A 55,572-nucleotide genomic window follows, 5' to 3' on the forward strand; every position below is an offset into this window, starting at 1 on the left:
CTTCTCCCGCCATGGGTTGATCCCCTGCTGGGCCCACTTGCCCGACAGCACCCCCTGAAAGCAGCCAAACAGGCTGGCGAAGCAGTTGGTACTGAAGATGACGCTGTAACGGCCACTCGGTACCGCCTCGCCCGGCAGCAGGTCGCTGGCGACGGCATAGATCTGCGCGATGAGCCGCTGGCTATCCAGCTCGTCGAAGCGACGGCCGTACTGCCCCTGCGAGTGCATCGACTGGCGGCCATTCCGTTCGACCAGCGCCGAGGTGTAGCAGCCAACGCTGAACTCGCCGTGCTGGCAGAGGGTGCCCTGACTGTTGGCGAGCCAGAGCTGGCTCTCCCCTTCAAAGAAGCTGTTGTAGGGGGCGCCGCTCACATCGGGCATGGCCAGCATGTCTGACTCCAGGTGCAGGGCCAGGGCGATCTTCTCCTCAACCGGCGTGGTATCGGGCTGATTGATCTCGGCGCAATCTGTGGTGAGCCGGCTATTGGCCACCGAGATGCGCTGGTCCGGGTCTACCTTGGCAAAGCGGCTGGCATCGAGCGCATCTTGCAGCATGGCATCGAGCGCTGACTCATCGAGCGCTTCCGAGTAGGCGATGCCGACCCGGCCCTCCCTGATCAGACGAATGCCAAGCTGCTGACTGCTGGTCACCTTGTATTCGCCGAGCTCGCCCTTGTCGGCCTTGAGGGAGAAGGCTCTCTCCTGATTGGCGATGATGTCCGCCTCGGCGTTGAGATCGGCCACCTTGTCCAGCAGGCGGCTGAGCAGTTGATTCATGTCGATGGTGCTCATCAGGCGTTCCCTCCCACCAGAATATTGTCCACTTTCAGCGCCGGCTGGCCCACCGAGGTGGGGACCGAGCCCGAGACCGAGCCGCACATGCCGGCGGCCAGTGCCAGATTGCTGCCCACCATGGAGATCTCTTTCAGCACCTGAGGGCCGGTGCCGATCAGGGTGGCCGACTTGAGCGGCTTGGTGATCTTGCCGTGCTCGATGAGGTAGGCCTCCTGCACGTTGAAGTTGAACTCGCCGGTGCCGGGCTGTACCGAGCCGCCCCCCATCTTCTTGGCGTAGATGCCGTGCTCCACCGTGGCCAGCATATCGTCGAGGCTATGGTTGCCCGGTTCGATATAGGTGTTGCGCATGCGTGAGGTGGGGGCGTACTTGTACGATTCGCGCCGACCCGAGCCGGTGCGGGCATAACCTGTCTTGAGGGCGCCCATTCTGTCCACCAGAAAACCGGTCAGCACACCGTCCTTGATGAGCTGGGTATGCTGGGTTGCCATCCCCTCGTCATCGACGTTGATGGAGCCCCAGACGTTGCTCTGCAAGCCTTCGTCCACCGCATTGACCACCGGATTGGCGATGAGCTGGCCCATCTTGTCGTGGAATACCGACGCCTTCTTGGCCACCGAGGTGGTCTCTAGCAGGTGGCCGCACGCCTCGTGGAAGATGACGCCGCCAAAGCCGTTCTCCATGATGACCGGCAGGGTGCCGCTCGGGCAGGGGGCAGCCCCCAGCTTCACCAGTGCCTGACGGGTGGCGGTGAGCGCCAGCTCGCGCGGATCGATGCGCTCGGCATGTTCCCACCCCATCAGGGCGCCCGGCGCCTCATAGCCGACGCTCTGCTCGCTCCCTTCCCGGGCGATGGTCTGGGCCATGATGCGGTTGTAGTGGCGGCGATCGGCCACCTGCAGCCCTTCGCTGTTGAAGATCTCCACCTCCTGCTCCCAGCCCAGCACGTTGCCGGAGAACTGGCTCACCTTGCTGCTCTCGGCGCGGGCCACCGCATCCATGGCGTGCAGGTAGGCAATCTTCTGCTCCAGCAGCTTGTCGGCCGACAGCGGCAGGGCGACCGGGTTGCGATCGGTCAGACGAGTGAAATCAAAGGCGGTGGCGGTCACCACCGGGTCGCGGCGGTCTTTGGCCGCCAGCAGGGTGACGATACGCAGCAGCTCGTCGCGGCTGGCCAGATTGGTGTAGCCGTAGAGCACCTTGTGGCCATAGCAGAGGCGCACGCCGATGCCGAAATCGAGGCCACCGCTGATGTTCTCTATCTGGCTGGAGAGCAGGCTGAGCTGGCTGCGGCGCTTGCGCTCGACAAACAGCTCGGCGAAATCGGCCCCGAGTGCCAGCGCGTGATCGAGCACGTCGCGGGCGATGGCGGGGGCCAACAGGGAGAGTGGCGTCATAGGATCTCCTTTTCTGGGCGGGTCTCAGCCTTCGCGACCCGGATTCGAGCGTGATGGTGTAGCTGCCCCATTGTTGCAGAGCGTTACTCAAATGTCGCTATGGCGTCAGCGGATGATACCGATTGAAAAAATCGATGCGATAACTGCGACCGCATTGGCGGCAAAGGAGGATTTAAGAGAGCGGAGAGAAGGGGGAGGAAGCCGGCATCCGCACAGGCTGGGATGCCGGACAGGCCGCTCGGGTCAGAGCAGCTCGTGAATTTCGGTCAGGACCTGGTCGACCCACTGCTCGATGCGGGAGTCGGTCTGGTCATACTGGTTGGCATCGTCGAGGGCCAGGCCGACGAAGTGGCGGCCATCATCGATCAGCGCCTTGGAGGCATCGAACTCGTAGCCTTCGTTGGGCCAGTAACCCACCAGCTTGACCCCTCTGGGCACCAGCTGATCGTGCAGCATGCCGAGGGCATCCTGGAACCATTCGCCATAACCCAGCTGGTCGCCGAGGCCAAACAGGGCGACGATACGTCCCTCCAGATGGAGGTCGCCAATATCTTCCCAGCGGGACTCCCAATCCTCCTGCAGCTCGCCGAAATCCCAGGTGGAGATGCCGAGGATCAGCACCTCGTAATCCTCCATCAGGCGCAGGGAGACATCCTTGATGTTGTGGATATCCACCAGCTCGGGGCCGATAAGGGCGCGGATCTTCTCGGCAGCCATCTCGGTGTAGCAGGTGGTAGAACCGTAAAACAGACCAATCTTCATCGCTCTTTATCTCTTTTGGCGCTTTCTCGCTTGCTCGTGTGGGCTGCACCTGTTGGCAACACGATGGGCAACATAAGGGGAGGGCGCCAGTCTAGCAGATTGGCTGCGTCCCTTCACCGCCCGATATCACGGGCAGATCAGGTCGCGGCAAGCGGCTTGCACATCCGCCAAGCAGAGGCGTTACAATGGGCCACTGTTCTTCTGACTGCGACCGACCATGAGCAAGCCCGAGCCACATCCCCTGATTGAACCCTTTCTCGATGCCCTCTGGCTGGAGCGGGGCCTCTCCGACAACACGGTCAGCTCCTATCGCACCGATCTGGAAAAATTCTCCCTCTGGCTCGATAAGCAGGGTAGCTCCCTGCTGCTGGCGGGGATGGACGAGATCCAGCACTATCTCGCATGGCGAGTCGATCATCAGTTTGCCGCCAGCAGTACCGCCCGCTTTCTGTCGGCCCTGCGCCGTTTCTATCAGTACCTCAACCGCGAGAAGTTGCGCAGTGACGACCCCACCGTACTGCTGGAGGGGCCCAAGCTGCCCAAGAAGCTCCCCTCCGATCTGAGCGAAGCGGAAGTGGAAGCGCTGTTGACGGCGCCGCTGGTCGATGATCCGCTGGAGCTGCGGGACAAGGCGATGCTGGAGCTGCTCTATGCCACCGGATTGCGGGTCTCCGAACTGGTGGGGCTGACTGCCGAGCATGTCAGCCTGCGGCAGGGGCTGGTGCGGGTGGTGGGCAAGGGCAACAAGGAGCGGTTGGTGCCCATGGGCGAGGAGGCGATGTACTGGCTGGAGCGCTACTACCGGGAGGGAAGAACCCTGCTGCTCGGCGGTACCAGCTCGGATGTGGTCTTCCCCTCCAAACTGGCCCGGATGATGACCCGCCAGACCTTCTGGCACCGCATCAAACTCTATGCCCAGCGGGCCGGGATCAACGGCGAGTTATCCCCCCATACCCTGCGCCACGCCTTTGCCACCCACCTGCTCAACCACGGCGCCGATCTGCGGGTGGTACAGATGCTGCTGGGCCATGCAGATCTCTCCACTACCCAGATCTACACCCATGTCGCCAACGAGCGGCTCAAGGCGCTCCATGGCGAGCATCACCCGCGGGCCTGAGCGGGTTGGGTGGCCAACAAAACAAAAAACCGCCTGCGGGCGGTTTTTTTATGAATACACGACGGGAAGTGACGCTTATTTGCCTTGCTGGGCTTTCAGCAGGTCGCGGATCTCGGTCAGCAGCTCCTGATCCTTGGTCGGTGCGGCGGGGGCGGCTGCTTCCTCCTCCTGCTTTTTCTTCAGGGTATTGATGGCCTTCAGCCCCATGAAGATGGCAAAAGAGATGATCAGAAAATCGATGATGGTCTGGATGAACTTGCCGTAGGCAATGACCACGGCAGGAGCGCTGCCTTCGGCAGCCTTCAGGGTGACTGCCAGGTCGCTGAAGTCCACACCGCCCAGGATCAGGCCGATAGGCGGCATGATCACGTCACCGACGAAGGAGGAGACAATCTTGCCGAAGGCGGCACCAATAATGATACCGACCGCCATATCGATCACGTTGCCTCTGGATGCAAAGGCCTTGAACTCTTGTATCAGACTCATTCTTTCCTCCGAAATTAAGCACGCTAGCGTAGCGGTCGCGCATTGTTCTGGCTGCGATCCGCTATCGGGAGAAGGGTGACAAGTGTGCATGTCACCTGTTCTCCCTGACTAGCTTGCTGAGGTTGGCTCTGCTTGGCAATCAGGGGGGCCCGATTTTTTGGTTCAACCTGATATTAATTTTTCGATAAATAGCAGGTTGAATGATGAACTGTGCTGCTGTACTTTGTTGAGTCCATTCATTCATGCCACGTGAGTAAAAGAGTGAAGTATTTACTACTGGGAATGATGCTTTTGTGCACATTTACTGCCAAAGCGGGGATGGATCCCCAGGCCTTGAAAACAGCCATATCCACCAGGCTGGGGATATCCGTATATACGGTGGATCAGACGCCTATTGCGGGCCTGTATATGCTGGGCACCTCCAAGGGGGTGCTCTATAGCGATGCCAAAGGGGATTATCTGGTACAGGGGGTTATGCTGGACATGACTCGGGACATGAAGAACCTGACCATCTCCGGCATGCGCACTCAGCGTCGACTGGGATTGGCGCAGGCAGCCCATGCTCCCATTGTGCTCAAGGCCCGGGATGAGCGTCATCGGGTCGCGTTGTTTCTTGGCGAGAAGGATGCGGCACGGCGTCAGCTATCCGGGACTCTGCAACATCTGCAGGCATCCGGGGTGAGCATCGCGATCTATCCGGTCATTGACCATGCCGAGCGAGCCACCGACTGGTGCAGCGATCCCCTGCTGCAAAATTCGCCCTTCAAAGCTTATTTGCCTCAAAAGGAATGTAGTGAGACCCTTATCCAAAATATTGGCCTGAGCCAATGGTTGGGGGTAAAGGTACTGCCGGCCTGGATCTCCTCTGAAGGAGATCTGGTGCGGGGTTACCAGAGCCCTGAACAACTGCTCAAGATACTGGATAATTTTGATGCCTCTGCACATTCGTCGTCGTCCGCGAGTTGATGATTCCCATCTGCCCGCCAACCTGCATCCGCTGCTTCGCCAAATCTTCGCCAGCCGTGGCGTAGACGATCCCGTCCTGCTCGAGCGCAGCGCCAGCTCGCTGCTGCCACCCCAGCGCCTCTATGGCATGGAGCAGGCGGTGCCGCTGCTGGCCGATGCGCTGGCTGCCCAGAAGCGGATCCTCATCGTCGGTGACTTTGACTGCGATGGCGCCACCAGCTCGGCGCTGTGCGTGCTGGCCCTGCGCGCCATGGGCGGCCGCCATATCGATTTTCTGGTGCCCAACCGCTTCGAGTTCGGATACGGCCTTACCCCCGAGATCGTCGAGCTGGCGGTGGCCCGCGGCGCCGAGTTCCTGATCACGGTGGATAACGGCATCTCCAGTATCGCCGGGGTGGCGGCGGCCAAGGCGGCCGGCATGCAGGTACTGGTTACCGATCACCATTTGCCGGGTCAGGAGTTGCCTGACGCCGATGCCATCGTCAATCCCAACCAGCATGGTTGCGACTTCCCCTCCAAGTCGCTGGCCGGGGTCGGGGTCGCCTTCTACCTGATGGCGGCGCTCAACACTCACCTCAAGCAGTCCGGCTGGTATGAGCGGTTCGGCATCGTGGCCCCCAATGTGGCGGATTACCTCGACCTGGTGGCCCTCGGCACGGTCGCCGACGTGGTGGCGCTCGATGGCAACAACCGCATTCTGGTCCATCAGGGTTTGCAGCGGATCCGGGCCGGGCGCTGTCGCCCCGGCATTCAGGCGCTGGTGGATGTGTCGGGCCGCGATGGTCGTCGCCTCACCGCCGCTGACCTCGGTTTTGCGCTGGGGCCGCGTCTCAACGCGGTGGGCCGTCTCGATGACATGTCGCTCGGGGTCGCCTGTCTGCTCTGCGATGATCTCAATTTGGCGCGCCAGCTTGCGGCCGAGATGGACAGCCTCAATCAGGAGCGCAAGGAGATCGAGCAGGGGATGCAGCAGGAGGCCCTCGCCACCCTGGAGCAGATCCGGTTTCGCGATGGCGAGGTGCCGTCGGGCATCGTGCTGCACCGCAACGAGTGGCATCAGGGGGTGGTGGGGCTGGTGGCCTCCAAGGTGAAGGAGAAGTACTACCGCCCGGTCATCGCCTTTGCCGAGAGCAGCGAGACCGAGCTCAAGGGCTCCGGCCGCTCCATCCCCGGGGTGCACCTGCGCGATGCGCTGGAACTGCTCGATATCCGCCATCCGGGCCTGATGGGCAAGTTTGGCGGCCATGCCATGGCGGCGGGGTTGACCCTGCCCAAGGCCAACATCGAGGCGTTCGGTCGGGCCTTTGAGGCGGTCATCAGCGAGCTGGTGACACCGGAGCTTTTGACCGGGGTGTTGCTCACCGATGGCGAGTTGTTGCCAGACGAGCTCAACCTCGAGCTGGCGGAGCTTATTCGCGCCTCCGGCCCCTGGGGTCAGGCCTTCCCCGAGCCGCTGTTCGACGGCGAGTTCGTGCTGGTGCAGCAGCGGCTGGTGGGGGAGAAGCACCTCAAGATGATGCTGACAACCGATTCCGGTCATGCGGTGGATGCCATCGCCTTTGGCGTCGATCTCAAGCGCTGGCCCGATGCCTCGGTCAAGCGGGTGCGGCTGGTGTACCGGCTCGATGTCAACGAGTGGCGCGGCAACCGCAGCGTGCAGCTGCTGGTGGAGCATCTGGAGGCGGCCGGCTTCTGAGCCGGTAGCATCGCTGCTTTGTCGCTGACATCGCTGACGACGGCCACCCTCGGGTGGCCGTTTTTGTTGGCGGCGCTCTGGAAAAGGGCGTTGACCTGTCTATAGCTTCACAGTTTAAGCTTCCCTTCATCGGGTCACAGACCCCTCAGCGAGTTGTTGTCATGAAAATATCCGAACTGGCCCGGCGCTGCGGCCTGGCCCGCTCCACCCTGCTCTATTACGAGAAGCTTGGAGTAATTGCGGGAGCGAGGGGCGCCAACGGCTATCGCCACTACGACGATGAGGATCTGCAGCGGTTGCAGATGGTGCAGGCCCTGCAGGCGGGTGGGCTCAGCCTTAAGCAGTGCCTCGCCTGTCTGGCTGGCGAGATAGATCAGGCTGCACTGCAGGCCAGGGTCAGGGAGCTCGATGATGAGCTGGCGAGGATGCAGCGCGCCCGGGATCTGCTGGCGGATCTCGCCGGTTTGCGTGCGCACTCCGGTGAGGAATTCAAGGCCTGGCAGCTGCAACTGCAGCGCGAGGCACCGGAGGCCTACTTCGTCTGGGTGATGAAACAGGGTTTTAGCGAGAAGGATCGCTACCACTTGCAGTGGCTCAGCAAAGACATGAATGAACATGAGCGTTACATCAAGGACTTTATTCAGCTGCTGGATGGCATGAGTTACTGGGGGCCGGGGGATCGCGTCTTCACCCAGCAGCAGTTTGCCGCCTTGCCCATCCGGCCACGCCGGATCCTCGACATGGGCTGCGGACGGGGTGCCTCGACCATGGCGCTGGCTCAGGTGACCGATGCCGCCATTGTGGCCATCGATCTGGAAGAGGAGGCGCTGGCCGCCGTGGCCAACTCTGCCCGTGCGGCGGGCTTTGAGCATGTCACCACCCTCTGTACCAACATGGCGGCACTGCCGGACGATCTGGCACCGGCCGACCTCATCTGGGCAGAGGGGAGCGCCTATGTGATGGGCGTTGCCAATGCGCTGAAGGCGTGGCGTCCGCTGCTCGCAAGCCCGCAGGCTTGTATCGTGCTGAGTGATGCGGTCTGGCTGACCGATAACCCGCCCGAGGAGGCATTGGCATTCTGGCAGCGGGAATATCCCGCTATGCAGACCCTGGCGGGCCTGCTTGAAACGATACAAACGGCAGGCTACCGCTGTCTGTCGCACTCCCAGTTGCCGCAAAAGGCCTGGCACAACTATCTGGACCCCATCGAGCGCAATCTGGCGCGCTATCGTGACGAGCTGGGGGAGAGTCCCGCATGGCAGGACTTAAGTCGGGAAATAGCCATCCACCGCCAATATCTGGGCAGTTACGGCTATGTGATCTGCTGTCTGCAGGCCGCCTGATCAGGCCATCTATTTTAAAGAGAACAAACGGAGAACACCTATGAACATCATCATTCGGCCCGAAACGGTGGCCGATCATGACGCCATTGAAGCAGTGACCGTGGCCGCATTCCTCAATGCCCCCCATACCGATCACAACGAGCAGCTGATCGTGCGCGCCTTGCGCCAAGTCGGAGCACTCAGCCTGTCGCTGGTGGCGGAGCTGGAGGGCCAAGTGGTCGGCCACCTCTGCTTCTCGCCGGTCACCATCAGTGATGGCTGCGAGCGCTGGTATGGCCTTGGCCCCATTTCCGTCTCTCCCGAGCTGCACGGCAAGGGGATAGGGTCACACTTGATGGAAGCGGGTCTGGCCGAGCTCAAGAGGAAAGGGGCTGCAGGCTGCGTGGTGCTGGGGGAGCCCGGTTTCTACGGCTGTTTCGGTTTCGTGTCCGAGCCGGAGTTGACGCTGCCCGGCGTGCCACCCGAGTACTTTATGGCCATGTCGTTTGGTGCAGCCAGTGCCCGTGGTGAGGTAAACTACCACCCGGCTTTCAATCAGGGATAACAAGATTGAATTGCGGCCCGAGGCCGTAATGTCTGGATAAAAAATGAGGCGCCTTATGGCGCCTCTCGTCTTTATGGTGCCACTTTAACGTGCGCTCAGAGCTCGCGGGCCCAGGGGTGCGCCTTGGGGCGCAGCGCCAGAGCCAGACCCAGCAACAGCACGGTCAGGCCGTAGAGGGGCCAGTTGCCAAAGCGCATATAGGGGGTGGCACCGTGGGCCGGGCGCACTTCGCTGCGCAGCACACCCGCTTCGAACTGCGGGATCTGGCCAATGATGCTGCCATCGATTTCGGTCACGATAGTGATGCCGGTGTTGGTGTCGCGCAGCAGCGGACGAGCCAGCTCCAGCGCACGCATCCGGGCGATCTCCATATGCTGCCAGGGACCGATGCTGGTGCCGAACCAGGCGTCGTTGGAGACGGTCAGCAGGAAGTCGGTATCCGGGTTGACGTTACGGCGCACCTCTTCCGGGAAGATGATCTCGTAGCAGATGGCGGCGGCAAACTTGAGCCCCTTGGCGATCAGGTTCGGTTGCACTTCGTCACCCCGGCTGAAAGAGGACATCGGTAGGTTGAAGAAGGGGGCGATGGGGCGCAGCAGATCTTCAAACGGCACGAACTCGCCGATCGGCAGCAGGTGGTACTTGTTGTAGCGGTTGGGGTGGCCGTAGAAGTAGGACTCCTTGCCATCCGCATCCTGTACCCCCATGCCGAGCACGGTGTTGTAGAAGCGTTGCTGCTCCTCGTCGTAGTGGATGATCCCTGCCAGCAGGCCGGTCTCGTTCACCTTCATCGCTTTGTCGAGGTTCTCCAGATAGGGGCCCATAGTCTTTTCGAGGGCCGGGATCGCCGATTCCGGCCAGACGATGATGTCGGCATCCTGATTGTCGCGGCTCAAATCCTGATAGGTGCGTACCGTGGGGGCCAGCGCCTCCGGATCCCACTTGAGGGACTGGGCGATATTGCCCTGCACCAGCGCCACCTTGACCGGTTCGCCACGGGTCACCCAGTTGAGCTGCATCAGGCCATGAGCGCCGGCAGCCAGCAGGGCGGGCACCGCCAGCCACAGTGGCGAGCGGGACTTCCACACCAGCCAGATGGCAGAGGCGGAGAATAGCAGTGCCAGGGTGATGCCCTGTACCCCGAGAATGGGGGCGAAACCCTTGAGCGGGCCGTCGATCTGGGTGTAGCCAAACCAGAGCCAGGGGAAGCCGGTCATCACCCAGCCGCGCAGCCAGTCGGCCAGCAGCCAGAGCGCCGGGAAGGCGAGCAGCCAGCGGCTCCAGTGACGACCGCTGAAGAAGCGGGCATAGGCCCAGCAGGCCAGCGTCGGATAGAGCGCCAGATAGGCTGACAGGCCAGCCAGCAGCACGAAAGCGACCGGCAGCGGTATGCCGCCAAATTCGGTCATGCTGACGTGGATCCACCACAGACCCGGTAAGAACAGCCCCATGGCGTAGCCAAAGCCGCGCCAGGCAGCCTGTTTGGGGCTGGCCTTGTCCAGCAGGGCGTAGAGGCCGAGCAGGGAAGGAATAACCAGCGGCCAGTAGCCGAAGGGGGAGAAGGCCAGCACAGCGATGGCACCAGAGGCCAACGCACTGAGGCTTAACAGAATTTTTGAAGTAACAGGAGATAATCTCACGGGCGATGGTGCTCGTCTTGGTCTGCAACTGGGTCGAATGGCCGGTATCTTACCCTGTACGGTTGCCAACGGCGAGCCTCCTGCCGTCCGGATAGCACAACGCCCCGGGGTCGGGGCGTTGTTCAATGCACTCAGGCGACTTACTGGGGTTCAGATTGCGCCACTGCATGGTTCTCGGGGATCTTCACCTGCAACTGCTGCAGGCGGCGCTTGTCGGCGTGCATCACCTTGAACAGGTAGCCGTCCAGCTCGATCTCCTCGCCCTTCTTGGGCAGGTGGCTGAAAGCGTGCATCACCAGACCACCGACCGTATCCACCTCTTCATCGCTGAACTTGGTGCCGAAGAAGTCGTTGAAATCCTCGATCTCGGTCAGGGCGCTGATGGAGAAGACCCGCTTGCTGAGGCGGCGGATCTCGTCCGGTTCGTCCTCGATGTCGTCAAACTCGTCGTCGATCTCGCCAACGATAAGTTCCAGAATGTCTTCAATGGTCACCAGACCGGAGACGCCACCAAACTCGTCGACCACGATGGCCATGTGGTAGCGCTCTTCGCGAAACTCCTTGAGCAGGCGATCAACGCGCTTGCTTTCGGGGACGATCACCGTGGGACGCAGGATCTTCTCCAGCTGCAGCGGCTCGCTGGCATGGTGGCCACCGAAACCGAAGGGGAGCAGATCCTTGGCGAGCAGAATACCCTCGACATGATCTTTGTCCTCGTTGATCACCGGGAAGCGGGAGTGACCCGACTCGATGATCACCGGCAGGATCTCGTCGATCGGCTGGGATTTCTCGATGGTGACCATCTGGGAGCGGGGGATCATGATGTCGCGTACCCGGAGATCGGCGATCTCCAGCACCCCTTCGATCATGTCCTTGGTGTCCTGATCGATAAGGTCACGCTCTTCGGCATCGGCTATCACTTCCACCAAATCATTGCGGTCTTTTGGCTCGCCCTGGAAGAGTTGGCTGAGCTTGTCGAGCCAGGTTTTCTTCGGCGAGCCGGTACTAGGGTGATCGTCGGTCATTTTTTCTCTTGGTTACTCATTGAATATACGGGGATTTCACTTCAGCTATATGAGGATGGCAGCCATCTGTTTCAAGCCGATGAACCGCCATGCTGCACATTACTCTTCGTCGCTCTGATAAGGGTCGGCAAAGCCCAGCTCCTGCATGATGTCGCGCTCAAGCGCTTCCATCTCTTCGGCTTCCTCATCCTCGATATGGTCATAACCTAGCAGATGCAGACTGCCGTGCACAACCATGTGGGCCCAGTGGGCCATGAGGGGTTTGCCCTGCTCCTGTGCCTCGCGCTCCACCACCTGACGGCAGATCACCAGATCGCCCAGCAGCGGCAGCTCCAGACCGGGTGGCGCCTCGAACGGGAAGGAGAGCACGTTGGTGGGCTTGTCCTTGCCGCGATAGGTGAGGTTGAGCTCGTTGCTCTCCGCCTCGTCGACGATGCGCACCGTCACTTCGGCCTCCTGCTGGAAGCCGAGAATGGTGCCGTCGAGCCAGCCCTGCAGCTGGGCCTCGCTCGGCAGGCCGTCGGTGCTGGCACTGGCCAGTTGCAGGTCCAGGGTTACGCTCATTGCTCGCTCTCTTTACTGGTGTTGACTTGGCCGGCCACCTTCTCGGCTGCCTGCTTGGCGTCGAATGCTTCATAGGCCTGCACGATGCGGGCCACCACCGGATGGCGTACCACGTCGGTGGACTGGAAGAAGTTGAACGACAGACCATCAACGCCCTGCAGCACTTCCAGCGCGTGGCGCAGGCCGGATTTGGCATTGCGTGGCAGGTCGATCTGGGTGATGTCGCCGGTCACCACCGCCTTGGAGTTGAAGCCGATCCGGGTCAGGAACATCTTCATCTGTTCGGTGGTGGTGTTCTGGGCCTCATCGAGAATGATGAAGGCCTCGTTGAGGGTACGGCCACGCATGTAGGCAAGCGGCGCCACCTCGATGATGTTGCGCTCCATCAGCTTCTCGACCCGCTCAAAACCCAGCATCTCGAACAGGGCGTCGTAGAGCGGGCGCAGGTAGGGGTCGACCTTCTGGGAGAGATCGCCGGGCAGGAAGCCGAGCTTCTCGCCCGCTTCCACCGCCGGACGGGTCAGCAGAATGCGGCGGATCTCCTGACGCTCCAGCGCATCCACCGCCGCCGCCACCGCCAGATAGGTCTTGCCGGTACCGGCCGGGCCTATGCCGAAGCAGATGTCGTGGCGCACGATATTGGCGATGTACTGGGCCTGATTGGGGCTACGTGGCTTGATGAGACCGCGCTTGGTCTTGACCGTCACCTCCTTGCCATAAGGGATGGAGGGGGCCGGTTCGTCATCCTGCTCCAGCACTCGCGACTCCAGAATGGCCAGATGAACCATGTCGGGGGTGATGTCGGTTACCTTGCCACCCTTGAGGGGCTGGGTTTCCACATAGAGGTGCTTGATGATGACGGCGGCGGCATCCACCTGGGCCTGCTTGCCCAGCAGCTGGAAGTGGTTGTCACGGTAGCTGATCTCGATGCCGAGGCGGCGCTCCAGCTGCTTGATGTTGTCATCGAAGGGGCCGCAGAGACTGGCAAGACGCTGGTTGTCGGCGGGTTCGAGATGCAGGTTCAGGGTCGAGAGGTGTCGGCTCACAATATCCTCGTATCAGGGCGCTCCCCATCCGCCGGGCGGATGGGGAGGGGGAGATTAATGGGGAGTGAAGGCGGCCACGCCCAGCTCGTCCGGCACGTTGTCGGGACGACGGGCCAGAATGTCGCTCGGGGCGGTGGCGATGCGCAGGTTCATCTCGCTCTCGCCGCGGATGAATTTGCCGCGCAGGGAGTTGGGCAGCACTTCGGTGATCTCCACGTCGGCAAAGCCGCCAATCAGGGTATGGGCCCCTTCGAAGTTGACCACCCGGTTGTTCTCGGTGCGGCCGCACAGCTGCATCGGGTCGAGCTTGGATGGCCCTTCCACCAGAATGCGCTGGGTGGTGCCCAGCATGGAGCGACCAATCTGCATCGCCTGATTGTTGATGACGTGCTGCAGGCGGGCCAGACGGGCTTTCTTCACTTCCATGTCGACATCGTCGGGCATGTCGGCGGCCGGCGTACCGGGGCGCGGACTGAAGATGAAGCTGAAGCTCATGTCAAAGCCCACATCCTCGATCAGCTTCATGGTGGCCTCGAAATCCTCATCGGTTTCGTTCGGGAAGCCAACGATGAAGTCGGAGCTGATGGTGATGTCGGGACGGGCGGCGCGCAGACGACGGAGCTTGGATTTGTACTCCAGAATAGTGTGCGGACGCTTCATCATGGTCAGGATGCGGTCGGAGCCGCTCTGCACCGGCAGGTGCAGGAAGCTGACCACTTCCGGAGTGTCCTTGTAGACCTCGATGATGTCGTCGGTGAACTCGATGGGGTGACTGGTGGTGTAGCGGATACGGTCGATGCCGTCGATGGCGGCCACCAGACGCAGCAGCTCGGCGAAGGTGCAGATACCGTCGTCATGGGTCGGGCCACGGTAGGCGTTGACGTTCTGGCCGAGCAGGTTCACTTCGCGCACCCCTTGCTGGGCGAGCTGGGCGATTTCATAGAGCACGTCGTCGAGCGGACGGCTCACCTCTTCACCGCGGGTATAGGGCACCACGCAGTAAGTACAGTATTTGGAGCACCCTTCCATGATGGAGACGAAGGCGGTCGCCCCTTCGGCGCGCGGCTCGGGCAGGCGGTCAAACTTCTCGATCTCGGGGAAGCTGACGTCCACCTGGGCGCCACGTCCCTCCTGAACCTGTTTGATCATGGTGGGCAGGCGGTGCAGGGTCTGCGGGCCGAACACGATATCGACATAGGGAGCGCGTTGGCGAATGGCATCGCCCTCCTGGGAGGCCACGCAACCACCGACGCCGATCACCAGACCGGGCTTGTTTGCCTTGAGCTTTTTCCAGCGGCCCAGCTGGTGGAACACCTTCTCCTGCGCCTTTTCGCGGATGGAACAGGTGTTGAGCAGCAGCACATCTGCCTCTTCCGGCTCCTCGGTTAGCGTGTAGCCATTGCTGGCATCCAGCAGGTCGGCCATCTTGGACGAGTCGTACTCGTTCATCTGGCAGCCCCAGGTTTTAATGTGAAGTTTCTTGCTCATTGCTACTCTTGACTGGTTTTGAATTTGGCATGGTCAAAGGACCGGGCATTTTACTCCGCAATCGTGAGACTGCCTAGCGAATATCCAGTCCGGCCCCTTTGCCAGCGGGGGCGCCGCGTGTGGGAGAAAATCGGCTTTCCCCTTGATTTGACGCAGCAATTCTCCACCCCCTTCACTGTTTATCCCGCCCCCTTGCGGTATCATGGCGCCATTCGGTTTAGCCCCGGCCACCCATGAACGGGGCGCCCCTTTTGCAGGAATAAAGTTATGGAACAGTGTGATATCGCCATCGTCGGCGCCGGCATGGTGGGGGCGGCTACCGCCTGTCTGCTGGCTGCCCAGGGCCTCTCGGTGCGGGTCATCGAAACCCAGCTGCCGGAGCAATACGCGCCGGAGCAGCCGCTGGATCTGCGGGTCTCCGCCATCAGTCAGGCCTCGGTGGCGCTGCTGGAACAGGCTGGCGCCTGGCACCATCTGCAGCAGATGCGGCTCTGCCCCTATCGCCGATTGGAGACCTGGGAGCTGGACGGTTTTGCCACCCGCTTCAACGCCGCCGATCTCGGCCTGCCCCAGCTCGGTTACATCATCGAGAACCGGCTGGTGCAGCTCGCCCTGCTCAAGCGGATGGAAGATTTTCCCAACATCCAGACCCACACCCCGGCGGCGGTGACCAGTCTGCGCCAGAGTGCGGATCAAGCTGTGCTGACTCTGGATGATGGCACCGAGCTGGCGGCCCGCTGGGTGCTGGCCTGCGACGGCGCCGAATCCCACACCCGCAAGCTGGCTGGCATCGGGGTATCGCGTTTCGAGTACCGCCAGCACTGCATGCTGATCAATATCGACACCGACTTTGCGCAGGAAGACATCACCTGGCAGCAGTTTACCCCGAGCGGCCCGCGCGCCTTCTTGCCGCTGCCCGGCCAGCACGGCTCCCTGGTGTGGTATGACAGTCCGGCCCGGATCCGGGCGCTGGCGGCCATGAACAACGAGGCGCTCGCCGCCGAAGTGCGCCGCCACTTCCCGAGTCGGCTCGGCGGCTTTACCGTCACCGGCAAGGGGAGCTTCCCGCTGGTGCGCCGTCACGCCAACGACTACCACGCCGGTCGGGTGGTGCTGCTCGGCGATGCCGCCCACACCATCAACCCGCTGGCGGGGCAGGGGGTCAACCTCGGCTTCAAGGATGTGGCCTGCTGGGTCGACTTGCTGCAAGGTGCTGGCGCCGACTGGCATCAAGCCGTGCTGGCCGAGCGCTACGAGCGCCGTCGCCGCCCCGACAACCTGCTGATGCAGTCGGGGATGGATCTCTTCTACGGGGTGTTCAGCAACGAGATTGGCCCCCTCAAGCTGGCTCGCAATCTGGCCCTCAATCTGGCGGACAAGGCGGGCCCCCTGAAGGAGATGGCCCTGCGCTACGCGCTTGGACTGGTGTAAGCGGGGAGGATGCAGAAGGCCAATTGCCGCTCTGGCGGGTTTGCCTGCGCAGTTCATGCCTGCAAGGTTGGCTGGATGGGCTGTGCAGGCGCGAAAAAGCGAGTATAACGGGTCGGCTATCAACCACGATTTGGGAGAGAAGGGATGAACAAGGCACTACTGGTGATCGATTTTATCAACGACATCGCCCATCCTGACGGTCGCATTGCGACCACGGCCAACCATGTGATGGCGCAGAACGCCATCGCGCATGCCAATAAGGCGATGGCTTATGCCCGCGCCCACGACTGGCTGGTGGTGCTGATCAAGGTCGGTTTCGACAGCCGTTATCAACTGCAACCCAAGGGTTCCCCCATGTTTGGCCGGGCCCATCAGCTTGGCGCCCTCTCACTTTGCGACAGCGGCACCGATTTTCATGCAGACCTCGATGTGCAGCCCGGTGATCTGGTGCTGGCCAAACCCAGAGTGAGCCCATTCTATGGTACTGCGCTGGAACCCGCCCTGCGGGCCAACCACATCGACCACCTCTATCTGTGCGGCGTAAGCACCAGCTGGGCCATTCAGTCGGCGGCGCGAGATGGTCACGATCGCGACTACGCCATCACCATTCTGGAGGATGCCTGCGCGGCGGCGGATGCCACCGAGCATCACACCTCGCTGCGGATGCTGAGCCGTATCGCCGAGGTCATCAAGGTATCCCAGCTCGACTGACCCTTTGGCAGCAGGCTGCGCTTGTTCACTGTTTTGACATTTATGTCTGCGGCCCTCTGTTGGGCCGCAGCTGTTTTCGCTTCTCGGCCAAGTCGGTGACTTCCGCGCCTGCCATTCCTGCCAGTAGTGGTGAGAGCAGTATGGGATTGTTTTCCGACACAAACGCATCGCTGCCAACCAGAAGTTATCAGTGCGATGGTCGCCAATATTGCTCCCAGATGACCTCTTGTGAGGAGGCAACCTGGTTTTTACAAAACTGCCCTGATACCAAAATGGATGGAGAGGGAGATGGCATCCCCTGCGAAAATCAGTGGTGCGGGAATTAAATACTATTTCTAAGTAAAAAATGGATGATTTGTTCTTTTTTTATCCGGTTCGGGAGCTGGCCTGAAACCTTGCCGGATGGTGTGACATGGTGACATTTGGTCTCAGTTGGCTAAGTGAGAATTGGGTGCTTTACTCTACTTGCTGACCTAATTGTTAATAGCTGGCGGGGCGCCACTTTTGCCACAGGATGGCCACCATGATTGATAATATGCCGGGGGGGATGCGTCGCTTTGCCGAGCGAGCTCAGGATCTGGTTGCATTGCTGGATTCACTGGATGACCAGTTTGCAGTAATAGACGGCAACGGGGTGATCCATTATACCAACCTCGCCTGGAATCGATTCGCCGAGCAAAATGGCATGGCAAAGGGGTATAACTGGCGTGGCGTCAATTATTTAAGCGCTTGCGATGGCTCTGCTGAACCTTCGGCGCTGAGCGCTATTGAGGGGTTGCGACGGGTCATGCTGCGCCAGCAGGAGAGCTTCTATCTGGAATATCCCTGCCACAGCCCGGATACCCAGCGCTGGTTCATGATGCGCATTGTTCCGGTCAAAGGGATAGATGCCGAGTTTTATGTCATCACCCATTCCAATATTACCGAGCGAAAATTGCTGGAGCTCGAGGTCGCCAACCTTTCCCTCCATGATCCCCTGACCGGACTGGCCAACCGGCGGCTCTTCAACAATTTCCTGCACAACGAGTGGCGCCGCAGCATGCGCGAACATACCCCCCTTTCCCTCATCATGCTCGATCTCGATAACTTCAAAGCCTGCAATGACCATCTTGGCCATCAGATGGGGGATGGTTCCCTCCAGCTGGTGGGCCATCTGTTGCAATCCTTTTGCCAGCGTCCGGCCGATCTGCCCTGCCGCTTTGGTGGTGACGAGTTTGCTCTGATCCTGGGTAATACCAACAGAGAGGCTGCACAACGGATTGGCGAGGAGATCCGCCAGGCCATCCACGATCTCGACATCGTGGTGGCGGACAATATCCAGCTCAGTGCCAGCATTGGCATTGCCACCTACACGGCAGAGCAACCGCTGGAGGGGGAAGGAGAGTTGCTGGCTGCGGCTGATGCGGCGCTCTATAGCGCCAAGGGGGCGGGTAAGAACCGTAGTTATTGCACCAACTGTTGAGCCTGACCGCCGATTTTGTTGTTAATGCGCCCCCTTCCGGGGGCGCACTGTTTTGGCTGGGTATTGAACAACCCATAGCCGTTGCCATCAGCGCTCGGGCGTGGCCGAGATAGGCGTAGGGTGCGCGGCGATCACCAGCTTGACGAAGCTGTCGCGGATGGGATCGGCAAACAGGGGATTCCATACCAGACTGACCTCCCACTCGGAATTGGGGCCCGAGAGAGGATAGAGGGTGACGTCAGGGCCGGCGATAAAGCTGACGCTGCGCGGCAGGATGGCGTTGCCGATCCCGGCGGCGACCAGCGCAACCAGCGTCTGGATATCTTCGGCCTCCTGGATCATCCCGGTCAGCCGGTTGGCGCCGAGAAAGCTGGCGATCTGCTGGCTGAGGCCGGGGCAGCGGTGGCCCACCATCTGCAGCAGCGGCTGGCTGGTCAATGCCTGCTGGAGATCAAACGCAGCCGGATCTGGCTGGGTCATCCGGGTTGGCACCGCCAGCACCAGCCTATCAATCAGCAACCTGTGTTCGCGCAACTGCGGCAGCTCGGGGCGGCGCATAAAGCCAAGCTGGAGTTGACCGGAGAGCAGCTGCTCCTGCTGGATGGCAGAGGGCATGTCCTGCAGATGCACCATCACATCGGGCACCTGCTGCTTGAAGCGGGCGACCAGCGAGGGGGCCAGCGCAAAGCTCGACAGACCAAAGCCAATCTTGAGCCGACCGGCTACCCCGCTCGCCACCGCCAGCGCATGGCTCTCGAACTCCCGCCCGTGCTCGACCAGCGCACTCGCCTGGGTCAGCAGCTGGGCGCCGACGGCAGTCAGTTCTGCGCCGTGACGACCGCGATTGAACAGGGTGCTGCCGAGGGTCTGCTCCAGTCCCTGGATCTGCTTGGTGAGGGCGGGCTGGGTAATGAAGAGGCGATTGGCCGCTTCCCGGTAGTTGGTGGTCTCGGCCAGCATCACGAACGCCTGCAGTTGTTTGAGGTCGAATTTCATTCCGTTTGGTTATCGAAAGTGGTCATTTGCTCATTATAAATTATCTAAACGCCCTGTTCTAATGGCGCTGAAAGGGGAGCCGAGTCCCCTCCGACCTGGAACAAGGAGTCATATCATGTCTACCCAACGCTATCTCTTTTTGATCAAAGGCTCTCTGGTGCTGGCCCAACCGCTGGCCGCGCCAGAAACGGGGGAGCTGCTTGCCAGCCTGCTGCAACAGGGGTTTGTGGTCGGCCCGCTGCAGGTGTGGGCAGGCAGCGCCGAACAGGCGCTCGCCTGTTATGAGCGTGCCGCCCAGCAGCAGGCTTTTGCCGATGCGCTGCAGGGAGCTGAGCCTGAGCTTACGGGAGTATCGGCATGATTATCGGCATGAGTCGCGAACCGGCCGTTTGTACAGGCGCCACAAAAACCGTAGCGGTCGCCGCCCTGCAGCTCGATATGGATGGCACCCTGGTCTGCTCGACCGACAATGTGGAGCTGGTATGGCGGATCTGGTGTCGTGAGCATCAGCTCGATCCCGATCCGGTGCTGGCGATGTGCCACGGCATGCGCTCGCGGGAGGTGATCCGGGCGCTGGCCCTGCAACTGGATGTGGAGCGGGAGGCGGTGCGGCTCGACGAGCTGGAGATGCTGCATACCGGGGGCGATGCCATCGCCGGATGTGGTGAGTTGCTGCGCCGCTTGCCGTCCCGGCGCTGGGCCATCGTGACCTCCGCCAGTGAGCGGGTTGCCCGTCACCGCCTGCATTGTGCCGGTTTGCCGCTGCCCAACCTGCTGGTGGGGGCCGAAACTGTGGTCAATGGCAAACCCGATCCCGAGCCCTATCTGCTGGGGGCTGAACGGCTTGGTGTCTCGCCCGCTCGTTGTCTGGTGTTCGAGGATGCCCCGGCCGGTATCGAGAGCGCCCTGAACGCAGGCTGCGCCGTGGTGCAGGTGGGGGGCGATGCGCCGCTCAATCCGGCAGTGGTGGCGGTGATCCGCGACTGGCGCGAGGTGAAGGTGGAGTTGGGGGAAGATGACTCTCTGCTGGTGACACTGCCCGCCTGAGCGATGGAGATAATGGATTGTGGCTGCATATGCGGTATGAACCAGCGCCATCCGCACTCTATGTTGCAATAAAAACGCCCCCGAGATGCGGGGGCGTTTTGCTATCTGACCGTTATTTGAAAACGCGGAAACGGGTGGCGTCGTCGATAAAGGTCTTCTCTCCGGCCGGTTGCTTGATGCTGCCAAAGGGCATCTGGGCGCGCAGCAGCCAGCTGGCGGGCAGGTTCCACTCCTTGCGTACCGCCTCGTCGATCAGCGGATTGTAGTGCTGCAGGGAGGCGCCGACCTTCTCCTGCGCCAGCGTCGTCCAGACCGCAAACTGGGCGATGCCGGTGGCATGTTCCGACCAGATGGGGAAGTTGTCGGCATAGAGGGCGAATTTTTGCTGCAGATCCTTGATGACGTCGGTGTCCTCAAAGAACAGCACTGTGCCAAAGCCTGCGCGGAAGCTGCCATCCACCTTGGCCTCACTCTGGGCATAGGCTTCCGGCGGCACGATCTTTTTCAGCTCGGCTTTGACGATATCCCACAGCTTGTGGTGCTGGGCGCCAAACAGGATGACGGCGCGGGAGCTCTGGGAGTTGAAGGAGGAGGGGCTGTGTCTGATGGCATCCTGGATCAGGGCCGTCAGCTGCTCCGGCGTATGGGAGACCTGGTCACCCAGGGCATAGATGGTACGACGTGCTTTGATCTGCTCGATAAACGGACTGCTCATAACATCTCCTTTGCTTGATAGTCACCGGGCGCCAGCCTTGTGGCCAGCCATCCCCTGTTGTTCAAGCTATAGACTATACCACCCGATTATCTTCCGGGCGTTTACATGCAGTGGGTTCACTTTCAACCGGGGGTAAAAAAACCTCTGCAGGCGACCGGATTGATCGCCTGCAGATGGAGCCGGGTTAGCTGAACAGCAGGTAGGAGAGGGTCATGCAGCAGATGATGCCCGAGATGATGGGTACCGAGGTGCGCTTGATGATCTCGATGGGGTTGCTGCCGGTGATCGAGGCGATGACGATGATCACCGCGGCGACTGGCGACATGGAGCGGATCAGGTTGGCGGTGAGCTGCATCGGCAGGGCCACCGCGACGCTGTTGACCCCGACCTTCTCGGTGATCTCGGGAATGATGTTGATAAAGGAGTAGAAGACTGCCAGCCCGCTGCCGCTGATAAAACCGATCAGCGCCGCCGTGCCTGAGAAGAAGAACATCAGGATCGAGCCGACACCGTCGATGTGCTTCACGCTATCGACCAGGGTATCTATGATGCCGATGGCTTTCAGTCCCTCCACCAGCATGCTGGCCGCCACGATGAGCGAGACCACCTGAGCCAGACCTGTGCCCATGCCGGTAAAGAAAATGGCGAACTCCTTGCTGGTCTCCTTGATATTGCCTTTGCGCAGCAGCTCCACCCCTATGGTGAGCAGCAGGCAGACGAAGGTGATCTCCACCAGCCCGAGGGAGATATGGGTGAAGCAGATACCGAATAGCAGTACCAGCACCAGCGGCAGCACCGGGAATAGGCCGTAGTAGGCGGGTGGCAAGCCGGTGGGCACGGCAAGCGACTCCTCTTTTTCCTCCAGTCCGCCGCGCGCCTGCTGGCGCTTGTCCATCGCTTTTTGCCAGAAGTAGTGCACCACTGCCATCAACGCCAGCGTCGGCAGCGAGATGGGGGCGTGGTAGGAGACGATGTACTCCACCAGCGGGATCCCCAGCTTCTGGGCGGCCAGCACGTTATCGGCCCCCAGCGGGCTGGGCATGATGGTGGCAGTGGTGGCAATGACGGCCCCCGCGGTAAGGGAGGACATGTTCGATGCCTTCAGTACCGGATAGAGGGTCGCCATCAGCAACACTGCCAGACTGGCAGCGCTCGGCACCACCAGCGAGAGCAGGTTGCCCAAAAGGAAGATCACCGGCACCAGCAGGTAGGGGGAGCGGATGCGGCTCAAGGGGCGGGTCAGCAGCATGACGGTGACATCGTTGGCGCCGATGTGGCTCATGTAGCTGGAGAAGCCGAACAACACCATGATGGTGAGCCCGACATTGCCCATCTGGCTGATGAAGATCTGCTTGATCTGGACGAAGGGGTCAAGCCAGTTGAGGCCGCTGCTCTGCGCCGCAGGCAGCAGGGAGTGGCCCAGTCCGACGGCGGCAAACATCAGCAACAATCCAGCGCCAAACAGCACTATCTTGGCATCGTAGTTTTTGGCGATGAGATAGCCGCAGATGACCAGGATCAGGGTGCTGACAATTATTTCCAGCATGTTTCCAACACTCTCTTCTTGATGTGAATGGGCCAGCGGGCTGGCGGTTCGGGATCAGATGGCGCGGGCAAGGGTCTCCATGCACCAGGCCCTGAATCCGGGCACGTCGATATCGAGACACACCTCGGCATTGGGCGCTCTCTTGAGCCGGTTGTTGATATCCACCGAGGTGGTGCCGAGGGTGTGTTCACCCCGGGTCTCGATAGCCACATGGCAGGCCCGGGTGATAAAGAGGTCGGGGCGCACCAGATAGGCGATGGCGCAGAGATCGTGCATCTTGAGCCCGGTCTGCATGCTGCCGCCGCGATAGTGGCCGAACAGGGCGTGGAGCATGGCGCCGGTGCGGTTGAGGGCGGGCAGTGCTGCAATCATCTCGCCGGTCAGGGTGGCCCGGCTGGTGACATCGAGTCCGCACATCACGATGGGCAGACCGCTGCTGAAGACGATGTGGGCCGCCTCGGGATCCACGTAGATATTGAACTCGGCATTGGGGGTGTGGTTGCCCCGACCGGCCGAGCCGCCCATCAGCACGATCCGCGCGATCTTCTCCCGACACTCGGGGTGCAGGGTGAGCAGCAGGGCGATATTGGTCAGCGGCCCGATGGGCACCAGCGTCATGGGTTGTTCGCTGGCGAGCAGAGTGGCTTTCATGGCTTCGACGGCATGCTCCGGCAGCGGCTGTTGCCCGGGCTCGGCAAACTCGTAACCATCGAGACCGGAGTGGCCGTGGATATGGCTGGCATTGTCGAGAGGACGCACGAGGGGCTGGCTGGCCCCCTGTGCCACCGGCACCTCTTTGCCGAAAAAGTGCAGCAGGCGCAGGGCGTTGCGGGTGGTCTTGCTGACATCGACGTTGCCGGCGACCGTGGTGATAAGCGCCAGCTCGATCCCGGGATGAAACAGGGCGGCGGCGATGGCAACGGCATCGTCGATGCCGGGGTCGGTATCCAGAATAATGGCGACAGGGTTCACGCTGTTCTCCTCGGTGTTAATCGGCTTGGCGGGCATCGTGGGGCCAGCAGCAGATGAAGGGATCGACAATCTCGCGGGTCAGGCCATCGGTGAGGCCGAGATCGGTCAGATGGGGCCCCGCATTGCAGGCAAGACAGGTTCCTTCGATGGCCTTGAAGACCCGATAGGGGGGCTCCCACTCCACCACCTTGCCGCTCACTTCGCGCAGAGCGTGGAAGCTGGCGGCCAGCTCGCTGGCTGGCAGGTCGGAGAGCATGCCGGCGATGGGCATGGCAACGTGGGCCAGCACCTTACCCTGCTGGACGACCGCCATGCCCCCCCCGCTGGTGATCAGGGTGTTGGCGGCCAGCATCATCTCTTGCGGGTCGCGCCCCAGCACTACCAGATTGTGGGAGTCGTGGGAGTAGCTGGTGGCGATGGCCCCTTGCAGCTCGCCCCACCCCTCCAGCAGCGCCAGCCGGGTGCCCCCCTGATGGCGACCATGGCGGTGTTGCACCGAGATGAGGCTAAATCCCGCTGGCACGATCACCTGACCATCCCGAACCTCAACCTCGGTTTCACTCCACTGGGTGAAGCGAGCCCCCTTGATGGTCTTGAAGCGGGCACGACCCACAGTCAGCCCGGGTACCCGGATGATGAACTCCTCCAGCGTGCGCAGGGGGATCTGCATGGTATCGCGCGGCGCCTGACAACCTGCGACAGGCTCGGAGGGGTTGAGAATGGCGCCATGGCGGGCGACCCGCTGGCCGCGGCTGTAGACCCAGATCGGGTTGAGATCGGTTAGGTTGTCGAACACCACCAGGTCGGCGCAGCGGCCGGCAGCAACCAGCCCCAGATCGTTGCGCTGCAGCCGGATGGCGGCATTGAGGGTGGCCATCCGCAGCACGTCGGGCACCGCCAGCCCCAGCTCTGCCAGCAGTTTGACCAGCGCAATCATGCCCCCCTTCTCCAGCAGCATGTCGGGCGGCACATCGTCGGTACAGAGGGTGATTTGGGAGGAGAGGTGGGGCAGCTGTTTCAGCGCCGCGACGATCTCCGGCAGCAGATAGGGGTGGGAGCCGCGCAGCTGCAGGGTGAGCCCGGCGCGCAATTTCTCCAGCGCATCGGCAGCCGAGGTGAGTTCGTGATCCGAGCTGACCCCGGCCGCCAGATAGGCTTGCAGCCGGTTGCCGCTTAGGCCTCGGGCGTGCCCTTCAATCAGGGCATTGCGCTGCAAACCTGCGTGCAGGATGCCGGTCATCCGTTCGCTGCCGCCCAGCACCCCCTGCATGTCCATCACCTCGGCGATCCCGGCGACTTCCGGCCACTCCAGCATGGTCGCCATCTCGGGGCCATGGAAGTCGGCGCCCGACCTCTCGAGACCCGGCGTCGAGGGAACGCTGGAGGGGGCGGCGCAGATGACCCGCAGCGGCAGATTGCGGCTGGCGTCGATGGCGTAGCGCACCCCCGCCAGCCCGAGCACATTGGCCAGCTCGTGGGGATCCCAGAAGATGGTGGTGGTGCCCTGCGCGACCACCACATCGGCGTAGCGCTCCGGCGTCAGGTGGGAGCTCTCCACATGGACATGGCTGTCGATAAGACCGGGCGAGAGATAGGCGCCAGCCAGATCGTGGGTCTCGCGTGCCTGCTGGAAGGAGCCGACCGGATGGACGCTGGCGATCAGCGGGCCGACCAGCCCCACGTCGACGGGGCGGATCTCGCCGGTCACCATGTCGATCAGGTTGGCGTTGGTCAGCAGCAGATCGAAGGGGGCTTCGCCGAGGGCGGCCTGCACGGCGCGGCGGCGCAAGTTGAGGGATGCATCTTGTTCACACATGAAGGAGATGGCCTGACAAGGGGAATAATGGGCCCACTTTAGGGAGGGGATTGGCCCGTGCATAGCGCAAAGAATTTATAACTGGATAAGAAAGGGTTATGCTGCTGCAAACGTTTTTCTCCGGTTGTCGATTTCATGTCCGAACCCTGGCGCCGTCTGCCTGCGCTCTCTCTCAAGCAGATCCAGTATTTTGTCACGCTGGCCCAGCTGCGCCACTTCACCGAAACGGCCAATCAGATGGCCATCAGCCAACCCGCCCTGAGCAGTGCCCTGCGTCAGATTGAATCTGTGCTTGGCGGCAAACTGTTTCACCGCACCGCGCAGGCGGTCACCCTGACCGAACAGGGAGAGGCGATCCTGCCTCACGCCAAGGGGCTGCTCAATGTGGCCCACGCCGCTTTTGCCGATATGCAGCAGGTAATGGCAGAAGGGGGCGATGGCACCCTGCGCATCGGTCTGATCCCGTCGGCCTGCACCCTGATGTTTCCGCTGGCGGCCGCCCGTCTGCAGCAGCAGTTCCCGGGCTTGTGGGTCGAGTTTCAGGATCACACCAACGACGGTCTGTTGCAGGCGCTGGCCGAGGGGTCTCTGGATGCGGGGATTGGCGTGCTGGATGGCGAATTGCCCGACTCGCTGGAGGTGACGCCGCTGCTGGACGATGCGCTGGTGGCGGTGATCAACCGGCAGGATCCGCTGGCAGCGGAAGAGATCATCAGCTGGCAGGCGCTGACCCGCCGCGACATCGCCCTCTTTGCCAGAGGCAACGTCAGCCGGCAGGTCAACGGACTGGCCCAGAGCCAGCTGCCCGGGCTCAAGCCCAGATACACCACAGATTATGTCGAGACACTCTACGGCCTCGTGCGCTCCGGGCTGGCGGTTGCCATCCTGCCCGGGCTCTATGCCGCGAACCAGTGCGATCCCCAGCTCAAGGTCGTGGCGCTGCACGAACCGGTGCTGAGCCGCACCCTGGCCCTGATGTGGGCGAAGGGGCTCTCCCGTTCAGCCCGCATCGATGAGGGGCGCGCGTTGCTGCGTCAGGTCATCATGGCGCAGTACGCCGCATCCTCCTCTCGCTAACCGGCTGTCGGGCTGGTGACAGGAGCTGTCCGATGGCCGCTTGACCCCGACGGGTGAAAGCGGTGGCAACTGCCTTTGGCTGCTCGCCTCCACTTCTGATATTTCACCGGTTTCCCCTTCTGATTCAATTCGTTGCATCGATGGCTCAGCCCGCATTCCTGATTTGGCGCGACTTGAGCAGCATGGGTGGCGATTGTCCCCCATCTGGCGCTGGCCCCGCTGCTTTGTATAGTGCCGGTGGAATTAATCAGGTTTGGCAGGAGTACCCATGGAGATGAATTCGCGCGCGCTTCGCGCACTGGCCCTGTTGGGCGCCTTGCTCGCAGGCAGTACGACCGTGCACGCCTCCGAGACCCTCAATACCATTCTCGGTGGCGGCGCAGGCGGGGTGGCGGGCACCATGATCGGCAAGGAGTTGGGGGGGGATACCGGTGCGCTGGTTGGTGCGGCCATTGGCGGCGCTGCCGGTGGTGCGGCGACGGCCAACAAGGGCAACAAGAATGAAGCGGCCCTTGGCGGCGCGGTGGGGGCGCTGGGTGGTGCCGCCATCGGCAAGAGTGTCGGTGGTGATACCGGCCAGCTGATCGGCGCCGGCGTTGGCGGTGCCAGCGGCTCGGCCATCGGTGCCAAGACCGGCGATGGCCACCAGAGTCAGGATCGCTATTACGATGATGATGACCACCATCACAAGCACCACAAAAAGCACAAGAAGCATAAAAAGCACAGACGGCATGACGACGATTGAGCGCCATCTGTCGTGAGTGGTGGGGATGAAACAACGGGGCCAGTGGGCCCCGTTTTGCATGTTTGATCAGACCAGCCGGTGCTGGCGGCGACCGGCGGCAAAGGCGTTGATGTTGTCGATCAGCTGGTCGGCCAGCCGCTGCATCGACTCTTCGCTGGCCCACGCTACATGCGGGGTGAGGATGAAATGGGGGTATTGCAGCGCCTTCATCAGGGGATGGTCGGGGGGCGGGGGTTCGACGCTCGCCACATCGAAACCGGCACCGCCGAGGCGGCCGTTGGCCAGCGCCCGCAGCAGCGCCTCCTCATCCACCAGACCGCCGCGGCCGACGTTGATCAGCAAGGCGCCCGGTTTCATCAAGCCCAGCTCCCGCTCGCCAATCAGATTGCGGGTGTAGGGGGTGAGCGGGCAGTGCAGGCTGATCACATCCGAGCTTTGCAGCAGCTCGTCGAGCGGCAGGCGATCCTCGTCGTGGCTGCCACCGATCTGGCTCTGGGCGTAACGCACCGTCATCCCCATCCCCTTGGCCCGTTCGCCGAGCGCCTGACCCAGAGTTCCCTTGCCGATGATGCCAAGCTGCTTGCCGTGCAGATCCATGATGTTGTGATCGAAGAAGCAGAACTGGCCGCTCTGTTGCCAGCGCCCCTCCAGCAGCGACTGGCGCCAGCAGAAGAGGTTGCGCGACAGGGCCAGCATCAGTGCCATGGCATGTTCCGGTACCGAGGGGCCCGAGTAGTTGCGGATGTTGCATACCCCGACGTTGGCCGCGCGGCACGCCTCCAGATCCACGTTATCGCTGCCGGTGGCGGCGAGCGCGATGAGTTTGAGCTCCGGCAACTGGGCCAGCTCGGCGGCGCCGATGCGTACCTTGTTGATGATGGCGATGCTGGCATCTTTCAGCCGTTCTACCACCTGTTCCGGTGCCGTGCTGGGATAACTCTGCCAGTGGTGGGGAAAGTCGGGATGATGCAGGGTGATGCCCGCATCCAGGGTATCGCTGTCGAGAAACACAATCTGCTGCATGTACCTTCCTGCCATATTCGGGTTTGAACCGTCATGATGCCAAAAAGGGCGCCATCAGGGCCAGTATGCCGCGCCATGGCGGGTGGGCTTTCTCCGGCAGATGTGATGTTGCGCGCGCTTTGTGGCCCTGATCAGAGCCAGCCCAGATGGTTGAGCCACCCCTGAATGCGGGTGGGGGTTTCGCCCAGTTCCATCAGGGCGTAGGGACGGTAATTGAGCTTGTGGCTGCGCCGGCTCTCGGTCTGGCGCGCCTCGGCTGCCAGCAGCGGCCAGCGGCCGCCATCCTCCTGATAGAGATCCAGAGTAGGGATGGTGCCCTGTGCTATCTCTTTTGCGAGGATCTGGTTGCTCTGTTGGTCGGGGAAGAAGCCATCGAGCAGCACCAGCGCATCGGGGGCGGGCAGCTGTTCGCTGGCGATAAGGTTGGCTGTCCAGGCAGCGCCGGTGCCTTGCGCCAGGATCAGCTTGAAGCCCCCCTCCTGCAGCTTGGCATCGGCCAGCTTGCTGATCCGCTCGGCCAGTTGCTTGCGAAAGGCATCGCTCTCCTTGGCTTTTTTCTCGGCGGCGGGGTCGAGCTCGGTTTGCTGGGGAGAGGGGAGCAGCAGCAGGGTATCAAAGCCCAGCTGGCTGAGGGCGCGGGTCAGTTGCCAGAGCTGGCCGCTGCGCTGCCAGTCGGGCAGTAAAATGGCGAGACCCACATAGTTGTCGCTATCGTGCTTGGCAAACAGCACTGTCTGTTTGTCGATCTGGGTGGCTTCGGGTTGCCCTTTCCAGTCGCTCGCTTGCCAGTGATCGAGGGGAAGTGGCTCCGCGATGGGCGGTGCAACGTCGCTCGCCTGCGCGATATGGCCAGCCAGCATAGTCATTAACAGCAGTGATAAGGATAATCTGGCCATAGTGTGCTCCCCCGGTTATCTGGGTTAGCGGCGGCGGTGGGATTTTCTGAAGGGGGAGACAGCGTTATGGCCGCGAACAGGCAATAAAAAAGCGAGCCGGAGGCTCGCTTTTTTGCAATCAATTCAACGTGGTCAATTAGTTGACGCGACGCTTGAATTCACCGGTGCGGGTATCGATTTCGATCTTGTCACCGATCTCTACGAAAGCGGCAACAGCCAGCTCGTAGGTAGTGCCTTTCAGACGGGCAGGCTTGGTCACTTTACCGGAGGTGTCGCCACGGGCAGCCGGTTCGGTGTACTCAACTTCACGCACGATGGTGGTCGGCAGTTCTACGGAGATGGCTTTCTCGTTGTAGAAAGTCACTTCACACAGATCTTCCATGCCGTCTACCAGGTAGTTCAGCACGTCACCCAGGTTGTCTTTCTCTACGTCGTACTGGTTGTACTCGGTGTCCATAAAGACATACAGGGGGTCGGAGAAGTAGGAGTAGGTGCACTCTTTACGCTCCAGCTGAACAACGTCCAGCTTGTCGTCGGCCTTGAAGACAGTCTCGGTGGCGCTGCCGTTCAGCAGGCCTTTCAGCTTCATTTTGACCACGGCGGAGTTACGGCCGGATTTGTTGAATTCAGCCTTCTGGACCACCATCGGCTCGGTGCCGATCATGACTACGTTACCAGCGCGGATTTCCTGAGCGGTTTTCATGTAAAAAATTCCTGTTCGTGAAACGGACGGATAAAAACTGCCAGATTATATACGGCTTTCTAAAAATTTCACCAACCTCGTGACGAGATCCCCATCCCGGAGCAGCTTCTGTGACCAGAGTCGCCCATGTTGCTGCCAAATCGCGCTGTATTGCGGCCATTGGGCCCAGAGTTCGCGGCAATCTTCACCACGGTTGAGAGCCAGATTGAAGCTGCGCAGCCATTGGGCGCAATCGGCAGGCAGATCAGCAAGATAGTGGTCGAGGAACTGCTCCAGCTTGATCAGATGGGCCTCCTCCTCCTGTTGGTAGATATGCCAGAGGAAAGGACGTGCTGCCCATTGGGCCCGCACGAAGGAGTCCTCCCCGCGCACCAGATTGAGATCGCAGCTCCACAGCAGTCGATCGTAACCGGCCTGATCGGTCATCGGCAGCAGCTTGATGGTGAGGTTGCCTGAGTGGAGCAGATCCCCTGCCCTGGCGGTGGTGATGGCCCCTTCAAGGCTTGCGCCGCGCAGCACATCCTGTAGCGAGCGCCCCAGCGGCAGCAGCAGGGTGACGGGTGTGGTGCTCTGGCACCAGCTCTCGACCAGGCTTTGCAGCGCATCGCTCTCGTAGGTAAAGAGGCTGACCCGCAGCTCGTTCTCTTGTCTGGGCGGCAAACCGAGGCTGGCCCAGTAGGCTGCCAGTCCCGCATCATCTTGCTGCCACTGCTCCCGTTCGGTGATGAGGTCGTGCTCGCACAAAAGGCCGCCGGTTTTAGCGGTAAAGCCCGGGAAGAAGAAGTATTTGTTGAGGCTCTGGTTGCCAACTCGCTGGGGCGAGGCGAGGCCGTGGCAATCCTCGACCCAGCTCTCCGCCGAGAGGTACTCCAGATTGATCCAGCAGGGGGGCTTGGGTTGGCTCGCCATCAGTTCTATGAAGGGGGTGGGCAGTTCGCAGGCAAAGGCTTCGATCACCACCCTGGCCGGGGTCATGTCGGTCGGTAGGGTCTCATGCCAGTGCTGGATATAGATCCCCTCGACCCACTGACCGTCCTGCGCCGGGTCGAGCCCAGGGCAGATGCGGGCGAAACTTGCCAGATCGTCCACCCAGAGCCGCACCTGAACCTCATTGCCATGTGCCGCAATATTCCCCTCCCGTTTTAGCTGGCGGGCGAGTCGCCAGGTGACACCGATGTCGCCGAAGTTGTCGACGACGCAGCAGAAGATATCCCAGTCAAACGGGGGCAGGGGAGTGGTCATGGCTCGGGGTTCCAAATGCAAAAAACCGGTGCGCAGGGTAGCACACCGGTTGACTGGCTTCTAACCGTCAGCGCGTGACGGCGGCCTGTGGCAGGTTACTCCTTGCCGTAGACGTTGTTCTCTTGCTCGCGTACCCGGATAAAGGTGGTGCGCTTGGTGAGCTCTTTCAGCTGGCTGGCACCGACGTAGGTACAGGTGGAGCGCACGCCGCCCAGAATGTCGCGCACGGCATTCTCGACCGGGCCGCGGTAGGGCAGCAGCACGGTTTTACCCTCGGAGGCGCGGTACTCGGCGACGCCACCGGCGTGCTTGCCCATGGCGCTGGAGGAGCTCATGCCGTAGAACTTCATGAAGGGCTCACCGTCTACATCGACGATCTCGCCACCGCACTCTTCGTGGGCTGCCAGCATGCCGCCCAGCATCACGAAGTCGGCGCCGCCGCCAAAGGCTTTGGCGACGTCGCCCGGGCAGGTACAGCCGCCGTCACCGACGATCTGGCCGCCGAGGCCGTGGGCCGCGTCGGCACACTCGATGATGGCGGAGAGCTGCGGGTAGCCGACGCCGGTCTTGACGCGAGTGGTACAGACCGAGCCCGGGCCGATGCCGACCTTGACGATGTCGGCGCCGGAGAGGATCAGCTCTTCGACCATCTCGCCGGTGACCACATTGCCCGCCAGAATGACGTGGTTGGGGCAGGCTTCACGAATCTTGCGCACGAACTCGACGAAGTGCTCGGAGTAGCCGTTGGCCACGTCGACACAGATGAAACGCAGCGCTTCGGACATGGCGAGGATTTGGCGGGTCTTGGCGAAATCTTCAGCCGAGGTGCCGGTGGAGACCATCACATGGCCCAGCAGTGCCGGATCGGTCTCGTTGACGAAAGCTTGCCACTGCTCAAGGCTGTAGTGCTTGTGTACCGCGGTCATCATCTCGAAACCGGCCAGCGTGCGCGCCATGGCAAAGCTGCCGACGGTATCCATGTTGGCGGCGATAACGGGTACGCCTTGCCATTGGGTTTGAGTGTGTTTGAAGGTGAACTGACGGGTCAGGCTTACTTGGGAACGGCTCTTGAGAGTAGAGCGCTTGGGGCGGAACAGGACATCCTTGAAACCGAGCTTCAAGTCTTCTTCGATACGCATTACAAATTCCTTATTGAGCCTTGTTGAAAGTCACTTTTGCAGTGGCAAATTTTCGGCAGGCGCAAAAAAACCGGTGGTTTTCAGGCCCTCCGGTTTACAACAGTGTAGGCAAAAATCCCTTCAGAACAAGACTGATAATTCGCTCATTGTTGTGGTAGCCTTTGGCGTCACAACCTGAGGTTGGCCACAAGCTTCATCCAGCACCTTATCTTGCCTCCCGTTTACCTCTTTTCTCCCTGTTTTCAACCCTATGCAATCGGCGTCGTTGCTGCCACCGACTGTCGTCTGCCGTTGCGGTTTGCCGGGCAGCTTGCGGCTGGTCATAACAAATCGGGTTGACCCCCGGGTTGGCTGTGATAGATCTGGGCGCAATATCGACAAGGCGAGAAATCGTGATGGGCAAAAGATTGTTGAGTGCCGCCATCCTGTGGGGGCTTTGTGGCAGCGCACTGGCGGCAACACCGACCAGCTATGGCTGGGTCGAGAAGGGACTCATCATGCCGATCGGTGTGGCGGTGAAGATGAAACTTGATACCGGTGCGCTCACCTCCTCTCTTGATGCGCGATCTCTCGTCCACTTCAAACGGGATGGTAAACCCTGGGTGCGCTTCATGCTGGATGTGACCGACGCCGACAGCGGTGAGCGGGTCAAACAGCAGTTCGAGCGTCCGGTGGAGCAGAGCGTGACCATTCGCGGCGCCGGTGGCATCGAGCAGCGGCCGACCGTCACCATGTCTATCTGTCTGGGGGACAAGGTGTACGAGGAGTGGTTCACCCTGCGGGATCGCAGCGACATGATCTATCCGGTGTTGCTTGGCCGTCGCCTGCTGGCGGATCTCGGCCCGGTGGATGCCGGTCGAACCTTTACCGTGCAGCCAAATTGTCATTGATAGCAAACAGCCCGCATCGCGGGCTGTTTGTTTATTGCTTATCTTGCCGGAGGTAGGGGGAGGAACACACTCACTTCCAGCCCCCCTTCCGGCCGGTTGTGGACATCAAGCTCGGCGCCGTGCAGCTGGGCGATGCGCGAGACAATCGCCATGCCAAGGCCGACGCCATCTCCCTGCTGGGGATTGACCCGAAAGAAGCGCTCGCACAGCCGTGACAGCGCAGCGGTCGGAATGCCGGGGCCGTTGTCGCGGATATCGACCCTGACCCTGTGCCCCTCCTGCCGTACCTCGACGGTGATCTCGCCCTTGGCCTGGGTGTAGCGCAACGCGTTGTCGATAAGGTTGCTGAACAGCAGGTCGAGCAGGGTACCCTGACCCATCACCATCAGATTCTCATCCCCCTCCAGCGAAAGTTGCTGATCCTTTTTCAGGGCGATGGGGGCCAGCGTTGCCAGCGAGGTTTGCAGCAGCTGGCTCAGGTTGAGCTCGCTCTGCACCACCCCTTGCTGGTTGTCGATGCGGGCCTGGGTCAGCAGCTGGCGGATCAGCCGGTCGCTGCGATCGAGTGCCTGCAGCATCTTGTGCATCGATTGCTGGCGACTCTCCTCATCCTCGGCGCTCAGGGCATTTTCACTGTGGATCCGCAGCACCGCCAGCGGGGTGCGCAGTTCGTGGGCTGCCTCGTTGGTGAACTGTTTCTCCCGTTCGATGGTTTCGGCCAGCGCATGCATCAGGCGGTTGATCTCGTTGGTGAGCGGAGTCAGTTCGTGGGCGCTGGTCTTGAGGTTGAGCGGGCTCAGGTTGGCGGGGTGGCGCTCGCTGATCGCTTGCGCCAGCAGGCGAAGGGGCGCCAGACCGCGGGTGATGAGCCACCAGAGCAGCACCAGCAGAAAGGGGAGGGTCAGCAACAGGGGCAGCATGGTAAGGGCCGCCATCTTGCTGGCCAGTTCACTGCGCTCGTCATCCCGCTCGGCCACCACCAGCCAGGTGCGGCCATCCTCATTGTAGAGGGTGAAGGTGCGCCACTGATGGTGATCCTTTTTCACCGTACTGAAACCGCGGGTGAGCTCGACCAGTGGCTGATCCGGGGCACTGGGGGAGCGCAGCAGCATGACCCCCTTGTCGTTGAGCAGCTGGAAGTAGAGGTTGCGCTCGAACTCGTGACCATAGGGGGTGAGTTCCCGATCCTCACCACTCAGATTGAAGCTGGGATCCTTGGTCCACTCGTCGGGGTTTTGCACCTCCCAATCCTGATAGATGGTGCCATTGGCTGGCAGCGCCCCTTGCTGGGCCAGATAGCGCTCCAGCAGCTGGTCGGTGATGCGGGCGGACTGGGCCAGCCGTGCGTCGAACAGCTCCTCCATCTCGTGGCTCGCCTCCAGATAGCCGATGACGGCGCTGATGGTGAGGCTGAGCCCCACCAGCGTGAGAATGCCGGTGAGCAGAAAGCGGCGGATGGAGCGCGGTCTTTTCATCGGGGAGCACTCCGGCTGGCCTGATCAAGCTGGGGAATGATGTAACCGACACCGCGAATATTGCGGATCAGGTCGCTGTAGAACTTCTTACGCAAATGGTGGATATGCACCTCCACCGCGTTGCTTTCGGCCCCTTCGTCCCAGCCGTAGAGGCTCTGCTGCAGCTGCTCCTTGCTCAGCACCCGGCCGCTCTGGCTGATGAGCTCTTGCAGCAGCTTGTATTCGTGGGGGGTGAGCTTGACCGGTTCGCCCTGATAGGTGACCTGCTGCGCCTCGGGGTAGATAAGGATCTCCCCGTACTCCAGCACGGCCTGCACCTGCCCCTTGCTGCGGCGCACCAGTGCGCGCAGGCGGGCGTTGAGCTCCTGCAGGGCGAAGGGTTTGACCATGTAGTCGTCGGAGCCGGCATCCAGTCCGATGACCCGATCGTCGAGGGCATCGCGGGCGGTGAGGATCAACACCGGCAGCTGGTGCCCTTCGCGGCGCAGCTTGCGCAGCAGGCTGAGGCCGTCGATATCGGGCAGGTTGAGATCCAGAATGAGGGCGGCAAACTCGTCGCTCTTGAGGGCTGTCAGGGCGGGCAACCCCTGTTGCAGCCAGTCCACCGTATAACCGCTGTGGCGCAAGGCATCCTGCATGCCATCACCCAGCATCACATCATCTTCAACCAGCAGGATCCGCATTGTTATTCCCCTTGAAACGACTCTGCCCACCAGTATGCAAGCTGGTGGGCAGAGTTTAAATAGATCTCTGATATGGCAGAACTTTACAGCTTGGCGAGCCGCTCGCGGATCTCCATTTTGCGGCCCTCGTCCGCCACTTCCCGGCCCGGGCGCGCTGGAGCAGCCATCGCCTTGTCGAGATAGGTTTTGGCCTCAGCCTTGCGGCCCTGATCCAGCAGGAAGTCGCCGTAGAAGAAGTTGGGGTCGATGCCGGTCGGGTTGATGGCCAGCGCCTGCTTGAGCAGCTGCTCCGCCTTCTCGTCATCACCGAAGCCGACCGGCCAGCCGGGTACCTGATAGTAGAGCGAACCCAGACTGGTGTAGGCAGAGCCATCCAGCGCCTTGGGATCCTGCTTGATGGCCAGCTCCAGCTTGGCCTTGGCCTCTTTCACCAGCCCCAGCGCCCCAAGCCCGCCCTTGGCGCCAGCCCAGGTGCTCTTGACGATGGCCGACCAGATGAGCAGGTCGGTGCGAAATGGCTCCTTGGCGCTGGCCGCTTCGGCCTGGGTGCTCAGGGTTTCGAGGCAGCTCTCCTTGGCATTGCCGCTCTGTTGGTACTGGCAGACGGCCCACTGCTGCTGAATGGGGGCGAGGGCGTCTGTGGCTGCCTGGGCGCAGGTCGAGCCAAGCAGGAGGGCGATGACGCAGGAGGTGGCGGATTTTAGCGCAACATTCATATCAAAGTTCCTTTTTGGTCGGGATGGGGCGTGAGAGATCGGGCTGCAGCGTCGCGCCGCTCTCGGCCATGCCCGGCTGTTGGCGGGCATAGCGTTTAATGATGGGCAGCTGTTTGGCCAGCGCCTTGTCGATGATGCCGGGCAGCAGGGCATTGAGCCGCACGAACAGCTTCTCCGGCCAGCCGAGCCAGCTGCGGCGGGTCTCGTTGCACAAGGCGATGATGGCCGCTTCGGCTACCTCCTGCGGGCTGTCGGTCTGGGTGCCGAGCGCCGCATTCATCTCGTAGGCAGCTTCAGAGTTGAGTTTGGTACGGGTCGCTCGCGGGGCAAAGTGGAGCACCTTGATACCGCTGCCCTCCAGCTCCCGTCCCAGCGCCTCGCTAAAGCCGCGCAGGGCGAACTTGGTGGCGCAGTAGACGCTGTAGCCCGGGTAGCCAATGCCGCCAAACCCCGACCCCATGTTCATGATGATCCCCGGTTTGCGCAGGCGGGGCAGCAGGGCGCGAGTCAGCTGGATTGGCGCCTCGATATTGAGCAGCAGCTGGCGCTCGACCTGCTCGCTGCTCTGATCTTCCAGCCAGGCAAACTGGTTGCAGCCGGCGTTGTTGATCAGGATGTCGAGCCCCTGTTCCAGCGCCGGGTGTTGCAGCAGCTTGGCCCGCTCATGGGGCACGCCAAGGTCGGCGATCACCACCTGATGGCGCTCGGGGTGCGGCAGCGACTTGCACAGGCGCTCCAGCGCCGGAGCACGGCGGCCGTGCAGCAGCAGATGGGCGCCCTGGGCGGCCAGCTCCTGGGCCAGCTCCTCGCCAATCCCGCCGCTGGCGCCGGTGAGCAGCACCGTTTTTCCTTCAAGTTTCATGATACGGATTCCTTCTGGTCACGGCGTGGCGGTGAGGTTGTAGAGCATCTCGCCGTAGAGGCGATAGACCACCTTGGTGGAGTGGATGATGGCGGCCTGATCTGCCGGGCTCTCGACCTTATCCATCAAGGATTCAAAGAACTTGAGGTGCTCCTGATCCAGGGTGCCGTGGGAGCTGAGATAGCTCATCGCCTGCGGGGGCAGCCCGAGGCCGCTTTTCAGCTGGTCGGCCACAGTGAGGGCGATGGCGACGCTGGTGCCTTCCAGCACCTGCACCATGCCGAAGAAACCCATGGGGTTGCCACGCTGGATCTGGTCGTAGAGGAAGGCGACCATCAGCTCGATGGGCAGCCCGGGCTGGCCGTGACGCACCGCCTCGGCATCGCCACCACAGGCGCGAATGTCATTGAGGATCCACTCCTGATGGCCATACTCCTCGTCGATGTACTCGGCAATGGCGCCGCGTACCCACTCGTACTCCTGACCCAGCTTGCCGCCGGTTGCCATTAAAAGCGGGACTGTGTGGCGCACGTGGTAGTAGGCCTGCGCCAGAAAGGCGAGATAGGTGTCGCGACTGATGTCACCACGGCGGCAAGCTTCGATGATGGGGGCCTTGAAAAGGTGCTCGCGCTCAGTGGCAGTGGCTTGTTGCAGAGTCTGATAGAAGCTCATGAGGATTCTCCTGTGGTGCCGGTTGCAAGGCACTGGCTGATCTGTTGGGCAAACTGGCGATAGGTCTCTTCCCGGCGCACCCGCCCGTTGGCGGTGAGCAGCCCGGGATGCTGGTCGAGTGCCACCGGCAGCCAGTGGTGCAGGCGGGCGTAGTCGGGGAGACGACGATTCAATACTTCGATCTGTTGTGGCAGCTCGGCCTCTTTGCCCGGCAGGGGCTGGATCAGCGCCACGTTGGCGGGCTGGCCATCGCCGAACACCACGATACGGGCGATGGCGGGGCAAAGCTGGGCTTCAGCCTCGACCCACTCGGGGGAGAAGTTGCGGCCAAAGGCGGTGATCTGGACATTCTTCTTGCGTCCGGTGATGTGGAGGTAGCCCTCTTCATCGAGGCGGCCCAGATCTCCCGTGGCAATCAGCTCGGGGATTGACTCATCGCTACCCAGATACCCCAGCATGGCGCTGCCGCGTACCAGGATCTCGCCATCGTCGCCGATGGAGACCCGGGTGTGGGGCAGGGGGCGGCCAACGCTGCCCGGCTTGTCAGTACCCATGGTGTTGAGGGCCACCACCGAGCAGCACTCCGAGAGGCCATATCCCTCATAGACCGGCAGACCAAGCTGGCGGGCATGGGCGATAAGATCGGGGGCAACCTTGCCACCACCGACGGCGATAAAGCGCAGACCGCGCAGCTGCTGGGCCAGCACAGGGGTACTGGTACAGAGCGCCAGCAACAGGCGCAGCAGCTCGGGCACCAGCACCAGACTGTGAGTTGACCAGCGCAGCAGCGCCTCCCCCAGCATGGCTGGATTGAGCGAGCTGGAGCCGTTGAAGCCGAGTTCTGCCAGCGACGGGATGCGGCTGCAGGCGCCGGTCAGCAGCGGCACATAGAGGCCGGTGAGGTTCTCAAGCAGGGTGGCCAGCGGCAGCAGGGTGAGGTGTTTTTCCACCTTGGCTGGCGCGACACGCTCGGCCAGCGATTCGCACACCGCCATCATGCTGGCCAGCGAGAGGCAGACCCCTTTGGGCTGGCCCGTGGTGCCGGAGGTGTAGGTAATCTTGGCAGTGCCCTGTGGCAATGCCGGGAGGTTTGCCGGTTTGCGGCGCCAGAGCGGCAGTTCGCCGCTGATCAGCAAGAGCGGCTTGGCAGCGTGCCATCCCTGATGGGCCGGGCCAACCAGCGCATCGGCACCGCTGCTCTCCAGCAGCCACTCTTGCTGCTCAAGGCTGAAGAAGTGGGGCACCGGTATGACCACGATCCCGGCTTTGGTGCAGGCCAGATCCATCAGCGCCCATGGCAAGCCGTTGTCGAGTTGCAGGGCAAGGCGCTTGATGCCGGCTTGCTGCAGCTTGCCAGCCAGATGCTGGATCTGCTGCCAGAGGCTGTGGTAGTCGAGCCGCTGCTGGCTGCTCAGCAGCGCAGGTGATTGCGGATTCTCGCGGGCATGTTTGGCGATGGCGTCGAACAGGCTCATTGGGCGCACCTTTTCTCACTGGTCAGGGTTGCATCGGTAAAAAGCACTGGCATGGGGGCCAGCAGGTTGAGTAGCAGGCTGCTCTGGGCGAGCACAGCCCGCCCCTGATTGATATCTCCCACCATCACCTTGGGCTGGCAGCGGTAGTACTCGCCCCAGGCAGCGGCGTCGGCACCGACCTGATGGGCCTGGGCGGGGGCCAGTTCGACCGGATTGAGGCGCAGGCGGGTGAAGCTGTTGCGCAGCTTGGCGGTGCCGGTAAAGACCACATAGTCGAGGGAGTTGTCACACAGCATGCGGCAGAGGGCGGCAAACATCAGGCGGGCATTGCCCGGCTCGCGACAGGCGAGGTTGCCCACCTCGATGATGCGCTGGCGGTCGGGACGAACACCAAGGCGAGTCTCGATGGAGGCTTCGATCGGTTGCTCCAGATACTGCTCCAGATAGAGGCGATGCTCGCCGGCCTGGCTGCTGGCTCGGTTGAGGCCACAGGCACCAACCAGCGTCCCGTCGGCGCGATAGAGTCCGATCAGGCAGGGCAGAAAATGGGGAATGCGGGCATTGAACTCCAGGGTGTAGGCATCCTGGATATAGGCTTGCAGCGCCATGACCTGCTGCTCTGATTCGGCCAGGATCAACCGGTAGGGGGCTTGGATCTCGGTGGTCATGGGGAGGCTCCTTCTCTTGCGATGGATTCAGAGTAAAAGCCCAAACTTAAGAAACCCTTAAGCGGCAAAAAAAAGTTGTCAGCATCCGGTACGGCAGGCAAGCTGCCCCCCTGTCGCCATCCCGAGGTATTCCATGTCATCGACTGCCTGCTGCCCCCTCTGTGCCAGCCATCACTCCTATCCCCTGCCGGTGGCGGGCAAGCGCTATCACCGCTGTCGCCAATGCGAGCTGGTCTGGCTGGATGCAGGCGATCATCTGGATGAGGCGGCGGAGAAGGCGGTCTACGACGGCCACGATAACCGGGTGGATGATCCCCGTTATCGCACGTTTTTGATGCGGGCTTTTGGCGAGGTGCTGGTGCGGGTGCCGCTACCTGCCAGTGGCCTTGATTTTGGCTGCGGTCCCGGCCCTGCGCTGGTGGCGATGGGGCGTGAAGCGGGTTACGACATGGTTGGATATGACAAGTTCTATGCCGACTTTCCCGAGTTGCTGACGCGTCAGTATGACTTCATCACCAGTACCGAGGTGATAGAGCACATTGCCGAACCGCGCGCCGTGCTTGACCGGTTGTGGGCCTGCCTTAAGCCCGGCGGTATGCTGGTGCTGCAAACCCAGCGGGTGCTCGGCGACGAGCGGTTCAAGAACTGGCGTTACCGCCACGATCCTACCCATATCGTCTTCTTTTCCGAGGCGTCGTTTCGGGTGCTGGCAGCTCGCTGGCAGGCCAAGCTTGAGTTGCCTCATGCCGATGTGGCGGTATTGCACAAAGGCACGCCTTGAGGCGTGCCTGCTGATGGATGGTTTTCGGAAGTAGTTAAATGCATTGCATTTAGCGTTATCAGCTATTTATCCAGCATGATGCTCAACAATTTGTCATCTTGCTTGTTGTATAGCTTGGAGACCAGCTCGCCAAACAAGAAGGCAACGTTAACGCCCTGTCCGCCGTTATATCCAAGGGCATAATAAATATTTTGATTCGTACCGGTTACGCCGATCATTTCATTCTTGGTTGTGGTTTCTGCAATGATTCCGTCCCAAGTTTTTTCAATTTTTATCCCTTTTATTGATGGATAGAGCTCACCAATACGCTTGGAGATTTGAGCTTCAATCTTTTTCAAATCACCGGGGTACTGCAGGTCATCCCCCTCATTGTATTCGACGCTGCCACCACCAATAACAATGCGATGGTCAGCGGTCATGACCATGTGGTAAGTGGCATCACTGTCCGTTCCAGCATATTGGTCGTCATACCATGAGATGTTGTTTTTCCAGCCAATACTGTTGTATTGCGCATCCGTCAGTGGGGCCGTGACTGCAACTTGAGTGTGAGAGGGTTCAATATCATCAGGCTTGAAGCCAAGCGTCTTCCCGGCATAGGCATTGGCTGCAACGACAATACTCTTTGCGGTAACTTCATAGCGTTTGTCATTGACCTTGACTGGCAATGAAATCAGCTTGCCGTTTTCTTCATATTCCAGCACCGGGCTGTTTTCATAGATGACGACCCCGGCATCTTCCGCCAGTTTCTTGAGCGCGGCGACCAGCTTGCCCGGGTTGACCATGCCGCCATTGGGATCATATACCGCACCGACCAGCTCTGGTGAGCCGAGCATATTCACGGCTTTCTCTTTGCCCCAGAATTCAATCGGCATGCCCAGTTTTTTGGCCTGAGCCACATACTCTTTGGCATCATCCAGATTTTCAGGGTTAAAAATTCCCAGCGATTGGCCATTGAGTACGTATCCCGGGTCAATACCGGTCGATTCGGCCAACCGCTTAATCCGGTGCATGCTATTGACGGTGATGTCATAAATCTCTTTATGATTCGCTTTGTGATCACCCATCACAAAGCCGCCTTCGCTATAGGTTTGCGCCAACACCAGAGCGCCATTACGGCCAGATGCGCCATTGCCGACCCGCTTTGCTTCCAAAATAACCACAGTGCTGGCCGGATTGGACTTCTTGATATGGTATGCGGCAGATAATCCCGTATATCCACCGCCGATGACGGCGACATCCACATCAATGTCTTTATTGAGGCTTGAGTTTACGGTAGGCAAGAACTGAGCCCAGTAACTCTGGTTGTCATCATAAAATCTGGCGATATTTTCCTCGCTGGCGAAGACGTTGGTAGCGAGTGTGCCACTCAATGCGATCAGCGAAAAAATAACGCCTTTTAATACCGGAAATGCACGCATGTTGACTCTCCATTGATAGTAAAAAAATTCGAGCAAGATTTAGCTAATTCAGTATCAGCCAGAAATGCGGGCGCCTCTTGTCAAACGTCCGGTTGCTGCTGCCAACCCTGGCTGTCCGCTCTATCCCCCGCAGTGTGTCGGGCAGCCATGGACAATGGATGTCTGTGCAGCGGTCAAACCGCAGGTTGGCAGACGCATATCGCGTTATGGCTCCAGATAGTCGCGATCCTGCCAGTGATAGAACATCAGGGTGGATTTGACGCCGATTGACTTGAACGGCTCCGGCGGTAGCCACATCGGCAGCGTCTGCTCGGCGTGGTTGAACCAGGGGTGCTCTTTGCCCTGATAGAGGCTGGCCACAATGTCGCCAAACAGGAAGGAGAGGTTGATGCCGTGGCCGTTGTAGCCGAGGGCGTAGTAGATGTTCTTGTGATCCCCCATCACCCCCACCGCTTCGGTGCTGTCGCCGGTCATGCCGAGCACCCCGTCCCACACCTGCTCAAACTTGATCCCCTTGAGGGCCGGATAGAGTGTCACCAGCTCCTTCATCATCATGGCGCTGACCCGATTGAGATCTCCCTTGTAGTTGAGGCCGTCGTTGAAGACGTACTCGGCATTGCCACCGCCGATGACGATCCGGTTGTCCGGGGTCAATACCAGATGAAACAGGATGTTGCGGGTGTCATAAAAGGGCATCCGGCTCTGCCACTGGATGGCGTTGAGCTGATCCCGGGTAAGCGGTTCGGTCACGGCGCTCTGGGCGTGTACCGGAAAGACCCGGCCGCTGAAGTAGCCAAGTTTTGAGGTGTAGCCGTTGGTCGCCAGCACTATGCTGTCGGCGGTCACCTTGTACTTGTCGGCCACGTTCAGTTCGATCTGCTTCCCCTCCTTGATCCCGAGAACCGGGCTCTGTTCATAGATGGTGACGCCCGCCTGCTCCACCGCCTTGTGCAGGGCGTTGACCAGCTTCATGGCGTGTACCTGACCGCCATTGGGGTCGTAGACGGCGCCTGCGTAGCGGTCGGTGCCGAGTTTCTCTTCGGTGGTGTCGGCGTTCCAGTATTGCAGCGGGATGCCGAGGCGATTGGCGGTTTTTACATAGTCGCGGTACTCGGGAATATCCTCCTCATCGAGGATCGCCTCCACATAACCATCGAGCCTCATATCGGCATCGATGCCGGTCGATTCAACCAGTGCTTGCAGCTTGTGCATGCTGGCGACCGTCAGATCATAGTGGCGCTTGCTCGCTTCCCCCTCTTCATAGAGGTCCATCACCTCGGAGCCCGGCAGCACCATGCCGCCGTTGCGGCCCGAGGCGCCGCTGCCGACCTGTTTGGCCTCGAAGATGGCAATCTTGAGCGACGGATTGGCCTTGGCCAGATGCCAGGCGCTGGAGAGGCCGCTGTAGCCGCCACCTATGATGGCGATATCTACCTTCAGATCTTGTGCCAGCGGGGCACTCTCCTCTGCCGGTTTCTCCTTGAACCAGTAGCTGGTGTTGGGCTCAAAGTCGCTCATTTTGGGGCCGCAGGCGGCGAGGAAAAAACAGCTGATACACATGGTCAACGCTCGTTGGCAGAGGGTGGTCGGGTTCATGGTTTGCTCCGGGTTCAGATTGCTTGTTCGGTGTTGCTGGCTGGTTGCGCCGTATTGACCCGGCGTCCGATATCCCGCAGCCGGGCGAGCTGGTCGGCAAGACCGGGCCCTTCATCCAGGCTGCTGACAAAATTCCAGAGGTAGGTCATTACAGCATAGACATGGCCTGCGGAGACCTGGGGTTGGGCCATCAACATGGTGATGGCGAGCAAAAAGAGCAGGGCCGCGCTGACGCCGACCGCCAGAAAGGCGAGCGCCTCCCGATCCGATACCCGGATACGGATCCATGCGAGGGTGCGGTAGTGACGGGCCAGCCTGATTTGCTCGGCGTGCGTCACCAGCTTGACCTCGTGCTCCAGCCGGTCGTTGAGGCGCTCATGCAGCAGCTGGTTCTTGCGTGAAAAACCGGGCAGCAACAGACCGAACAGCAGCAGGACCCCCATACAGGCGATACCGACCCAGAACTCGATAACCGTCAGCATGATGGCGGCACCCATGATGGAGACCAGGCTGGTGGCCAGGATCGGGATATGTTTCTCGAAGAAGTCGACAAACTCCCGTGCCAGGGTGACCCGCGCCACTATGGTGGATTGTCCCTCCTGCTGCTGACGCTGGGCCAGGATCACCGGCACCGCCAGCGCTGCATAGATATGGGTGAAGGTGCGGGTATCGACCGCCCGGCGCAGGGCGCCGATGAGCCAGAACAGCAGCACGATGAGGGCATAGCTCGAGGCTTGCCACCACTGTCCCTTGACGATGGCGTCGATGGCAAAGCCGGCGAACAGGGGGTAAGCCACCAGCAGGATGTTTTCGAGGGCGACCAGTGAGAAGGTGCCCGCCAGCTTGAGGGGATTGGCCCGTGCAATCGCCCCCAGCGAACGACCGGCCGAGTGTGGCAACGGCGTGGCCTGCTCGTTGCAACTGGCTGCCGAAGTGGTTGGTGTTGTCATGGGTTATCTCCTAAGATGTCGGAAATGCTAACTTTGAGCAAGTGCTCAAAGTTTGTTTGAGCGGTCGCTCAAAGTCAAGCGGAACGATTGATATCGCAGGAGGTAAGATGGCACGCCCATCAGCAGAACAGCGTAAAGAGATGATCATCGAGGCCGTACTGGCCCTGTTTCGAGAAAAGGGGATGGCCGCCTCTTCTACCCGTGATGTGGCCGAGCGCACCGGTCTGGCGCGCAGCCACGTCTACCACTACTTCAAGGATTGGAAAGAGCTCTGTCTCTGCGCCGTGGAGCGCTTCACCAGTCAGGAGATAGCCGAGCAGCGGGAGTGGCTGTTGCCGCTGCCGGCCCGCGAAGCGTTGCCACTGTTCGTGCGGGACAACCTGCCGACCAGTCAGGATGCCTCCTGGGCCATCTATCTGGATGCATGGAACGAGTCGCTACGCGACCCGGTATTTGCCGAGAGTTACCGCAAGACCATTCAGGCATGGCGCGAGGTGCTGGAGCAGATCCTGCAAAAGGGGATCGACAGCGGCGACTTCATGGCCGCTGATACCGGACGACTGGCGCGCCAGATCACCTCCCTCATCAACGGCTATGCCGATGACCTCATTCTGGAGCCGACCCCCGAGACGGTAGAAGCTACCTATCAGGAGATCATGGCGGTGGTGAACCGGCTGGTACTGCCAAACAACCCGGCATAAAGCTGGAGGAAGGTCATCAACTCTTCCCCATGTTTATTTGGCCGCTGTTCGGGCATGCTGGAGGTCGGTTGCCAAGGAGTGGTTTGATGTCTATCCCCCATTTATCGCTACAGGATGCCCGTCATTTGCAGCTGGCGGCGCAGGGACTGCTGGTGCCGCGCCGCGGCAAGGCTGCCCCGGCCGATCTGCTGGCGACCATCCGCCGCATGGCGCTGCTGCAGATAGACACCATCTCGGTGGTAGCGCGCAGCCCCTATCTGGTGCTCTTTAGCCGCCTTGGCCAGTATGAACCTCGCTGGCTGGAGCAGTTGCTGGCCGACGGCGAGATCTTCGAATATTGGGCTCACGAGGCCTGCTTCGTGCCCCGCGAGGATTACCGGCTGCTGCGCCACCGGATGCTCGACCCTGCCGCCATGGGCTGGAAGTTTTCGGCCAACTGGCTCGCTACCCATCAGCAAGAGATTGGCCGCCTTATCGAGCGCATTCGCCACCATGGCCCGGTACGGGCGGCTGACTTTGAACGCACAACCGGCAAGGGGAACGGCTGGTGGGACTGGAAGCCGGAGAAACGTCATCTGGAGGTGCTCTTTACCACCGGTCAGCTGATGGTGCGGGAGCGGCGCAACTTTCAGCGGGTCTATGATCTCGCCGAGCGGGTGCTTCCCGAGTGGAGCGACCAGCGGGATCTGCCGAGCATCGAGCAGGCGCAGCGGGATATGGTGCGCGCCAGTTGCCGGGCACTGGGGCTGGTCAAAACTGGCTGGGTGGCTGATTACTACCGGCTGCGGCGTGGCAAATATGACGCCTTGCTCCATCAACTGGCGGACGAGGGGGAGCTGCTGCCGGTACGTGTCGAGGGATGGCAGCACGGCGCTTTCGTGCACGCATCTCTGGCCGATGAGCTGGCAAGGGCGCAGGCGGGTTGTCTCAAGGCAACCCATACCACCGCCCTGTCGCCGTTCGATCCGCTGGTATGGGATCGCAAGCGTGCCAGTGAGTTGTTCAACTTCGACTATCGCATCGAGTGCTATACCCCGGCGCCCAAGCGTCAGTACGGCTACTTCGTGTTGCCGCTGCTGCATCGTGGCAAGCTGGTGGGCAGAATGGATGCCAAGGCCCATCGCCAGCAGGGGATCTTCGAGATCAAGAGCCTCTATCTGGAAGCCGGGGTGAGAGTGACCCGCCAGCTTGCGCAGGATCTGGCGAAGGCTCTGCAAAAGTTGGCCGAGTGGCACCAGACGCCGGCGCTGCACTATGGCGCCATTCCGGCGCCCTTGCTGGCCATGTGGCAATCTGGTGTTGCGCAAGGTGGTGAGGTAGCGGCAGTGGACTAATCTGCACGGTAACGTGTCGCAAGATGATGGCATGAGTGGGGAGAGAGGGATGAGACGAACCCGATTGCTGCTGGCAGGGCTGGGCCTTGCCATGCTGATACCGGCGAGCTTGGCCAGCGCGGCAGAGAAGCCGGTACAGATCTGTCTGGGGGAGGGCAATGAGTGGGCCCCCTTTACTTACTGGGAGCGCAAGGATGGGGTGCCCGATACCAGCCGGCTGACCGGCTCGGCCACCACGCTGGTGCTCGATGCCATCAAGAAAAATGGCTTGTCCTATCAGATCCGCTATCTGCCCTGGGCGCGGGTGCAACAGGAGCTGGCGGATTATCACCAGAACGGCCTGTGCGAGCTGACCTGGGATGCCAGCTACAAGCCGGAGCGTGCCGAGTTCGCCTTCTACAGCGTGCCGCTCTACTACACCCATCTCGGTTTCTTCTATCTCAAGCGCCGCTATCCTGAAGCCCCCGATCTGCAGACGGTCAACAGCTCGCGGGTATGCGGCGTGATTGGCTATAACTATGCCCCCTACGGTCTGGCGCAGGAGCCACGCCGGGTCAAGCAGCTGCAACAGGCGCTCGACATGCTGGGGCGGGATCGCTGTGACTTCCTGCCAAGCGAGATTGAGCCGCTGGTTGGCGGGTTAACCCTGGGCATCTACCAGAGCGAACCCGGTCTGCTCAATCTCGCCCTGCCAAGTCGCAAGGGATTCTATCTGCTGGTCAGCAAGGGATCGCCTCGCGCCTTCGAGCTGGTTACCCGCCTGAATCAGACGTTGGTGGCATTTCAGGAGCAGGGTCATGCGGAGGAGGTGATGCGCCGCTTCCTGCCGCCGATGGAGTAAGCGCCAAGAAGGCTAATCACTCAGATTTATCAGATGAAAAAGAGCCAGCCGGTGCAAACCGGCTGGCTCTTCCGTTTTATGGGAAAACCATCAGGCTGCGATGCGGGTCAGCACCTTCACCAGCAGTTCGATGCGAGGGCCAATGCTGGCCAGATCGAGATACTCCTCGTCACTGTGGAAACCGGCACCAATGGGGCCCAGACCATCCAGCGTGGGGATGCCGAGGGCGGCAGTGAGGTTGGCATCGGAGCCGCCCCCTACCTCTTGCCAGCGAATGGGCAGCCCCAGTTCGGCGCCGCACTCCTCCACCAGCTGCATCAGTGCCTGAGTGCCTTCTGACGGCACCATGGCCGGTTTATGCGCCTCGCGGGTCAGCTTGATGGTGACCCCTTCCAGATGGGGCCGTTCGACCAGGGTCAACAGATGATCGTTGACCAGGTTGTACTCCTGATTGTCCCAGAAGCGCACATCCACCACCGCGCTGGCGTGGGCCGGCACTATGTTGGCGCCGTTGCCCCCCTCGACGATGCCGATGTTGAGGGTAGTGCCGCTCTCGAAGTTGGTCAGGGCATTGATGGCGAGGATCCAGTGACCCAGCTCGGTGATGGCGCTGCGCCCCTTCTGCGGCTCGTTGCCGGCGTGAGCCGCCTTGCCGGTGAAGTCGATGCGATAGCGTGCCATTCCCTTACGAGCCTTGACCAGCGAGCCATCGGCACGGGCCGCTTCGGCCACCAGCACTTGTCTGGCTTGCTTGGCCACCGATGCCAGCCAGTCGCTGGAGTGGAGGGAGCCAATCTCCTCGTCCGGGTTCATGCAGACGCAGATGCTCAGGCGATCGCGCACCTCGCGGGGCAGTGCACGCAGGGCATAGACGATGTTGAGCAGGCCGGATTTCATGTCGGAGACGCCGGGGCCGTAGGCGCGCTCGCCATCGACACTCATCGGGCGTTCGGCTGCGGCACCGACCGGGAAGACGGTATCCATATGACCGATCAGCATGATGTCGATCTGCTCGGCCTGCGGCTGGTTGCGGATCTCCAGCCCGACCCCGGCGATGCCGCAGTCGACCCGTTTGATCTGCCAGCCGCCCATGGCCTCGTATTTGGCGGCCATCAGCTCGGCCACTGTGGCAATGCCCGGCTGGTGCAGAGAGCCGCAATCCAGATTGATCAGGGGGGCCAGCTCGGCCAGATATTGATCCAAAGAAAAAGTCATTGTTTGCTCCGCTATCAGATCCGGGGTCACAGGATGATGTTCATTACCAGCATGGCGCCAAAGGCGTTGAGCACCGAGATGGCGATCATGACCGGGATATAGCGCCCTTCGGTACCGATACAGCCGAGGATGCGGCCCATGTACTGCACCTGTGAACCCATCAGGTAGATGGCTGGCGCCAGAATGGCGATGTGAGTGCCGTTGAGGATCCCCTGATCGAACAGGGTGATGACCACACCGACTGCACCGCCCATCGACATCCAGGCGCCGATCAGCACGGCTGCCGCTTCACCGGGCAGGCCGAAGATGGCCATGACGGGGGAGAAGATGGCGCCCATGGCGTCCAGCGCGCCGGTGATCTGCAGTGCTTTGATGATGACAAAGGCCATCAGCACGTTGGGGACGGTGGAGGTGGTGGCGATGACCCATCCCTTCTTGGCCCCTTCGACGAAGATATCGGTGACGATGGGTTTCTTGACGTTGGCCTGGCTCATTTGGCTTGCTCCTGGGTGGTAAGGGTCTGATCGCGTTTGCTGTTGTCGGCACTCTTGCCTTCGGTGAGGTTGAGATAGACCCGGAACAGATTGGCGCCAATGAACTTGAAGACGAACATCACGGCGACTGCCAGCCCGATGGAGGAGCTGACAGCCTGGGTGCCGTCAGCCAGGGTCAGGGTGAAGAGCACGGCACCGGAGGAGAAGAAGTTGACTATGGTGGCGCCAGCGGAGAACTGGAACATGGTGAACACGTCGGTCTCGCGCTTGGTGATGAGCCCTTCATCCTTGAGCTGGCGAGTCATGGCAGCACCCGCATCGGTACTCTGCAGCGAGGCGATAAGGGCGAGGCCGGTGTTGCCCGGGATCCCCATCAGCGGGCGCAGCAGCGGAGTCAGCAGCTTGCGGGCGGCATCCAGTGCGCCGTAGTGCTCCAGCACGTTGATCATGCCGAGGGCAAACATCACGGTGGGGATCAGGGTCAGGGCGAACAGGAAGCCATCGCGAGCGCCATTGCCTCCCTTGCCACGCATGTCGGTCATGGCTGTTTTGATACCATCCCCGTTTTCGCTGACGCTCTGCACCATGGTGCCGAACGAACCGTTTAGCGTGGTGAAGTCAAATACCCCGTACCACTGATTGGACTGCAGCAGCCCGGAGAAGAAGACAACGGCAAAGGCCAGTGCCAGATAACAGCCGATCGTTACCGGACGGTTTTTTTCGCTCATAGATAGCTCCACATGAATAATTATTTAATCGGATGAATTATGGTTGATACGGCTATCAATTATTTGATGGGGGTCAAGGAGCCTTGCTGATATGCGGGGTGACGTTGGTGATATGTGAGGATGATCGTCCTCTGAAAAGAAGAAGATCCGGTTTTTGTTTAATTTGTTGAAAAAATCAGCGGTAAGGGTGCGTCGGGACGCGGCAATAAAAAACCGGGCACTTGGCCCGGTTTGTTCAATCAGTTGCGTAGTGATTACTGGAGTACCAGCACCATCAGCAGACCGACGGTAATGGCAGATACCAGGAAGGCAAAGCCATAGAACACATAGTGGTGCAGCTTGGTGGTGTGGATCCCCAGATCATGCAGACCGTGGTAGATACGGTGCATACCGTGCCAGATCGGCAGGGCGATGATCACCAGCAGGATGCAGGCACCCCACCAGGAGCTGGCGAATGCCAGAACGCGGTCATAGCTCATGGTCTCTACGTCCATGATACCCATGGGTACCAGCAGACCGGTGATGAGGACAATGACCGGCAGCAGCATGGCAACGACCATGCCACCCGCACCAAACAGACCCCAGTAAATTGGCTCGTCAGAACGTCTCATTGTTTTCTCCTCAGGCCACGATGATCAGGACAAGCAGGGATACCACAGCCAGCGCCACATACTGGGCGATGACGATCGGTTTCTCCGGCACCAGGTCTTCACCACGGAAGATACGCATGGCTTTCGGCGCCAGAGCGAACCAGGTCTTGGCATGGAACAGGCAGGCTGCCAGCGCAATCACGTGGAACAGGATGGCGATCGGGCTTTGCAGGGACTCCAGCCAGCCGTTAAACGCTTCCTGACCCTGTACCAGACGCATCAGACCCCACATCAGCACAACAGCGTAGATGGAGACGAAGATACTGGTGCCTTCGCGGATCATGTAACCGGTGTAGAAGGCGTTCTTCAGCCACCAGTCTTTCTTCATTTCGCGGACGTAAGGTTTACGTTTGCTTTCAGTGTTGTTCATGGTCTCAATCCTGCTCTCAATCTGGCTTGAACATGGCGATCATGTAGTCCTTGGCACTCTCTACCTTGCCAAGCTGGATGGCCGCTGCCGGATCGACGCCCTTCGGGCACACTTCGGAGCAGTAGCCCACGAAGGTACAGCCCCAGACGCCTTCGTCCTGGCTGATGATGCGCATACGCTCTTTGGCGCCGGCATCACGGTTGTCGACGTTGTAGCGATAGGCCAGAGCCAGTGCCGCCGGACCGGTGAACTTCTTGTTGATGCCGTACTGCGGGCAGGCCGCGTAGCAGAGACCACAGTTGATGCACTGGGAGAACTGCTTGTACTTCGCCATCTCTGCCGGAGTCTGGATGTATTCGCCATCGCACAGGTTGCGCGGCTCGCTCGGGATGATGTAGGGCTTGATGCTCTCCAGCTTCTCGATGAAATCGGACATGTCGACCACCAGGTCGCGCTCGATCGGGAAGTTGTTGAGCGGCTCGATGGTCATCTTGCCCGGCAGATAGTCGCGCAGGAACGCTTTGCAACCCAGCTTGGGAACACCGTTGACCATCATGCCGCAGGAGCCGCAGATCGCCATCCGGCAGGACCAGCGGAAGCTCAGGGTAGAGTCCAGGTGATCCTTGATGTATTGCAGCGCATCCAGCAGAGACATCTCTCTCTGGTAGGGCACCTGGAAGGTCTGCATCCAGGGCTCGTTATCCTGCTCCGGACGATAGCGCAGGATTTCAATTTCAATCATCTCAGCCATTCTTCTTAGCCTCGTCTTGTTTCTCACCCTCGGAGCCGTACACGCGTTTTGCCGGCTGGGACTTAGTGATCTTCACATCGGAGTAATCGATGGAGGGCGTTTCGCCATTGTTGTAGAACGAGAGCGTGTGCTTGAGGAAGTTCACGTCATCACGCTCTTCGTAACCATCCAGACGCTGGTGGGAACCGCGGGACTCTTTACGATTGATGGCGGAGTGAGCCATGGCTTCTGCCACGTCCAGCATGTAACCCAGTTCGATGGCGTACAGCAGGTCGGTGTTGAAGACAGAGGACTTGTCGTTGATCTTGACCTTCTTGTAACGGGCTTTCAGCTCGTTGATCTTGTCGATGGTGCCCTGCATCAGCTCTTCGGTACGGTAGATACCGACACCGGCTTCCATGGAGGTGCCCAGTTCGTTGCGGATGTCTGCCGGGTTCTCGGTGCCATCGATGTCGAGCAGGGAGAGATGCTGCTTGACCAGAGCCTCGGCCTTGGCGACCAGCGCTTCGGTATTGCCATGCTTCTGGGTCTTGGCGAATTCACCGGCTTGTTCACCAGCCAGCTTGCCGAATACCACGATCTCGGACAGGGAGTTGGAACCCAGACGGTTGGCGCCGTGCAGACCAACGGAGGCACATTCGCCAGCGGCGTAGAGGCCGGCCAGACGGGTGGCACACTTGTTGTCGGTCTCGATACCACCCATGGTGTAGTGGGCAGTCGGACGTACCGGGATGGGCTCTTTGGCCGGATCCACGTTGACGTAGGCTTTGGCCAGTTCGCAGATGAACGGCAGACGCTCTTTCAGGTACTTCTCGCCGAGGTGACGCAGGTCGAGGTGAACTACATCGCCCATCGGGCCCTGGATCACGCGGCCTTTCTGCTGTTCTTGCCAGAATGCCTGGGAAACGCGGTCGCGCGGACCCAGTTCCATGTATTTGCTCTTCGGCTGGCCGATCGGAGTTTCCGGGCCCAAGCCGTAGTCTTGCAGGTAGCGGTAGCCATCCTTGTTGAGCAGGACGCCACCCTCACCACGACAACCTTCGGTCATCAGGATGCCGGTACCCGGCAAACCGGTCGGGTGATACTGAACGAATTCCATGTCACGCAGCGGTACGCCGTGACGATAGGCCAGTGCCATGCCGTCACCGGTGACAATGCCGCCGTTGGTGTTGTAACGGTAAACACGACCAGCACCACCAGTTGCCAGAATCACGGATTTGGCCTGGATGAAGCGGGTGATGCCGTTCTGGATGTCAAAGGTCAGAACGCCCTGAACGCGACCATCTTCCACGATCAGATCGAGGCAGAAGTGCTCGTCGAAGCGCTTGATGCTCGGGTATTTGACGGAGGTCTGGAACAGGGTGTGCAGAATGTGGAAACCGGATTTGTCAGCGGCGAACCAGGTACGGGGAACCTTCATGCCACCAAAAGGACGCACGTTGGCTTTGCCATCCGGCTTGCGGCTCCAGGGGCAACCCCAGTGCTCCAGCTGGATCATCTCTTTGGTCGCATTGTTGACGAAGTAATCGACAACGTCCTGCTCACACAGCCAGTCACCACCGGAGACGGTGTCGTTGAAGTGGTTTTCGAGGGAGTCGTCATCACGAACGACACCGGCGGCACCACCTTCGGCTGCCACGGTATGGCTACGCATCGGATAGACTTTGGAAATCAGGGCGATATCCAGGTCTGGCTGTGATTCGGCTATAGCGATAGCGGCGCGCAGGCCAGTACCGCCGGCACCGATGATGGCTACATCGGTCTTGATAATATCCACATCTGCCTCCTTAGGGATAGATTTGCTGGGCACGATTTTGCTCTATGAAAAAAATTCAGGCTTGATGCAAGTCAAACAGCTTGGTTTTATTCCATTTTTCGTAGTTATTTTTTTCTAAAACACCCTGATCCCTGGATGAAAATGTCGTAATTTTCGTCATTTTTTGGTGTTATTGAGCAGTAAAACACCTTGCTACGAAGACTTTAACTTCCGGATTATACGTAGTTTTCTTTCAATAAAATGCGAATCACCTCTCTTTTTAGGTACTCACGAAAAAAATTTTAAGTTTTTTATTAAAACTTTTTAATGATAATTATTGGCATTTAGATGCATGCATAAAAATTACTAATCCTTTCCTCGGCTGAAAAAGTGGAATATATCCAATGGGGGCTACTGAATGGCGGGGGCAACAGGAAGGTGAGGAGGCGACGGTAGTGTTAGATTACTCACTGATAATTAAGCGATATTTAAAAAAGTAAAGGGGCCTGTACGGCCCCTTTTTTATCATCGTCAGATACGGAACATACCGACCTGATTACTCAATTCACCCGAAATATTTTTAAGTTGTTCAGAGAGATGGCGTGAGCTGTCGGCATCTACGGCCAGCTCGTCCGAGACATCTTTCACCGCCTGAATGTTGCGGCTGACCTCGTCAGTAACGGCTCGTTGCTCCTCGGCGGCGCTGGAGATCTGGGTCGCCATGTCGGAGATCTGGTTGATGGAAGCGGTGATCTGCTCCAGCGCCTGGGTGGCGTTGTTGGCATCATCTACGCTGTTCTGAGCCAGCAACTGCCCTTCATGCATGGTACTGACCGCACCCTGGGTATTGCGCTGCAGGGTTTCGATCATGCTGCGGATCTCGACGGTGGAGCTGTGAGTACGCTGTGACAGCACCCGTACCTCGTCTGCAACCACCGCAAAGCCACGGCCCTGCTCGCCGGCACGAGCAGCTTCAATAGCGGCGTTCAGTGCCAGCAGGTTGGTCTGCTCGGCGATGCCCTGAATGGTGGAGAGGATGGTATTGATCTCCTGCGCGTTCTTCTCCAGCTCTTGAATGATGTTGGATGCCTGCTCGACCTGAGTCGCCAGATCGGTGATGGAACGCTGGTTGCGGGCGATGACCTGCTTGCCATGTTCACAGCTGCTGCTGGAGGAGCGCGCCGCTTCGGCAGTCTGCTCGGCGTTGCTGGCTACCTCGACGGCTGTGGCCGACATTTCGTGAACGGCCGTTGCAATCTGGGAGATCTCGTTTTGCTGGCGAGCCAGCCCCTGATTGGCCTTCTCCGCCATGTTGTGAGAGGACTTGGCCTGCTGGTTGAGCTGGCCGGAGGAGTTTGAGATGTCCTGCACCATCACATGGATCCGATCAATAAAGGTGTTGACGTGTTTGGCGACCACGCCGACCTCGTCTTCACGCTCGATCTTGATGCGGCGAGTGAGATCGCCATTGCCACGGGAGAGATCGGCAATCGCTTCACCCAGGGTTTTCAGCGGGGCCAGAGAGCCATTGATGGCGACATAGGAGAAACCCGCCACGATGATGATGGTGAGCAGGCCTTGCAGAAGTGCTGACGTGACCATGCGTTTGACCGACTGATAGGCCACCGCCTCATCGACCACAATGCCGTAGTACCAGTCGGTATTGGGGATCTGGTTCAGGTCAAACACGCTCAGTTTGCCGCTGATATCCATCTCTGAGATGGTACCGTCATGAGCAATGCGATTGACCCCGGATGCAGTCAGCTCGGGGGAGAGGGCGGTGGCTGGTTTCAGGGTCAGTGAAGCATCCGGGTGGGCAATGATGGTGCCACTGCTGTCGATAAGTACCGCGTAGGTGCCTTCGGTATTGACCGCCAGAATGTCGGAAACCAATCCGCTGATGGATACGTCGCCGGCAATGACGCCTTGGGTATTACCACGCTGGAACGGTTCGGCGATGGTGATAATCAGTTGCCCGGTGGATATATCTGCATAGGGTGCAGTGATGGTCATTTTACCTGCGGCCATGGCGTCCTTGTACCAGGGGCGCTGGCGCGGGTCGTAGCCGGCGGGCAGATCGGTCGGCTTGCTCTGGATCATCTTGCCATCATTGGTGCCCACATAGACGAGATCAAACCCGCCCGCATTCATGGACT

General features: G+C 60.5%; 54 protein-coding genes and 1 pseudogene (2 of these 55 cut by a window edge). 18 read left to right on the plus strand and 37 right to left on the minus strand.

Going from position 1 to position 55,572, the window contains the following annotated elements; translation table 11 throughout:
- The 3 genes from AAHA39_RS14375 to fldB form a co-directional block, all read right to left on the minus strand.
- Positions 1–792, minus strand: partial view of a TldD/PmbA family protein gene (locus tag AAHA39_RS14375; protein ID WP_320656379.1) — the 5' portion only. It extends 549 nt beyond the left edge of the window; the window shows 792 of its 1,341 coding nt (coding positions 1–792); its start codon is at positions 790–792; its stop codon lies off the left edge, out of view.
- The gene (locus AAHA39_RS14380) at positions 792–2,192 is read right to left on the minus strand and encodes a TldD/PmbA family protein (protein WP_320656380.1); all 1,401 of its coding nucleotides are present in this window, start codon (positions 2,190–2,192) and stop codon (positions 792–794) included. The genes AAHA39_RS14375 and AAHA39_RS14380 overlap by 1 nt, the downstream gene beginning before the upstream one ends.
- Before the next feature lie 243 nt (positions 2,193–2,435).
- Positions 2,436–2,954, minus strand: a complete 519-nt coding sequence (gene fldB, locus AAHA39_RS14385) for a flavodoxin FldB (protein ID WP_320656381.1) — start codon at positions 2,952–2,954, stop codon at positions 2,436–2,438.
- A gap of 217 nt (positions 2,955–3,171) precedes the next feature.
- Between fldB and xerD the strand changes: the two genes are divergently transcribed.
- A complete protein-coding gene (gene xerD, locus AAHA39_RS14390) occupies positions 3,172–4,071 on the plus strand; it encodes a site-specific tyrosine recombinase XerD (RefSeq protein ID WP_320656382.1) in 900 nt (299 codons plus the stop codon).
- Between the two features lie 75 nt (positions 4,072–4,146).
- On the opposite strand, the gene mscL is transcribed toward xerD, so the two are convergent.
- Positions 4,147–4,557 (minus strand): large-conductance mechanosensitive channel protein MscL, encoded by a 411-nt coding sequence (mscL, locus tag AAHA39_RS14395; RefSeq protein ID WP_041209969.1) that lies wholly within the window; start codon positions 4,555–4,557, stop codon positions 4,147–4,149.
- Between the two features lie 318 nt (positions 4,558–4,875).
- On the opposite strand from mscL, the gene AAHA39_RS14400 reads away from it, so the two are divergent.
- The 4 genes from AAHA39_RS14400 to AAHA39_RS14415 all read left to right on the plus strand — a co-directional run bounded on the left by AAHA39_RS14400 (position 4,876) and on the right by AAHA39_RS14415 (position 9,106).
- The gene (locus AAHA39_RS14400) at positions 4,876–5,523 is read left to right on the plus strand and encodes a disulfide isomerase DsbC N-terminal domain-containing protein (protein ID WP_279010349.1); all 648 of its coding nucleotides are present in this window, start codon (positions 4,876–4,878) and stop codon (positions 5,521–5,523) included.
- Complete coding sequence (recJ, locus tag AAHA39_RS14405; RefSeq protein ID WP_320656383.1) at positions 5,489–7,219, plus strand: single-stranded-DNA-specific exonuclease RecJ; 1,731 nt, start codon at positions 5,489–5,491, stop codon at positions 7,217–7,219. Before AAHA39_RS14400 ends, recJ begins: the two co-directional genes overlap by 35 nt.
- 161 nt (positions 7,220–7,380) lie before the next feature.
- Positions 7,381–8,562: a MerR family transcriptional regulator gene (locus tag AAHA39_RS14410; RefSeq protein ID WP_320656384.1), complete on the plus strand. Its 1,182-nt coding sequence runs from the start codon at positions 7,381–7,383 to the stop codon at positions 8,560–8,562.
- A 40-nt stretch (positions 8,563–8,602) separates the two neighbouring features.
- Positions 8,603–9,106 (plus strand): GNAT family N-acetyltransferase, encoded by a 504-nt coding sequence (locus AAHA39_RS14415; RefSeq protein ID WP_320656385.1) that lies wholly within the window; start codon positions 8,603–8,605, stop codon positions 9,104–9,106.
- A 95-nt stretch (positions 9,107–9,201) separates the two neighbouring features.
- On the opposite strand, the gene lnt is transcribed toward AAHA39_RS14415, so the two are convergent.
- From lnt to miaB, 5 genes are all read right to left on the minus strand, one after another.
- Positions 9,202–10,746: an apolipoprotein N-acyltransferase gene (gene lnt / locus AAHA39_RS14420; RefSeq protein ID WP_320656386.1), complete on the minus strand. Its 1,545-nt coding sequence runs from the start codon at positions 10,744–10,746 to the stop codon at positions 9,202–9,204.
- 140 nt (positions 10,747–10,886) lie between these two features.
- Complete coding sequence (gene corC, locus AAHA39_RS14425) at positions 10,887–11,771, minus strand: CNNM family magnesium/cobalt transport protein CorC (protein WP_033112698.1); 885 nt, start codon at positions 11,769–11,771, stop codon at positions 10,887–10,889.
- Between the two features lie 99 nt (positions 11,772–11,870).
- Positions 11,871–12,335 (minus strand): rRNA maturation RNase YbeY, encoded by a 465-nt coding sequence (gene ybeY / locus AAHA39_RS14430; RefSeq protein WP_041209973.1) that lies wholly within the window; start codon positions 12,333–12,335, stop codon positions 11,871–11,873.
- Complete coding sequence (locus AAHA39_RS14435) at positions 12,332–13,381, minus strand: PhoH family protein (protein WP_320656387.1); 1,050 nt, start codon at positions 13,379–13,381, stop codon at positions 12,332–12,334. The genes ybeY and AAHA39_RS14435 overlap by 4 nt, the downstream gene beginning before the upstream one ends.
- A gap of 54 nt (positions 13,382–13,435) precedes the next feature.
- On the minus strand, positions 13,436–14,869 hold the full coding sequence (gene miaB, locus AAHA39_RS14440) for a tRNA (N6-isopentenyl adenosine(37)-C2)-methylthiotransferase MiaB (protein ID WP_033112695.1): 1,434 nt from the start codon (positions 14,867–14,869) through the stop codon (positions 13,436–13,438).
- A gap of 267 nt (positions 14,870–15,136) precedes the next feature.
- Between miaB and AAHA39_RS14445 the strand changes: the two genes are divergently transcribed.
- From AAHA39_RS14445 to AAHA39_RS14460, 4 genes and pseudogenes are all read left to right on the plus strand, one after another.
- Positions 15,137–16,300, plus strand: coding sequence for an FAD-dependent oxidoreductase (locus AAHA39_RS14445; protein WP_320656388.1), 1,164 nt, complete (start codon positions 15,137–15,139; stop codon positions 16,298–16,300).
- Positions 16,301–16,444: 144 nt separating this feature from the next.
- On the plus strand, positions 16,445–17,011 hold the full coding sequence (locus AAHA39_RS14450; protein ID WP_320656389.1) for an isochorismatase family cysteine hydrolase: 567 nt from the start codon (positions 16,445–16,447) through the stop codon (positions 17,009–17,011).
- 185 nt (positions 17,012–17,196) lie between these two features.
- Positions 17,197–17,337: pseudogene (locus AAHA39_RS14455) on the plus strand (excalibur calcium-binding domain-containing protein); the annotation flags it as partial.
- A 197-nt stretch (positions 17,338–17,534) separates the two neighbouring features.
- The gene (locus tag AAHA39_RS14460) at positions 17,535–18,473 is read left to right on the plus strand and encodes a diguanylate cyclase (RefSeq protein WP_320656390.1); all 939 of its coding nucleotides are present in this window, start codon (positions 17,535–17,537) and stop codon (positions 18,471–18,473) included.
- Between the two features lie 87 nt (positions 18,474–18,560).
- Here AAHA39_RS14460 and AAHA39_RS14465 read toward each other — a convergent pair whose 3' ends face one another.
- Positions 18,561–19,469, minus strand: coding sequence for a LysR family transcriptional regulator (locus AAHA39_RS14465; RefSeq protein ID WP_320656391.1), 909 nt, complete (start codon positions 19,467–19,469; stop codon positions 18,561–18,563).
- 115 nt (positions 19,470–19,584) lie between these two features.
- Between AAHA39_RS14465 and AAHA39_RS14470 the strand changes: the two genes are divergently transcribed.
- Both AAHA39_RS14470 and AAHA39_RS14475 read left to right on the plus strand, forming a co-directional pair.
- The gene (locus tag AAHA39_RS14470) at positions 19,585–19,830 is read left to right on the plus strand and encodes a hypothetical protein (protein ID WP_043850167.1); all 246 of its coding nucleotides are present in this window, start codon (positions 19,585–19,587) and stop codon (positions 19,828–19,830) included.
- Positions 19,827–20,516, plus strand: a complete 690-nt coding sequence (locus tag AAHA39_RS14475) for an HAD-IA family hydrolase (RefSeq protein WP_407707135.1) — start codon at positions 19,827–19,829, stop codon at positions 20,514–20,516. Before AAHA39_RS14470 ends, AAHA39_RS14475 begins: the two co-directional genes overlap by 4 nt.
- 112 nt (positions 20,517–20,628) lie before the next feature.
- Here the strand turns inward: AAHA39_RS14475 and AAHA39_RS14480 are convergent, their stop codons facing one another.
- From AAHA39_RS14480 to AAHA39_RS14495, 4 genes are all read right to left on the minus strand, one after another.
- Positions 20,629–21,231, minus strand: coding sequence for a nitroreductase family protein (locus AAHA39_RS14480; RefSeq protein WP_005335120.1), 603 nt, complete (start codon positions 21,229–21,231; stop codon positions 20,629–20,631).
- A 184-nt stretch (positions 21,232–21,415) separates the two neighbouring features.
- Entirely contained in the window at positions 21,416–22,777 is a 1,362-nt protein-coding gene (gene dcuC / locus AAHA39_RS14485) for a C4-dicarboxylate transporter DcuC (RefSeq protein ID WP_320656392.1), read from the minus strand.
- A gap of 54 nt (positions 22,778–22,831) precedes the next feature.
- A complete protein-coding gene (gene rihC, locus AAHA39_RS14490) occupies positions 22,832–23,749 on the minus strand; it encodes a ribonucleoside hydrolase RihC (RefSeq protein WP_320656393.1) in 918 nt (305 codons plus the stop codon).
- A 16-nt stretch (positions 23,750–23,765) separates the two neighbouring features.
- Complete coding sequence (locus AAHA39_RS14495; protein ID WP_320656394.1) at positions 23,766–25,565, minus strand: adenine deaminase; 1,800 nt, start codon at positions 25,563–25,565, stop codon at positions 23,766–23,768.
- 135 nt (positions 25,566–25,700) lie between these two features.
- Between AAHA39_RS14495 and AAHA39_RS14500 the strand changes: the two genes are divergently transcribed.
- Together AAHA39_RS14500 and AAHA39_RS14505 are read left to right on the plus strand one after the other, a co-directional pair.
- Entirely contained in the window at positions 25,701–26,642 is a 942-nt protein-coding gene (locus AAHA39_RS14500; RefSeq protein ID WP_320656395.1) for a LysR family transcriptional regulator, read from the plus strand.
- Between the two features lie 268 nt (positions 26,643–26,910).
- Positions 26,911–27,387, plus strand: coding sequence for a YMGG-like glycine zipper-containing protein (locus AAHA39_RS14505; RefSeq protein ID WP_342690022.1), 477 nt, complete (start codon positions 26,911–26,913; stop codon positions 27,385–27,387).
- 66 nt (positions 27,388–27,453) lie between these two features.
- Here AAHA39_RS14505 and AAHA39_RS14510 read toward each other — a convergent pair whose 3' ends face one another.
- From AAHA39_RS14510 to AAHA39_RS14530, 5 genes are all read right to left on the minus strand, one after another.
- Positions 27,454–28,410, minus strand: a complete 957-nt coding sequence (locus AAHA39_RS14510) for a D-2-hydroxyacid dehydrogenase (protein WP_042029806.1) — start codon at positions 28,408–28,410, stop codon at positions 27,454–27,456.
- Between the two features lie 131 nt (positions 28,411–28,541).
- Positions 28,542–29,306, minus strand: coding sequence for a DUF3530 family protein (locus AAHA39_RS14515; protein ID WP_236763800.1), 765 nt, complete (start codon positions 29,304–29,306; stop codon positions 28,542–28,544).
- Between the two features lie 136 nt (positions 29,307–29,442).
- Complete coding sequence (gene efp, locus AAHA39_RS14520) at positions 29,443–30,009, minus strand: elongation factor P (RefSeq protein ID WP_005335100.1); 567 nt, start codon at positions 30,007–30,009, stop codon at positions 29,443–29,445.
- Positions 30,010–30,054: 45 nt separating this feature from the next.
- Positions 30,055–31,251 (minus strand): elongation factor P maturation arginine rhamnosyltransferase EarP, encoded by a 1,197-nt coding sequence (gene earP / locus AAHA39_RS14525; protein ID WP_320657317.1) that lies wholly within the window; start codon positions 31,249–31,251, stop codon positions 30,055–30,057.
- A gap of 95 nt (positions 31,252–31,346) precedes the next feature.
- Positions 31,347–32,390: a GMP reductase gene (locus tag AAHA39_RS14530; RefSeq protein ID WP_320657318.1), complete on the minus strand. Its 1,044-nt coding sequence runs from the start codon at positions 32,388–32,390 to the stop codon at positions 31,347–31,349.
- Positions 32,391–32,785: 395 nt separating this feature from the next.
- Here AAHA39_RS14530 and rloA3 point away from each other — a divergent pair, with 395 nt between their 5' ends.
- Positions 32,786–33,280: a retropepsin-like aspartic peptidase RloA3 gene (gene rloA3, locus AAHA39_RS14535; RefSeq protein WP_041209987.1), complete on the plus strand. Its 495-nt coding sequence runs from the start codon at positions 32,786–32,788 to the stop codon at positions 33,278–33,280.
- A 38-nt stretch (positions 33,281–33,318) separates the two neighbouring features.
- Here rloA3 and AAHA39_RS14540 read toward each other — a convergent pair whose 3' ends face one another.
- The 7 genes from AAHA39_RS14540 to AAHA39_RS14570 form a co-directional block, all read right to left on the minus strand.
- Positions 33,319–34,755, minus strand: coding sequence for an ATP-binding protein (locus tag AAHA39_RS14540; protein ID WP_320657319.1), 1,437 nt, complete (start codon positions 34,753–34,755; stop codon positions 33,319–33,321).
- On the minus strand, positions 34,752–35,438 hold the full coding sequence (locus AAHA39_RS14545; protein ID WP_320657320.1) for a response regulator: 687 nt from the start codon (positions 35,436–35,438) through the stop codon (positions 34,752–34,754). The genes AAHA39_RS14540 and AAHA39_RS14545 overlap by 4 nt, the downstream gene beginning before the upstream one ends.
- 83 nt (positions 35,439–35,521) lie before the next feature.
- A complete protein-coding gene (locus AAHA39_RS14550; RefSeq protein WP_124241835.1) occupies positions 35,522–36,154 on the minus strand; it encodes a tetratricopeptide repeat protein in 633 nt (210 codons plus the stop codon).
- A gap of 1 nt (position 36,155) precedes the next feature.
- Positions 36,156–37,016, minus strand: a complete 861-nt coding sequence (locus tag AAHA39_RS14555; RefSeq protein WP_320657321.1) for an SDR family oxidoreductase — start codon at positions 37,014–37,016, stop codon at positions 36,156–36,158.
- A gap of 18 nt (positions 37,017–37,034) precedes the next feature.
- Positions 37,035–37,688 (minus strand): TenA family transcriptional regulator, encoded by a 654-nt coding sequence (locus tag AAHA39_RS14560; RefSeq protein WP_043850156.1) that lies wholly within the window; start codon positions 37,686–37,688, stop codon positions 37,035–37,037.
- Positions 37,685–39,163 (minus strand): AMP-dependent synthetase/ligase, encoded by a 1,479-nt coding sequence (locus AAHA39_RS14565; protein ID WP_320657322.1) that lies wholly within the window; start codon positions 39,161–39,163, stop codon positions 37,685–37,687. The genes AAHA39_RS14560 and AAHA39_RS14565 overlap by 4 nt, the downstream gene beginning before the upstream one ends.
- Entirely contained in the window at positions 39,160–39,831 is a 672-nt protein-coding gene (locus AAHA39_RS14570) for a thermostable hemolysin (protein WP_320657323.1), read from the minus strand. The genes AAHA39_RS14565 and AAHA39_RS14570 overlap by 4 nt, the downstream gene beginning before the upstream one ends.
- A 133-nt stretch (positions 39,832–39,964) precedes the next feature.
- Here AAHA39_RS14570 and AAHA39_RS14575 point away from each other — a divergent pair, with 133 nt between their 5' ends.
- A complete protein-coding gene (locus AAHA39_RS14575; RefSeq protein ID WP_071913064.1) occupies positions 39,965–40,612 on the plus strand; it encodes a class I SAM-dependent methyltransferase in 648 nt (215 codons plus the stop codon).
- 62 nt (positions 40,613–40,674) lie between these two features.
- Here AAHA39_RS14575 and AAHA39_RS14580 read toward each other — a convergent pair whose 3' ends face one another.
- The 3 genes from AAHA39_RS14580 to AAHA39_RS14590 form a co-directional block, all read right to left on the minus strand.
- Entirely contained in the window at positions 40,675–42,030 is a 1,356-nt protein-coding gene (locus AAHA39_RS14580) for an NAD(P)/FAD-dependent oxidoreductase (RefSeq protein WP_320657324.1), read from the minus strand.
- A gap of 204 nt (positions 42,031–42,234) precedes the next feature.
- Positions 42,235–43,626: an NAD(P)/FAD-dependent oxidoreductase gene (locus AAHA39_RS14585; RefSeq protein WP_182926036.1), complete on the minus strand. Its 1,392-nt coding sequence runs from the start codon at positions 43,624–43,626 to the stop codon at positions 42,235–42,237.
- 14 nt (positions 43,627–43,640) lie between these two features.
- Complete coding sequence (locus tag AAHA39_RS14590; protein WP_041209996.1) at positions 43,641–44,576, minus strand: ABC transporter six-transmembrane domain-containing protein; 936 nt, start codon at positions 44,574–44,576, stop codon at positions 43,641–43,643.
- A gap of 107 nt (positions 44,577–44,683) precedes the next feature.
- On the opposite strand from AAHA39_RS14590, the gene AAHA39_RS14595 reads away from it, so the two are divergent.
- The 3 genes from AAHA39_RS14595 (at position 44,684) to AAHA39_RS14605 (ending at position 47,452) form a co-directional block, all read left to right on the plus strand.
- Positions 44,684–45,277 carry a TetR/AcrR family transcriptional regulator gene (locus tag AAHA39_RS14595; RefSeq protein WP_139395343.1) on the plus strand — a complete coding sequence of 198 codons (594 nt, stop codon included), beginning with the start codon at positions 44,684–44,686 and terminating at the stop codon, positions 45,275–45,277.
- Between the two features lie 86 nt (positions 45,278–45,363).
- The gene (locus AAHA39_RS14600) at positions 45,364–46,611 is read left to right on the plus strand and encodes a winged helix-turn-helix domain-containing protein (RefSeq protein WP_320657325.1); all 1,248 of its coding nucleotides are present in this window, start codon (positions 45,364–45,366) and stop codon (positions 46,609–46,611) included.
- Positions 46,612–46,660: 49 nt separating this feature from the next.
- Positions 46,661–47,452, plus strand: coding sequence for a substrate-binding periplasmic protein (locus tag AAHA39_RS14605; RefSeq protein WP_043850150.1), 792 nt, complete (start codon positions 46,661–46,663; stop codon positions 47,450–47,452).
- A gap of 90 nt (positions 47,453–47,542) precedes the next feature.
- Here the strand turns inward: AAHA39_RS14605 and AAHA39_RS14610 are convergent, their stop codons facing one another.
- The 8 genes from AAHA39_RS14610 to AAHA39_RS14645 all read right to left on the minus strand — a co-directional run.
- Positions 47,543–48,667 carry a M20 family metallopeptidase gene (locus tag AAHA39_RS14610; protein ID WP_320657326.1) on the minus strand — a complete coding sequence of 375 codons (1,125 nt, stop codon included), beginning with the start codon at positions 48,665–48,667 and terminating at the stop codon, positions 47,543–47,545.
- 26 nt (positions 48,668–48,693) lie between these two features.
- Positions 48,694–49,161, minus strand: coding sequence for a YjiG family protein (locus tag AAHA39_RS14615; protein ID WP_041210001.1), 468 nt, complete (start codon positions 49,159–49,161; stop codon positions 48,694–48,696).
- Entirely contained in the window at positions 49,158–49,889 is a 732-nt protein-coding gene (locus AAHA39_RS14620) for a nucleoside recognition domain-containing protein (RefSeq protein ID WP_041210002.1), read from the minus strand. The genes AAHA39_RS14615 and AAHA39_RS14620 overlap by 4 nt, the downstream gene beginning before the upstream one ends.
- A 254-nt stretch (positions 49,890–50,143) precedes the next feature.
- On the minus strand, positions 50,144–50,500 hold the full coding sequence (frdD, locus tag AAHA39_RS14625) for a fumarate reductase subunit FrdD (RefSeq protein WP_033112665.1): 357 nt from the start codon (positions 50,498–50,500) through the stop codon (positions 50,144–50,146).
- 10 nt (positions 50,501–50,510) lie between these two features.
- Complete coding sequence (locus tag AAHA39_RS14630) at positions 50,511–50,909, minus strand: fumarate reductase (protein WP_033112664.1); 399 nt, start codon at positions 50,907–50,909, stop codon at positions 50,511–50,513.
- Between the two features lie 16 nt (positions 50,910–50,925).
- Positions 50,926–51,660, minus strand: coding sequence for a succinate dehydrogenase/fumarate reductase iron-sulfur subunit (locus AAHA39_RS14635; protein ID WP_005347973.1), 735 nt, complete (start codon positions 51,658–51,660; stop codon positions 50,926–50,928).
- A complete protein-coding gene (gene frdA, locus AAHA39_RS14640; RefSeq protein ID WP_041210004.1) occupies positions 51,653–53,437 on the minus strand; it encodes a fumarate reductase (quinol) flavoprotein subunit in 1,785 nt (594 codons plus the stop codon). Before frdA ends, AAHA39_RS14635 begins: the two co-directional genes overlap by 8 nt.
- A gap of 510 nt (positions 53,438–53,947) precedes the next feature.
- Positions 53,948–55,572, minus strand: partial view of a methyl-accepting chemotaxis protein gene (locus AAHA39_RS14645; RefSeq protein WP_201929108.1) — the 3' portion only. 253 nt of this gene lie beyond the right edge of the window; only the last 1,625 of its 1,878 coding nucleotides appear in the window; the start codon falls outside the window, past its right edge; its stop codon occupies positions 53,948–53,950.

This window comes from Aeromonas sp. SE22 (genome assembly GCF_038739755.1).
GTDB lineage: Bacteria > Pseudomonadota > Gammaproteobacteria > Enterobacterales > Aeromonadaceae > Aeromonas > Aeromonas jandaei.

Coding starts and splice junctions, on each gene's coding strand:
- AAHA39_RS14380 (WP_320656380.1), bottom strand. CDS start 2,192: ATGACGCCACTCTCCCTGTTGGCCCCCGCCATCGCCCGCGACGTGCTC.
- fldB (WP_320656381.1), bottom strand. CDS start 2,954: ATGAAGATTGGTCTGTTTTACGGTTCTACCACCTGCTACACCGAGATG.
- xerD (WP_320656382.1), top strand. CDS start 3,172: ATGAGCAAGCCCGAGCCACATCCCCTGATTGAACCCTTTCTCGATGCC.
- mscL (WP_041209969.1), bottom strand. CDS start 4,557: ATGAGTCTGATACAAGAGTTCAAGGCCTTTGCATCCAGAGGCAACGTG.
- AAHA39_RS14400 (WP_279010349.1), top strand. CDS start 4,876: ATGGATCCCCAGGCCTTGAAAACAGCCATATCCACCAGGCTGGGGATA.
- recJ (WP_320656383.1), top strand. CDS start 5,489: ATGCCTCTGCACATTCGTCGTCGTCCGCGAGTTGATGATTCCCATCTG.
- AAHA39_RS14410 (WP_320656384.1), top strand. CDS start 7,381: ATGAAAATATCCGAACTGGCCCGGCGCTGCGGCCTGGCCCGCTCCACC.
- AAHA39_RS14415 (WP_320656385.1), top strand. CDS start 8,603: ATGAACATCATCATTCGGCCCGAAACGGTGGCCGATCATGACGCCATT.
- corC (WP_033112698.1), bottom strand. CDS start 11,771: ATGACCGACGATCACCCTAGTACCGGCTCGCCGAAGAAAACCTGGCTC.
- ybeY (WP_041209973.1), bottom strand. CDS start 12,335: ATGAGCGTAACCCTGGACCTGCAACTGGCCAGTGCCAGCACCGACGGC.
- miaB (WP_033112695.1), bottom strand. CDS start 14,869: ATGAGCAAGAAACTTCACATTAAAACCTGGGGCTGCCAGATGAACGAG.
- AAHA39_RS14445 (WP_320656388.1), top strand. CDS start 15,137: ATGGAACAGTGTGATATCGCCATCGTCGGCGCCGGCATGGTGGGGGCG.
- AAHA39_RS14450 (WP_320656389.1), top strand. CDS start 16,445: ATGAACAAGGCACTACTGGTGATCGATTTTATCAACGACATCGCCCAT.
- AAHA39_RS14460 (WP_320656390.1), top strand. CDS start 17,535: ATGATTGATAATATGCCGGGGGGGATGCGTCGCTTTGCCGAGCGAGCT.
- AAHA39_RS14465 (WP_320656391.1), bottom strand. CDS start 19,469: ATGAAATTCGACCTCAAACAACTGCAGGCGTTCGTGATGCTGGCCGAG.
- AAHA39_RS14470 (WP_043850167.1), top strand. CDS start 19,585: ATGTCTACCCAACGCTATCTCTTTTTGATCAAAGGCTCTCTGGTGCTG.
- AAHA39_RS14475 (WP_407707135.1), top strand. CDS start 19,827: ATGATTATCGGCATGAGTCGCGAACCGGCCGTTTGTACAGGCGCCACA.
- AAHA39_RS14480 (WP_005335120.1), bottom strand. CDS start 21,231: ATGAGCAGTCCGTTTATCGAGCAGATCAAAGCACGTCGTACCATCTAT.
- dcuC (WP_320656392.1), bottom strand. CDS start 22,777: ATGCTGGAAATAATTGTCAGCACCCTGATCCTGGTCATCTGCGGCTAT.
- AAHA39_RS14495 (WP_320656394.1), bottom strand. CDS start 25,565: ATGTGTGAACAAGATGCATCCCTCAACTTGCGCCGCCGCGCCGTGCAG.
- AAHA39_RS14500 (WP_320656395.1), top strand. CDS start 25,701: ATGTCCGAACCCTGGCGCCGTCTGCCTGCGCTCTCTCTCAAGCAGATC.
- AAHA39_RS14505 (WP_342690022.1), top strand. CDS start 26,911: ATGGAGATGAATTCGCGCGCGCTTCGCGCACTGGCCCTGTTGGGCGCC.
- AAHA39_RS14510 (WP_042029806.1), bottom strand. CDS start 28,410: ATGCAGCAGATTGTGTTTCTCGACAGCGATACCCTGGATGCGGGCATC.
- AAHA39_RS14515 (WP_236763800.1), bottom strand. CDS start 29,306: ATGGCCAGATTATCCTTATCACTGCTGTTAATGACTATGCTGGCTGGC.
- efp (WP_005335100.1), bottom strand. CDS start 30,009: ATGAAAACCGCTCAGGAAATCCGCGCTGGTAACGTAGTCATGATCGGC.
- earP (WP_320657317.1), bottom strand. CDS start 31,251: ATGACCACTCCCCTGCCCCCGTTTGACTGGGATATCTTCTGCTGCGTC.
- AAHA39_RS14530 (WP_320657318.1), bottom strand. CDS start 32,390: ATGCGTATCGAAGAAGACTTGAAGCTCGGTTTCAAGGATGTCCTGTTC.
- rloA3 (WP_041209987.1), top strand. CDS start 32,786: ATGGGCAAAAGATTGTTGAGTGCCGCCATCCTGTGGGGGCTTTGTGGC.
- AAHA39_RS14540 (WP_320657319.1), bottom strand. CDS start 34,755: ATGAAAAGACCGCGCTCCATCCGCCGCTTTCTGCTCACCGGCATTCTC.
- AAHA39_RS14545 (WP_320657320.1), bottom strand. CDS start 35,438: ATGCGGATCCTGCTGGTTGAAGATGATGTGATGCTGGGTGATGGCATG.
- AAHA39_RS14550 (WP_124241835.1), bottom strand. CDS start 36,154: ATGAATGTTGCGCTAAAATCCGCCACCTCCTGCGTCATCGCCCTCCTG.
- AAHA39_RS14555 (WP_320657321.1), bottom strand. CDS start 37,016: ATGAAACTTGAAGGAAAAACGGTGCTGCTCACCGGCGCCAGCGGCGGG.
- AAHA39_RS14560 (WP_043850156.1), bottom strand. CDS start 37,688: ATGAGCTTCTATCAGACTCTGCAACAAGCCACTGCCACTGAGCGCGAG.
- AAHA39_RS14565 (WP_320657322.1), bottom strand. CDS start 39,163: ATGAGCCTGTTCGACGCCATCGCCAAACATGCCCGCGAGAATCCGCAA.
- AAHA39_RS14570 (WP_320657323.1), bottom strand. CDS start 39,831: ATGACCACCGAGATCCAAGCCCCCTACCGGTTGATCCTGGCCGAATCA.
- AAHA39_RS14575 (WP_071913064.1), top strand. CDS start 39,965: ATGTCATCGACTGCCTGCTGCCCCCTCTGTGCCAGCCATCACTCCTAT.
- AAHA39_RS14580 (WP_320657324.1), bottom strand. CDS start 42,030: ATGCGTGCATTTCCGGTATTAAAAGGCGTTATTTTTTCGCTGATCGCA.
- AAHA39_RS14585 (WP_182926036.1), bottom strand. CDS start 43,626: ATGAACCCGACCACCCTCTGCCAACGAGCGTTGACCATGTGTATCAGC.
- AAHA39_RS14590 (WP_041209996.1), bottom strand. CDS start 44,576: ATGACAACACCAACCACTTCGGCAGCCAGTTGCAACGAGCAGGCCACG.
- AAHA39_RS14595 (WP_139395343.1), top strand. CDS start 44,684: ATGGCACGCCCATCAGCAGAACAGCGTAAAGAGATGATCATCGAGGCC.
- AAHA39_RS14600 (WP_320657325.1), top strand. CDS start 45,364: ATGTCTATCCCCCATTTATCGCTACAGGATGCCCGTCATTTGCAGCTG.
- AAHA39_RS14605 (WP_043850150.1), top strand. CDS start 46,661: ATGAGACGAACCCGATTGCTGCTGGCAGGGCTGGGCCTTGCCATGCTG.
- AAHA39_RS14610 (WP_320657326.1), bottom strand. CDS start 48,667: ATGACTTTTTCTTTGGATCAATATCTGGCCGAGCTGGCCCCCCTGATC.
- AAHA39_RS14615 (WP_041210001.1), bottom strand. CDS start 49,161: ATGAGCCAGGCCAACGTCAAGAAACCCATCGTCACCGATATCTTCGTC.
- AAHA39_RS14620 (WP_041210002.1), bottom strand. CDS start 49,889: ATGAGCGAAAAAAACCGTCCGGTAACGATCGGCTGTTATCTGGCACTG.
- frdD (WP_033112665.1), bottom strand. CDS start 50,500: ATGAGACGTTCTGACGAGCCAATTTACTGGGGTCTGTTTGGTGCGGGT.
- AAHA39_RS14630 (WP_033112664.1), bottom strand. CDS start 50,909: ATGAACAACACTGAAAGCAAACGTAAACCTTACGTCCGCGAAATGAAG.
- AAHA39_RS14635 (WP_005347973.1), bottom strand. CDS start 51,660: ATGGCTGAGATGATTGAAATTGAAATCCTGCGCTATCGTCCGGAGCAG.